The following is a 57,671-nucleotide window of genomic DNA, read 5'->3' on the forward strand; positions in this document are numbered from 1 at the left end:
TTGTTTAATAATTAACATTTATTTATATCGAATATAAACATGTAATAAATTAAAAACATATAGTTAAATTATGAATATAAATATATTAAAGTTTTTATTGGTTATTTTGGTAGGTATTATTCTTTGGTTTATACCTGCACCTGATGGAGTTGATGTAAAAGCATGGCATTTAGCTTCAGTTTTTATTGCTACTGTTCTGGGGTTAATTTTATCCCCATTTCCTCTGGGAGCGATGGCCATATTTAGTATGACAACGGTTATTGCTTTAGATTTAATTCGTATCAAAAGCGCTTTAAAAGGTTTTGGAGATACAACAATCTGGATGATTGCTTGTGCTTTTTTTATTTCAAGAGGATTTATCAAAACAGGTTTTGGAAGAAGGGTAGGTTATCTTTTCATTAGTAAGCTTGGAAATAGTTCTTTAGGTTTATCTTATGGTCTTGTTATGACTGATTTAATTTTTGCACCGGCAATGCCATCAACATCTGCACGTTGTGGTGGTATTATAACACCTTTATTTCTATCTATTTCAAATGCATATGATTCTACTCCAGAAAAAGGAACTCAAAATAAAATAGGAGCTTTTTTAGTACAGTGTATTTTTCAATGTAATGCTATTACTTGTGCTATGTTTTTAACTTCAATGGCAGGTAATCCTATGATTGCTAAATTTGTTGAAAATATGGGTTATACTATTTCTTGGACTGATTGGGCAAAAGCAGCAATAGTTCCCGGATTATTATCTCTATTGCTAATTCCTTATATTTTATATAAATTTTTTCCACCGGAATTAAAATATACTCCGGAAATGAAAGCTATAGCAAAAGAAAAGCTAAAAGAAATGGGTAAAATGACCACCAATGAATGGATTGTTCTTGGTGTTTTTTCTTACTTAGTCATTTTTTGGGTGTTAGGGTCATTCCTTAAAATAGATGCAACATTTACTGCATTTGTAGGATTATGTATTTTGTTATTAACTCGTGCACTTGATTGGAATGATGTAATTAGTGAAAAAGAAGCATGGCATACAATTATATGGTTTGCCATTCTAATGACATTAGCTTCCCAATTAAATACCTTAGGCTTTATTCCTTGGTTTGGAAATTATGTTGCAGCATCAGTGAAAGGAATGAATTGGATGCCTATGTTATTGATTCTTCTTTTGGTTTACTTTTATGTTCATTATCTTATGGCTAGTGCTATCGCACATATAAGTGCTATGTATGTTATATTTGTATCCATTTCAATAGCTGCAGGCGCTCCTCCAATGTTGGCAATTTTATTATTTGCATTTTTTAGTAATTTAAATATGTCTATTACTCATTATTCTAGTGGGCCAGCCCCTATTTTGTTCGGTTGTGGATACATTCCCTTAGCAAAATGGTGGAAGATAGGCTTTTTTATGAGTTTGGTTATCCTGTTAATTTGGTTAATTATAGGAACTGCTTGGTGGAAGGCAATAGGATTGTTTTAAATAATTATTTACATAAAAAAGAGGTTTTCTAATTTAGAAAACTTCTTTTTTATTATTTTATAATTTTCATTTCATCTATTAGCCTTTGGGCTCCGGCATATTTATCTATAATAAATAATATATAACGGATGTCAACCATAATATTTCTGCAAATAGTTGGATCGTAATTAGTATCGCTCATTGTACCTTCCCAAACTCTGTCAAAATTGAGTCCAACCAAATTACCTTGAGAATCAAAAGCAGGACTTCCTGAGTTTCCTCCGGTGGTATGGTTGGTAGCAATATAATTTACTATTATATCTCCATTTTGTGAATAGGAGCCGAAATTTTTTTGATTATACAATGTTATCAATTTTTTAGGAAGATCGAATTCATAATCATTGGGGACATATTTTTCAATAACACCGGACAATGTTGTAAATGGTTTATAATAGATACCGTCTTTGGGCATATATCCGTCAATTTTACCATAGGTAATTCTTAAAGTAGAATTTGCATCCGGAAAGAACTTTTTAGAAGGAAAAGCATTAAGTTGGGCTTTCATGTATTTTCTTTGAAGACTATCAAGCTTCTTGTCAAATTCATCATGATAAGGTAAAATTTTTACTCTGAACATTTCAACGTAAGGGTTAATAAAGTTTAAAACAGCATCTTCTTTTAATTTAGATTTTATATTTTCCTGTGAATCAGTAGATAAAATAGATAAGAGATTTCCTTTTTTACCGGTTATATAAGATTTATTCCATAATTCAGATAAGTAAATATTACAGGAAGATACCTTTTCATAATCTTCATGACCGGCTATCTGAAATCGTGGTTCAATATTCATACTATACATGGAAAGCATTTGAGAAGATACTTTTTTGTCTAATTCGGGATCGTAATTTTTATAAATATTCGTCAAATTTTTAATGACTCTTAATTTTATTTTTTCAAAATTTTGATCTGAAGTACTAAGAAGATTGGATAATATATAGGCCATACGGAAAGTCTCAGAATTCGAATAAAATACTTCATTAAAATAAGTATAAGCCTTATTATATCCACTACTACTTTTATATAGTCCTTTCATAGTATTCAATAAAACTAAATTTTTATTTCTATCATCAAGACTTGTGTTGGTATGTTCTATTAATTGAGTTTCGTATTCCTTTCTTTTTTGTATAGTATTAGATTTAATCAATCCTTGATTTTCACCTATCCATTTTTTCCATCCGTTGGCTATTGAAGCATACTTCGCTGCATATTTTATTTTTATTTCTTTATTTTCACGCATAGCGCTATCTAAAATTTTTAAAGATTCATTACGTAAAGAAATTCTGGAGGGATTAGTTATTTCTAGGATTTGTTCTATAGCGGATGAAGGTAAATATTCTTGAGTTCTTCCGGGAAATCCATATACGAATGAAAAATCATTTTCCTTTTTGTCTTTAATTGAAATAGGTAAATAATATTTGGGAGTATAGGGAATGTTATCTTTTGAATATTTTGCAGGACGATTATTCTTATCGGCATAAATTCTAAAAAGAGAAAAGTCTCCGGTATGTCTAGGCCACATCCAGTTATCAGTATCTGATCCGTATTTTCCAATGGAAGATGGCGGAGCTCCTACTAAACGAATATCTTCATAGGTTTCTGTTATAAAGGCATAATATTGGTTACCATAATAAAAAGGTAATATAGCTATATCTTGATAATTTTCTTTTTTTATAGTAGTGAGAGTTTTATTAATATTATTTTGAATAAGTGTATTTCTTTGTTGTTCAGTTAAATTGTCACTTATCCCCATTAAAATTTGAGGAGTAACTTCTTTGATATCAACTATGAATGTTGCTTTTAATCCTTCGTTAGGTTTTTCTTCATCAAAACTGGAAGCCCAAAAACCATGAGTTAATAGGTCGTTGCTAACGGTAGAGTGTGATTGTATATTATAATATCCGCAATGATGGTTGGTAAGCAATAGACCTTTAGGAGAAATAATTTCAGAAGTACAACCCCCTCCGAAATGTGCAACAGCATCTTTAATACTTGGATTCTTTGTATTAAATATTTGTTTCGAGGATATTTTCATACCCATTTCCTTCATTTCTTTTTCATTAAGTTGGTTGGGCATCCACATGCCACCACCCATTTGAGCAGTTAAAAATGAAGCGTTTAAAAAACATGATAATAAACATGATTTTAGCATAGTTTTTTTCATTGGTACCATAATTAGTTTTCAAAAATATAAATTTAATAATAATATAATAACATAAAAAAGTTAGAACACATATATAAAAGAAAAATTAATTAGCTTTGTGTAAATAATAAGTCTTAATTTTTACTAATTAGTTAGGATTCATGTTATGTATCCCATATTAATAAAAAATTGAAAAATAGGCTAAAAATGGTATGGAAGAATTACATCTAAAAAAAGAAGAAGAAGAAATAGTCAAGCGTTATAAAGATATGCTTCGTAACACATACAGAGATTTGACAACTGAAGATAAGTCTCTGATAAGAAAAGCTTTTGAATTAGCAAAAGAAGCGCATAAGGACCAAAGAAGAAAGACTGGAGAACCCTATATATACCATCCATTAGCCGTAGCTAAAATTGTTGCTGACGAAATAGGTTTGGGTGCTACTAGTATAGCATGTGCTTTATTGCATGATGTAGTAGAAGATACTCAGTATACTATTGAAGATATTTATAATTTATTTAATCCTAAAGTTGCTAAAATTATAGATGGTCTTACTAAAATCTCCAACATAGACCATCAAAATCTTTCATTACAATCAGAGAACTATAGAAAGCTATTACTTACCTTGTCTGAAGATGTGAGAGTTATTTTAATTAAAATAGCTGATAGACTTCACAATATGAGGACCTTGGATAGTATGAAAAGTTCCAAACAAAAAAAAATTGCTGCTGAGACAACATATATATATGCTCCTTTGGCTCATAGAATGGGTTTATATACAATAAAATCTGAGTTAGAAGATTTGAGCTTAAAATATACAGATACGGAATCTTATTCTTTAATTGTTAAAAAGCTTGAAGAAACAGAAAAAGACAGGCAAAGATATATTGAACAGTTTTCAAGAATAATGAGAGATAGTTTAAATGCAGAAGGATTGAATTTTACTATCAAGGGACGTCATAAATCCGTTTTTTCAATTTATAAAAAAATGAAAAAACAAGATGTATCTTTTGAAGAAGTCTTTGACTTATTTGCTATTCGAGTTATATATAAATCAGATTATAAGAATGAAAAATTCTTGGCATGGAAAATTTATTCTATAGTCACGGATAAATTCATGCCCAATCCAAGTAGAATGAGAGATTGGATTACAACACCCAGATCAACGGGATATGAAAGTTTACATGTTACGGTAATAGGACCGGAATCCAAGTGGGTGGAAGTGCAGATACGTTCGGAAAGAATGGATGAATTGGCAGAAAAGGGTATAGCTGCACATTATAAATATAAAGAAGGATATAAGGGAAGAGAAGACAATCAGATTGAAAATTGGATATCTCAAGTTAGAGAAATGTTGGAAAATTTAGGATCGGCATCCACAAAAGAATTATTAGATGATTTTAAATTAAATTTATATACTAAAGATATTTTTGTTTTTACCCCTAAAGGTGATTTAAAAGTTCTTTCGGCAGGGGCTACAGCTTTAGACTTTGCATATTCAGTACATTCTAGTATAGGTGACCATTGTTTAGGAGCTAAAGTGAATAATAAATTAGTTCCTTTGAGTTATAAACTATCAAGTGGAGATCAGGTTGAAATACTAACATCAAATGTTCAGAAACCAAAAGCGGATTGGTTGGATTTTGTTTCTACTTCAAAAGCAAAATCAAGGATAAAGACGGCATTAAATTCAGAAAAAAGAAAGTATACTGAGGAAGGTAAAGAATTATTAATTCGTAAGTTGAGGCATCTAAAAATTAGCTTTTCAGAAGGAGAACTTAATTCCATTCAAAAATTTTTTGGAGCTAAAACCAGTCATGATATTTTTTATCAGGTAGCAACAGGCGTCATCGATAGTAAAGCGTTAAAAAAATATAGGGACAGTAAAGGCGTTTTAAACAATATATTATCAAAGCTTAGAAGAAAAACCTCATTAATAGCTGAAAAGAATTTTTTGGAGTCCAATGAAGAGGAAACTTATGATATGATTGTCTTTGGTGATGATGAAGAAAAACTAAATTATCAATTATCACAATGTTGTAATCCTATTCCGGGAGACAATATTTTTGGCTTTATAACCATCAATAGTGGTATAAAGGTGCATAAAGAAAATTGTTCGAATGCAATCGATATGCGGGCTAATTATGATTATAGAGTGATTCCGGCTAAATGGGTTAGTAGTTCAAGTAGAGATTTTCTTATAGAAGTTTCATTACAGGGGATCGATAGAACCGGAATATTCAACGATATAACTACTTTAATATCGAATCAATTTAAAATTAGCATTAAAAAAATAAATATAAATTCTGAAGATGGAATCTTTTATGGAAATTTAATTTTATTTGTAAAAAATACCCTTCAATTAGAGCAAATTATAGAAGAATTGCATAATATTGAAGGAATCACAAACGTTAAAAGAGCTGAAATAAAAAAATAATTTAATAATTTAAAATTATTATTCTATTCAATTATACTTTAAAAATTAATTTGTGACTAATATGGAATAAATAATACTTTAACTTGAAAAAATAAAAGAATTTCATATGGTGAGATTTAAATAAAAAGTAATGACAATTAGATTTTTCGACTGTTTCCAATTATGATCTATAATTAATTAACAATTATAAATAAATTTTACTTCCTTTAAATCGATAAAATTAATGTTATACTTATTTAAAAGATATGTTTAATAATTTTTAAATTAAAATTAACCAATATGTAATCTAAAATGGTTAATTTCTGATAAATAATAATTTAAAGTAAACTGGTATTTTTATTTGGCCTAATCGAACAGGCTTATTTAATTAAGTATACATTTTATTCTTTTTCGTTTAGTAGATCTTGATAGGCATCTTTCAAAGCTTCTTTTTCTTGCTTATTTACCTCCGGATATTTGGGATTCATAGATTTTAAAGTCTCATTAATGATGTGTGCCATAACTAATTGCCCATAGGATTTATTATCAAATGGAATTATAAACCAGGGACAATTTTCGGTTGAAGTTTTTTCAAAAGCCAGAGCAAAAGCTTTTTGATACTCATTCCAAAATTTACGCTCTTTTAGATCAGAAGATGAAAATTTCCAATTTTTTTCTTTATTGTTAATCCTTTTAATAAATCTTTTTTTCTGTTCATCTTTACTTATATTAAGGAAAAATTTAATAATTCGAGTTCCGTTATTAAACATATGGTTTTCAAAATTTTTAATTTCATCATATCTTTTTTCGAAAAATTCATTGTTTATATCCTTGACATTGTTTATATAAGGTATTTTTTCGTTTAAAATAAACTCAGGATGAACTTTGCAAACTAAAACATTTTCATAATGAGAGCGATTAAAAATTCCTATTTTTCCACGTTCAGGCATTTTAATGATATGTCTCCATAAATAATCATGTTCATATTCTAAGGATGAAGGTGTTTTAAATGAAGATACAACTACACCTTGCGGATTTACACCTGTCATAATTGCTCGTATGGAACTGTCTTTGCCTGCAGCATCGATGCCTTGTAAAATTATTAATAGAGATTGCTTATTTTCTGCATTTAAAATATTTTGATAATAATCAATGTTTTTAATTATTTTTTTAATCCTTTTTCTATTTTTTTTGAAATCTTCCGGAGATTGTGTGCTATAGTTTTTAAGATTAACAGATTTCCCTTCGGGTACTCGAAATTCATCAATTGTAATTACCATAAAATATTTAACTTTTTTACTTGTATTTTCATTTTTTTGTTAGTGTAAGAAATAAACTTATAGTATTATAAAATATAACTTTATAAATTAATTATAAATTTAATTTATTGGTTAGGAGTGAAAATATTGTACCAAAGTATATTTTATAAACTTATTTTTGGCTTGGAAACTTATACTAGTGTTTCTTGAAATATTATTATTGAAAGTAAGCATTAGTAAAAAATATATGAAAACAGGATATATTTGAGTTTGAAACTTCAGAAGAAATATGATTTTGAATAATTGATATTATTTAGTATCAAGTAAAAACAACACGGACGTTAGTACCAATATAGAGTCCCATTAAGGAGCTAGCTCCACCAACCGTTTTTAAATTGCTCTTATACATGGATATTTGCAAATAGCCCGCAGAATTAAAAATGGCAAAAGCTTTTCCATGATATTTTTTTTCATCAGGATCTGTTCCTAATACATCAGTATATTTAGATTTGATTTCAGTAAATTGTACGTTTCTGGCAAAAATTATAAAGTTCTTTTTTTTTCCGAATTGATGAAACTGTTCTTTAGTAATATTGGTGATTGCATTCCCGAAATTATCTACATGAATAATCATCCCTGTTATTGAATTATCTTCGCTTTTTTCAACAGGTTTTGGCTGGGTTAATTCCTTATAAGAATTTATTTTTCTACCTATTAGTTCTATTTTTCCTCCTCTGGCAAGATGACATGCAACCGGAATGAAAAGATCCTTAGTTAAAAAATGAAGATCATCGTATTTATTGATTGTTATTTCATAAACTTGATCTGGGATATATTCTTCTGCAATTAGTGAGAGTATCCCATTATCATTGCATATAAAGAAATGACCGTTAATTTCTGCCGCAATAGATTTTACAAAAGGGGAAGGTAGAGCGTCAACACCGATTACATGAATGGTCCCTTTAGGAAAATTTTTGTAGGAATTTTGAATAATATAAGCAGTTTGAATTAAATCAAAAGGCATAATTTGATGAGAGATATCTACGATTATGATATCTGAAATTTGACTGTATATTGCACCTTTGAGGGCAGCTACATGATAATCTTCTAAACCAAAATCGGTAGTAAGTGTTATTATTCCCATTTTTTATTATCCTACACAAAGTTATTGCTTATTTTTGTTATGTAAAATTAAAAAACAAGTTAAAATTTGAATCAAATACGAATTACCTTAGAAGGTGTGGATTTAAAAACTTTTTATGGTGAATATAACCAAAACTTTAATATATTGATTAATCATTTTCCTAAATTAAAAATTATAGGAAGAGATCGAGTAGTGTCGGTTGCCGGTAATGATGCAGATTTAGCTTTATTTAGTAATAAGGTTAAAGAAATAATAGAATATATTAACAGGTATAATAAGTTAAATGATATTGCTCTAGAGGGCATACTCTCTAATGGAGAAAAGAAGAATGTGATTACTTCTGAATCCGATGACATTATTGTTCATGGAATAGGAGGGAAGCTTATTAGGGCTAAAACAGAAAATCTTAAAAAGCTGGTAAGATCTGTTGAGAATAATGATATGACATTTGCTATAGGTCCGGCAGGAACGGGTAAAACTTATACTAGTGTTGCTTTAGCAGTTAAAGCATTAAAAGATAAACAAGTAAAAAGAATCGTGCTTACACGACCGGCAGTAGAAGCAGGAGAAAGCTTAGGTTTTTTACCCGGAGATTTAAAAGATAAATTAGATCCTTATCTTCAACCTTTATATGATGCCTTAAGAGATATGATAAGTCATGAAAAATTAGCATCTTATATAGAAAAAGGAATTGTGCAAATTGCTCCCTTAGCATTTATGAGAGGACGTACATTGGATGAGGCATTTGTTATTTTAGACGAAGCTCAAAACACGACGCATTTACAAATGAAAATGTTTTTAACGCGTATGGGAGTTAATGCTAAGTTTATAATAACGGGTGACCCCGGACAAATTGATTTACCCAAGCATCAGAAATCCGGATTAAAAGAAGCTGTTCACCTTTTAAAAAGAGTAAAAGGTATAGGTTTTATACAATTGACAGAAATAGATGTGGTAAGACATAAGTTAGTTAGAAAAATATTAGAAGCTTATCATAAACAAGAAGAAATTGAAGAATAAATTTTAATTTATAATTTAAATATTATTGGTAATTAGTGTACTGGTACTAGTATTGTTTTATTTTGTTATAAGCAGTATACTGAAAATAAGATTAAGAGAAGCTAAATTTTTCTACTAGATAGAAAATATGTATAATTTTCAATGATTTTTCAAAAATTACAGATAGTAATATAAGGTAAGAAAAATTTTAGTTTATGGGTAGTTATTTTATTAAATTTTAATAAATAGATTTATAGGGTCTTTATAAGATGTAATAAATATAAAAATAGTATCTGTATCTACTCAAATTTAAATCTATTCTTAACAATTTGAACAATTTTACAAAAAGTTTCTTCTTTGCTTAAATGGGTGTTGTCTATAAGAACAGCATCAGTGGCTTGAATTAATGGAGCCACCAATCTGTTTTCATCGATGTAATCTCTTTGCTTTAGGTTTTCTTCTACTTCTTGTAAAGAAATATTTTTGTGAAGTTTTTTAAAGTCAAGGAATCTTCGTTTTGCTCTTTCTTCAATACTGGCAGTAATAAAGAATTTTAAGTCGGCATTGGGAAATACAACCGTACCAATATCTCTTCCATCCATAACAATCCCACCGTTTTTTCCAATATTCCTTTGTTGTTTTACTAAATATTCTCTGACTTCAGGAATTTTTGCTACCAAGGATACTTGTTCAGATATATCAAAAGCACGAATTCTATTTTCTACATTTTTACTGTTGAGATAAATCTCATTATTGCTGGAATCAGAGTTTTGCTTAAATTCAATATGAATATCATTTAAATGTACGATCAAAGCCAACTCATCGATAGTGTTATTTTTATAAAAATTTTCTATAGCATATAATGTTACGGCTCTGTACATAGCACCAGTGTCTATATGAAACCATCCAAATTTTTGGGCTAACATTTTTGCATAGGAGCTTTTCCCGGTGGACGAATAACCATCAAAGGCAATTATAGGATTTATCTTGTTATTTTTCATGTTATTACCAGTCATAACGAGGGGCAAACATATTTTCCAGATCTATACGAAGTCCAAAGGTATTGGTGTTGCCTGCAGCATTATATCGTCCCCACGCATAATCAAAGCGAAAATATGAAATTTTCACTCCAAATCCAAGGGTTAATCCGGCAAATGACCTTTGGTCTTGAATTGCTAATTCGTTTCCTCTCTTAAAATTATATCCGGCCCGAAGGTTGAATCCTGATTCGGGGAATAATTCAGCACCCAAAGATACGTGATCGATAATTTTTCTTCCCCCACTTATTTTATCTCCATTTTTATTGACAGGTGAGGAAATATCAAATTTTTGTAAGTCGTGTAAGGTAAGGGTCAATTCTACCGGCAATTTTTCGAATCTTTGAGAAATACCTAAATTGGCTTGTATGGGTAATTTTTCTCTTCTATCGTTATAATAAGTTAATTGTCCTCCGAAATTTCTTACTACGGCGGAAACGGTTGTATAATAGTCTATATCATGAAATACAACACCAACATCAGCTAAGAGTGCCGAAGAGGTATAACTTTCAATCTTACTAGTAACATAAGATAAATTACCACCAACGGTAAAAAAATCAGATATACTATATGCATAACCTAACGTAACGGCAGCATCTTTGGCAGTAAATTTTCCGGTTACATTTCCTACTTCATCTGCGGCTTTGAAATCTCCGTAATCTACATATCTTCCGTGTATGGAAAAGAAGTGGTTACTTTCTTTAAGATTGTATACATAGGATATTGCTCCTAGTTTAACATCAGCAAGATAAGAAGAATAATTGATTCCAACTTGATTTTGCATTTTATCATTCATCATGGCAGGATTAAACATGGCCATATTAGGATCATGGTCCCAGGATGAATTTGCATTACCGCCTAAGGCTGCCTGCCGGGCTGATACTGTCATATTCATAAAGGTATATATTTCTTGTCCTGTTTGAGAATAGGCAATTGTATATAAACTAATGAATATAATTAGTATAAACTTATGCATTAGATGTATTATAGTAAAAATTACAAGAAAACAGTTACGCTAAATTGTACCTTTTTCTAATTATAAACTATAATTCTGTAAATTTATTGTTTACGCCTGTTAATAACCTAAAAGATCCAAAATTTGTTTATAATTTTGTTCCTCACGAAATACTTCATAAGTAAAATCACCGTCTTTATTTTTATTAATTAAAATATGTTTAGGCTGAGGAACTAAACAATGGTGTACGCCACCGAATCCGCTAATGGCATCTTGATAGGCGCCCGTATTAAAAAAACCAATATATAAAGGTTTTTCTTCACTAAAAATAGGAAGGTAAATGGCATTCACGTGCTGTTCAGAATTATAATAATCATCACTATCACAAGTAAGTCCTCCTAGGAAAACACGCTCATAGGAATCCTCCCAACGATTTATTGGAAGCATGGTAAATCGACGAGAAATGGCCCAAGAATCAGGTAGAGTAGTCATAAAGGAGCTATCTATCATGTCCCATTTTTCCCGATCATTTTGTCTTTTTTGACTTAAAATTTTGTATACAATACCTCCACTTTCTCCAACGGTAAATGAACCGAATTCAGTATATAAAGTTGGTTCTTCTACTCCTTCTTCTTCGCAGAATTTCTTTATTTGATAGGTAATTTCATTGACCATATAGTAGTAATCATAATCGAAATTTAAGGAATTTTTTATAGGAAAACCTCCGCCGATATTTAATGAATCTACTTCGGGAGCAATCTTTTTTAATCGGGCATAAACCCGTAAACATTTATAAAGTTCATTCCAATAATAGGACGTATCTTTAATTCCGGTGTTGATAAAGAAATGCAGCATCTTCAATCGTGCAAAGGGATGATTTTGAATTTTTTGCGCATAAAATGGCACAATGTCTTTATATCCAATACCCAGTCGAGAAGTATAAAACTCAAATTTAGGTTCTTCTTCGGAAGCAATTCGAATTCCTATATTAAAATTAGTATCTATACTGTCGGAAAGTCGATCAATTTCTCTGAAGTTATCCAAGACAGGTAAAATATTGGAAAAGCCTCCGTTAATCATTTCCGAGATAATCTTTAAATATTCATCGGTTTTGAATCCGTTGCACACTACCTCAATATTTTTATAGACAATTCCCTTATTGTATAATCTTCGAATAATTTCCATATCGTTTGAAAAAGAAGTTTCCAAACTAATTTTATTTTTTAAAGCCTCTTGAACCACAAATGAAAAATGACTTGATTTGGTACAGTAACAATATTTATATTCATTGTTGTAATTATTTTCCTTAAAAGCTTTTTTAAACCATTTTTTGGTTTGTTGTATATTTTGTGATATTTTAGGTAAATAATTAAACTTAAAGGGAGTTCCGAATTTTTCAATTAGGTCCATTAAAGGAATGTCATGAAATAATAAATTTCCGTTATCAACCTTAAATTCGGGTTGTGGAAAGTCAAAAGTTTGTTGAATTAAATCGTGATACTTTATTTTCATTTTAAATATTGGAAAAAAATAAGATTACAAATATCAATAAAATTAATAGTTAACAAACGTTTTTTTAGAAAAATTAATAATTTTTTCAGTTAAATTTTAGATTTAAAAAAAAATAATCCTATTATTATGCAATCATTTATAAGAATATAGAAAAGAAATTTTGCTTATTTGTATAATTTATAAAAAGCTGTTTATTAATTCTTCATGCAAAATACCTTCACATATTTGTCGCACTTCACCGGTCATTCTTATTTGCCAATTATCATTAATTTCTATTTCAAGTTCACCCCCAAGCATCTTAATAGTTACTTGTCTATTAATCAACCCTTTTTTTCTTAAGACACTTGCTACCGCACAGGATGAACTTCCTGAGGCTAAGGTAAATCCGGCTCCTCTTTCCCAGATCAATAGTTGAACCTCATCTCTATTAATAATTTTTGCAAATTGAACATTAATACGGTTAGGAAATTTATAAAAAGATTCAATTTTAGGTCCATACTTTTTTATTTCTTCAATATCCAGATTTTTTTTTATAATGACACAATGTGGATTTCCAACAGACACACAATTGACCAGAAACTCTTGGTTGTCAATACTAATAATTTCATCCTGAACTTCTTCAGAATTAAATGTAGTAGGTATTTGTTTAGAGTTAAAGATAGCTTGTCCCATATCTACAGTTATTAGTGTTGCTCTTTCTTCATGTGTTTCTTGTATGGTTGCATGCACTTTTCCACCTTTGGTTTCTACCATAAATTCCTTTTGAGGAATGATTTTATAATCATATACATATTTGCAAAAAATTCTTAATCCGTTTCCGCTTTTTTCTGCTTCGGAGCCATCCGGATTAAAAATTTTGAGACCTATATCTGCAGAATCAGACTTTGTTTTCAATAAAATACCATCAGAACCTATACCGAAGTTCACATTACAAATTTTTTGAATGGCTTTTTCAGTTAAAGGAAAAGTAATATTATTTTCATCGATTACAATATATTCGTTTCCCAAACCTTGGGATTTTATAAAAAAATTTTTTTCCATTGGATCGGATTTTTAAAAAATTATAGGATGGTAATTGAGCATAAATATAAAATTAATTTTTTTAATTTATAAAACTAGTGTTACCTAGTTAAAGTATTGTTTAATGTAAAATAATTCAAATATATATTTTAAGATATTTCTTTATAGACAGATTATTACTAAACTAAAATATTTTATAAATTCGGAATGCTTAAAATGGGTTTTCAACAGCCCAATAGACTGTTTTAGGTGTAAATTAAGATTGTTTTAACCACCGAAATATCTCCCTGATATTGACTTTTTTCCCATACATGAGAATTCCAATCCTATATATTTTGCTTGCGATATAAACCATTACTAAAACGGATCCGACCATAGTTATAATGGATACGGCTAATTGCCATCCCGGTATACCATAAAATGACCGGGTAACCATAGCCATGGGTGACGTAAATGGAATAATGCTTAACCAAAATGACACGGGACCTTCAGGGTTATTTATGATACTTATACATCCATAAGCTCCTAATAATAGGGGAACTACTATAATAGGGGTAAATTGTTGAGTTTCAGTATCATTATCAACAGCTGCACCAATGGCTGCAAAAAAAGAGCTGTAAAATAAATATCCCATGAAAAAGAAGAAAAGAAAAATGAAAATTATCAATGGATAATCTAGATTAAAGAGTGCATTAATGGTATCACTAATTTGAATTTGGGTTTCTTGATTGAGAAAATTCCGTAAATCATTTTGTTGAATAGAAAGGGTTAATTCATGACCGAACAACAGCTTTCCCATACTAAGTAGAAATAGGGTCATTCCAATCCATATACAAAATTGGGTTAAGGCTACTAAGGTAGTACCCAATATCTTTCCCATCATTAATTCAAAAGGTTTGACAGAAGAGATGATTATTTCTACTACTCTGTTGTTTTTTTCTTCCATAATGCTTCTCATTACACGTGTTCCGTATATAATAAAAAACATAAGATTTACATACATTAATGATAATGAGAGAATTTCCTTTATAAAATGGTCATTTTCTGACTTTCCTTCGTTAAGATTGATAATTTGTAAGGATATTTTGGAATTAATTTTATCGATATCGGATTGTTTAATTCCCAATAGTTTTCTTCTTTTTTCTTCAATTTTTTTATTGATGTTTTCTTCGATTGAATGAAGAAGATTTTTAGTAAGATTTTTATTGGTGTAAAGTTGAATGTGATCTTGTAACTTATCTAAAAGCGAATCTTGGGTTTTAGGTATGTATAAGATTGCATCTAAAAATTTACTTTGAGCTAAAGAGTCTTTTAAATCTCTTAACTCATTTTCAGTATAAAAATTATATATGTTTTTTTCATTACTTTTAAACTCAGAGTAAAACTCATGGGTTGAATCAATTATGGCAATATGTGAATTGCCTTCATTTATTTTAATCATATAAGCAATGATTACTCCGGCTAATATTACTAAAATCGGAGCAAAAAAAGTAATAAGAACAAAAGATTTTTTTCTTGCCTGGGTAAGAAATTCTCTTCTCATTACTAAAAAAATATTTCTCATAGATTTTTTGAGTTTACGGCATTAATAAAAACTTCATTCATACTGGGAATTTCCTCATAAAAAGAAAGAATAGTTCCTTTAGTTGATAACTCTGTTATAAAATATTTTAAATAGTTTCGATTTGATATTTTAATTGAAAATGAATATTCATTATCCCTTTTTGTCAGATTTTCAACTACATTAAGTTGCATTAAATTTTCAATTTCAAAGAAGTCTATATCGGTAATTCTAATCTTAAATTTATCTTGCTTAAATTTATGTCTGATCTCTTTAACCGATCCATCTAAAATTTTTTTTGAGTTATTTATGAGAGCTATATAATCACATAGTTCTTCTACAGATTCCATCCGATGAGAGGAAAATAAAATAGTGGTTCCTTTTTCTTTAAGCTCTAAAATTTCGTCTCTTATGAGATTGGCATTTACAGGATCAAATCCACTGAAAGGCTCATCAAATATTAATAAATCAGGATTATGCAATACCGTAACCACAAATTGAATTTTTTGAGCCATGCCTTTTGACAATTCACTTAGTTTTTTATTCCACCATTTGTCTATTTTTAGTTTATCAAACCAATATTCCAAACGCGATTTAGCCTCAGTTTTATTCATACCCTTAAGCTGAGCTAAATAAATTGCCTGTTCACCAATTTTCATGTTTTTATACAAACCTCGTTCTTCGGGCATATATCCAATGTGCGAAATGTGTTTAGGTTGTAAGGGTTCTCCATTAAAATAAATCGTACCACTATCCGGCTTAGTAATTTGATTTATGATTCTAATAAATGTAGTTTTTCCGGCACCGTTCGGGCCTAAAATTCCATAGATACTACCTTTTGGAATTTTGATGTTGAAATTATCTAAGGCAATTTTATCTTCATAAGTTCGGGTAACATTTTCAGCTACAATAAAATAATCCATTATTGAGTTGTATTATTTATTCAATCACAAGTAGCAAATGTACTATTTTTACAGAAATTAGTTAATGGTAAATATTTTATATTTGCCTCAATATAAAGTATGAATCCGTTTTTACTAAGTAATCTTAATTATAATTTACTTTTATTTTACTTTATGAATAAATTTCCGGTATATATTTTTTTATTGTTTCAATTATTTATGTTCTCTCAGAATTTGGGGACGAAATACTATTTACCGGATCCTCCTCATTCCCGGGTTTATACGATATTAAAAAAGGTTAAAGAGAAAGAAAAAATTAATCATCCTAACCATTTAAATATGTATAACTATTTTTTATATACAAAATTTTATATGGATGAATTTAATAATATAAGTAAATTAAGTATAGATTCTTTAAAAGTTTCAAATTTAGAGGAAAAGGAACTTATATTTTTAGGGGAACGGGTTACGAAATGTAGTTATGACAAAAGGTACGGAAAAAAAAATATAATCATTGCCGATCAAGTTTCCGGTTTAAAAGAACCTTTTTATGAATTGTTCTCCGAACCTTTTTATCAAGAGGAATTTCCTGATTTGTTAAAAAATAAATTAAAATATTATAATTTTAAATTAATAGATAGTGTTTCAATTGATGATAAAAAAAATTATATTATTTCATTCGGATCCAAGAAAAACTTATTGGTTAATGGAAGCAGAGGTTTGTTGTATATTGATGCCGAAAGTTTTGCAGTGGTAAAATATTCTGGAGAAGAATATAATTCAAATTATACTCGTTATTTTGAGTATCAATGGAAATCATTCGAAGGTATATGGTACTTAGAAAGTAAAACAAATAAAATAAGAATAAGTACTATTGACGTCACAAAAATATTGGCTAATTCTAATCAGAAACAAAAATATTTACTTACTCCATGGATTGTAATCCAGATGAAAACTTCTAATTTTACGTCAAATAAATCTTATTCGAGCAAAGATTTTAGAGGATATACGTTTGAGCTGGAAAAAGATTTTAATAAAAATACGGAATCCAAAATAAATAACTTTAGAACAACTCCCCTAACACAAAGGGAAAAAAATACCTATGCTCATTCTACCTTATTTGAAACTTTACCCATTGAAAAAAATGTTCGTTTATTAAATTCAATAAGAAATTGGAAATTTCCTTTAGGAACTATTGATATAAATTTGTTAAATTTAATAAATTATAACGATTATGAAGGGTTTAGGTTTCAAATAGGAGGAAAAACCAATTACAGATTTAATAAAAATATGTCCTTGTTTGGCTATCTTGCTTTCGGAACGAAAAGCACCAATATTAAAGGAGCTATGGGAGTAGATATATATGTTAATAAAAAGAGCGATGGAAAGATCAAGTTATTAGGTTTTTCGGATGTTAACCCTTTTTCGAAGAATATAGATAGATTTACAATTAGTAAGGAATTAATAAAGGAAGAATTAAATTATATTCAAAATTCAATTTTTTATACCTACAGAGGAGGGAAGCTCTCTTATGAACAAGATATTTTAAAAAAAATTACCGCTTCAGTGGAAGCGGATTATCGAGTTCAAAAATCCAATTATGAATATTCATTTAAATCAAATTATCGATCACATAATTACAATTTATTTTCGACTTCTTTACATGTAAAATATGCACCATTCGCTAAATACATGATTACTCCGGAAGGAAAAATGACCGTGGAAGATAAGCCTGTCTATTTTTATTTTAATTATACTAAAGGGTGGAAATTTATGAGTGCTGATTTTAATTACGATCGATTTGACGTAGCGGCTCATGTATCTATAGATAATCCAATAGGATTCAGCTCCTTAGTTATGAATTCAGGATATATTTTTGGTGACACAGCTTTGTGGAATAACTATGGAAATTTTGGTAATGCGAAACTAGGACAATCAATATGGAATAGATTCTCAATGAAAGGATTTCATTCATTCGAAACCTTATTCCCGGGAGAATTTTATGCAGATAAGTATGTTGCCTTTTTCATAACCCATTGTTTTAAGGACCTAAATTTTGTAGGAAATACTAAGCTACAATTTTCTTTTGTTTACAATGGGTTACTAGGAAATATGAATCATAAAGAGGTTCATAATTTAACATCTATTTCAGTTCCTGATAAATATTATCAAGAAGTTGGAGTTGAGCTGAATAAGCTTGTTTATTATTTTGGACTAGGAATTTATTATAGAATGGGTGCTTATCATCTGCCTACCTTGGATAAAAATTTATTTCTCAAATTAACTTTTACTCTCTTTTAAACAGCATATCTCTTTACATTTAATTATAAAACATTATTTTTGTGTAGTTAATTTTATCATAATGCTCCAATGAAAAGTTACGTTTTTTTATTACTTTTTTTTATATGTATGACTTTTAAAGCCCAGCAGATAATCACTAAAGTTGATTCTGCCACCGGAGGACAGCTGATTATTAATGCAGATGAAGAAATATTAAAAATGGTCAGTGAAGATGAATTATGCAAAAATTTTAGAGACACTACCATCGATTCTAAACCTATTCCTTATAACGAGAAAAAAACCGTAAGCAGGCCGATTGCTCCTGAAAATATATGTGGAAGGCGTAATGATATTCCCGGTTTTATGATAAAGGTAGGAGAAGTAAAAAGTGAGCAGGAAATAAATACTATGATTTCTGAATTTAGAAAATTATTTCCTGAATTGAGAGTTGAAAAAAGTTTTTTACGTCCTGATTGGCGTCTTTTGGCAGGAGATTATTTTAAAAGAGAATCAGCAAAATCAGATTTAAAAAGACTTAAAAAAAACTATCCTTCAGCCATATTAGTTAATTGGAGAATTTATTGTAACAGAGCCAAATAATTTGCTTATAGATCAAATTTAAAATAAAAAGGGCTTAAAAAGGCCCTTTTATATTTTAATTACATCTCTTTTCCCTCTTGATCATAATATTCAAAAAGAAAATCATTATAAGGAAATCGTTGCGTGTGGATATCTTTTACCTGATTATAAATAATTTTCTTTAATTCCTCATAGTTTTCTTTTGTTAAAGCAGAAATAAATACGCTGGGATATTTGGATTTAGCCATCCAAGTTTTTTTCCAATCCTCTAAAGAATAATTTCTTTTGGTGATCGGTGTAAGGTCATCTTCATCTTTTCTTTCATATGAAAAATTATCAATCTTATTAAAAACCATGATCATAGGTTTGTCTGCAGCACCTATTTCTGCCAATATGGTATTTACTGAATGGATATGATCTTCAAAGCTGGGATGAGAAATATCTACCACATGAATTAATAAATCAGACTCTCTTACTTCATCCAAGGTTGATTTAAAAGATTCTACCAATTGGGTTGGTAATTTTCTTATAAAGCCTACAGTATCTGTGAGTAAAAAAGGAAGATTACCTATTACCACTTTTCGAACGGTTGTGTCTAGGGTTGCAAATAATTTATTTTCAGCAAAAACATCAGATTTACTTAATACATTCATTAAGGTTGATTTTCCTACATTGGTATATCCTACCCAAGCTACTCTAACTAATTTTCCTCGATTATTTCGTTGAGTAGACATTTGTTTATCAATGGATTTTAATTTTTCTTTAAGTAAAGAAATTCTGTCTCTTATAATACGCCTGTCAGTCTCAATTTCTGTTTCTCCCGGTCCTCTTAAACCAATTCCTCCTTTTTGACGTTCAAGGTGAGTCCACATACGAGTTAAGCGAGGAAGAAGATATTCGTATTGAGCAAGTTCAACTTGGGTTCTGGCATAGGATGTCTCAGCTCGTTGTGCAAAAATATCTAATATAAGATTGGTACGGTCAATGATTTTCCTATCTAATTCTTTTTCTATATTTTTAAGTTGAGAAGGAGTCAGCTCATCATCGAATATAATTGTATCAATTTCATTTTCTTTAGCATACATATTAATTTCTTCCAGCTTGCCTCTTCCAACAAATGTTCGAGAATTTGGCTGATCCAGTTTTTGTGTAAATCTTTTAAATACTTCAGCTCCGGCAGTATGGGCCAAAAACTCCAGTTCATCCATGTATTCATTCAATTTTCCCTCATCTTGGTTTTGAGTAATCAAACCAATTAGAATAGCTTTTTCATATAATGCTTCTTTTTTTTCTAACATATAAAATTAATCTGCTTTAAACTCTATTTATATATCAAATGTATTGATTTTTAATAAAGTGTAATAATTTAAAATCTATAAAAAGATATTTATAGATTATTTTCAAAGTTACATGATTTAACTTAATGGGTATTTTTTAATAATTATACAATTTTTTTTAATTCGATGTAAGGTTTCTGAATTTTAAAATTAGTAATAAATAAGTTGCTTCGCTGAAGTAATCATTTAATATAATTCAAATAGAAGAAAACAAATTGATAACTATCAATTATTGATTAATGGGATGGAACGAGCAAATAAGAGTATGATCATTAACAACTCCAACAGCCTGCAAGAATGCATAAATGATAGTTGTACCTACAAATTTAAATCCACGCTTTTTTAGGTCTTTTGAAATACAATCGGAGAGTTTTGTTGAAGCAGGAACCTCCTTTATACTCTTCCAATGATTACAAATGGGTGTATCGACAAAATTCCATAAATAATTATTAAAACTTACGAATTCATTTTGGACATTTATAAATTTTTGGGCATTGATAGGAGCAGAGTAAATCTTAAGTTTATTTCTAATGATTCCAGGGTTAAGCAATAAACTTTCAAATTTGGATGAAGTATAACGAGCAATTTTATTGTAATCAAAATTATCAAAAGCTTTACGAAAGTTCTCTCTTTTTTTAAGTACCGTTATCCAACTTAAACCGGCTTGAAACCCTTCAAGCAAAAGAAATTCAAATAATTTTTTGTCATCATACACCGGCTTTCCCCATTCCTCATCATGATATTTTTTGTATCTGTCATCAGATCCCACCCATTCGCAGCGAATTAAGTTCCTTGTCATAAGAATTTATAATAATGCAAGATACATTATTAAATATAAGCACTTTTTATTATTATCCAAAAAAATTGTTGAACTTATATCTTTGCATTTTGTTTTTCCTCTTCTTCTAAAATTTGTTCCATGACTTTTCCGGATTCTTTTTTATTGTAGGGAAAAACATCTGGAAATATATCTTGCCATTTTTTTAATCTTTCATCATCTCTCCATTCAAAATTCGGCAAATATCTGTTTTGTTCGGGAAGCTTACTTTCAGGGTATAACTTTGATTCCGCATTAAGCTTACAGGAAATAATATCCATTTTACGATCAAAAAATTCACCCTGTAAAATTCCGCATACGGATATGCTAATTCCCGTACGTTCTTTTCCTTTAGTTTTAGAATCTTCTTCTACATAAGTGATTGATTCGGCATTTCCCTTTAAATCAACTGAATGCAGTTCTTCATTTTCAAAATAAGCATGAAGCATTCGTCCTTTCGCTTGATTGAATTCCAGTTTAGCACTTAAAGAATCTACTTTGCTGATTACAAAAGCATGGGATCTACCATAAATTGAATCTACTGCTTGGGTAGTACTATTTAAATATGCTGAAAGAGTATCAGCGGTAAGTTGCCTTCCCCCCGTTGACCAAAAAATAGGTTTTTTATAAAAATCAATTCTTCCAATGGTTTCTTGATATACCAAAGAATCACTTTTTCCGGAAATATTCGATTTGAACAATCTACCATTATGATAACCGCGTATGGTAGATTTTTTATCTTTACCTTGTATGGCAATCAGGGTATCGGAATGTATGTATAATGAATCTTTGGTAAATATTTTTACCATATAAGGTCTTCCTGTAATCATCGCAGAATCTTTAAATTGAAATACTTCGGCATATTCACCCATTAGAAATCTTTTTTCTTTAGGTTCTTCCAGTTTAACGTTTTTAATTCCTCTACCATAGCCCTTAATTTCATCAAAAAATAAATCATTTCCGGATAGTATTTTTCCTTGATAATAAATTTTACCGTCGTTTTTAAGTTCAGACTGCTTCGTTTGGGTATTGTAGGTACCTTTACTCCCGGTTACATATACTGTGGGGTCTTTTTTATTGGTTATACGGGTAAACTTATTAAAGGTTGCGATTTTGTTTTTAGAATCGTAATTTATATCAGAACCTTCTAAAATATATTCAGGGGATTCTAAAGTAGAATTATCGCCTAATTCAATTCGGTTATCTTTTACAAAATATTTTCCAACTTTAGTATGAGTTATATTTTCACCTTTATAGACCGTACCCCAATTGTCAAAATAGGCCACATCCTGATTTGCATCATAGATCATTTCCTCTGTTTCAACCGTTTGATCCGGTGTAACTAATTTTACATTATAATAAGCTATTGCATTTCTGGTTATTCCATTATATGTCAATTTTTTACAATTTAGGGTAGATTGTTTATCTTTAAAAAAAACATTTCCTCTTGCTTCAATAGAATTTTTATCTCTAAAATAAATGATAGAATCAGCCTCTAAATGTGATGTTTCATGCTCAGCTATAACATGTCCGGAATAAACAATATTTCCATTAAATGCATGCTCATTCACCTCTTCCATGTCAGCATTGATAAGATTTATGGGTTTAGGATTATCCTTTTTGGAAGAAGCCGGAGGAGTAGCTTGCGAAAATAAAAATACACCTTTAAATATAAAGAAAATAAAAAATATAATTTTTAATTTCATTCAGTTGTTCTTCTTTTTTGCATAAAAATATAAAGAATGACTTTCTATTTCAATATTAAATATTTTTTCTAAAGAATCTTTAATTGTCTGAAGTCTGGGATCACAAAATTCAATAACCTCTCCGGAATCAATCATTAATATATGATCGTGTTGTTTAGCAAAATAAGATTTTTCATATAAAGCCTGTAATCCTTCCCCAAATTGATGTTTTCTTACTAATTTAGCATCTAGAAGAATTTCAATAGTATTATATATAGTAGCTCTACTTACTCTATAATTTTTTTCTTTCATTCTCATATACAGCCAATCGATATTGAAATGTTCGTCGGTTGAATAAATCTCTTCAACAATAGTAAATCTTTCAGGAGTTTTTCTATGTCCTCTATCTTCTAAATACTTTATGAAAACATCTTTAACAATCTCGAAATTTTTATTTAAGGTATCTGTACTCATGTTATAGAATGGATAATAAGCAAAGTTAGCAAATTAATTACCTTAATCATATTTTCTTATAATATAAATTTAAAATAGTTAAATAAATACCATAATTTTTTTTTAAAGAATAATTTATTTAATTGGTTAAAATATAAATAAATCTATTAAATAGTATTAAATTTTTATAAAAAAAATAAATTTTAGTACAGTTTTTGTTTAATAAAGAATAATATTGAATTCATCAATTATTGTAACTGTTTTATATTTTATAAATATGCAAATTATTCCTATAAATAATATAAAAAATGTAGTATTTATTATTTTTAATACTATAAATTTAATTTTGTTTAGTTGTCAGACTAATCAATCTAAAGAAAAAAAAACAGATGTTATGAGAAAAAAAATTGAAAAAATCACATTAGGAGGTGGATGCTTTTGGTGCTTAAGTCCTTGTTTTGAAATGATAAATGGTATTAATAAGGTTACTGTGGGATATTCCGGAGGGAAAGGTGAAAATGCTAACTATAAAGATGTATGTACCGGAAATACCGGACATGTAGAGGTTATCGAAATTGAATATAATCCTGAAGAAATATCTTTTTTAGAAATTTTAGATATTTTTTGGTTTTTACATGATCCTACCCAATTGAATAAACAAGGTAATGATATAGGTACTCAATATAAATCAGTTATATTTTATAGATCGGAGGAGCAAAAAATTCTCGCTCAAGAATCACTAAAAAAATCTGAATCTTCCGATTTGTGGAAAGGTAAATATGTAACTGAAATATCTCCTTTTAAAGAATTTTATCCGGCTGAGGATTATCATCAAAAATATTATGAGAAAAATCCTAATCAACCTTATTGCAGTTATACAATAGCTCCTAAAATTCAAAAATTCAAAGCACGTTTTAATTATAAATTAAAAACAGAATTTCAAAAAAGGAATGTGGATAAAAATCAAGTATAATTAACATGCGATTGCCATTGATCATAATGAAAATTAATAATTTTAAATACTTAATTTTTGATCAAGGAAAAATTATTTAATTTATAAGTTAAACAAAAATTACTTGAAATGCTCTATATTAATAGAATTTATTTTTGTAATTAAATAGTCTTATTTTTTAATATAACTGATTATTTTATCATGAATTATTTTGATAATGTAATATTTCAGAGAAATTAAATTATTTTTTTAGAAAAAAAATTATATATTTGCCTGGCAAAAAACAATATGTCGCTTAGTTCTAAAATTGTAGAAGAAGCTATTACATTTGATGATGTTTTGCTTATTCCTTCCTATTCAGAAATTCTACCTTCTCAAGTAAATTTAAAAACTCAATTAACTAAAAGAATTCAATTAAATATTCCTATAGTTTCAGCTGCTATGGATACTGTTACAGAATCAAGTTTAGCCATTGCTCTGGCTAGAGTAGGAGGTTTAGGTTTTATTCACAAAAATATGCCGATAGATCAACAGGCAGTTGAAGTTAATAAAGTAAAGAGATCAGAAAATGGAATGATCTCTAATCCCATTACTTTAAGCCGGAATCATACTTTACAAGACGCCCTTATATTAATGAAAGAATATAGAATATCTGGGTTACCCGTAATTGAAGAAGATGATACATTAGTGGGCATTATTACTAATAGAGATATTAAATATCAGTCTGATTTAAATCAGAAAGTAGAAGATGTAATGTCCAAGGAAAATATAATTACCTCCTCACGAAATACTTCTTTGGAACAAGCCAAGCAAATATTATTAAATAATAGAATTGAAAAACTTCCGATTATTGACGATCTCAACAAATTAATAGGATTGATTACTATTAAAGATATTGATAATTTGCTGGAATATCCCAATTCCTGTAAAGATTCTGATGGTAGACTTAGGGTAGGAGCTGGTGTAGGGGTAGGAAATGATACCTTAGAACGAGTAGAAGCTTTGGTAAAAGCCGGAGTTGATATAATTGCGGTAGATTCTGCTCATGGACATTCTGTTAATGTTCTAAATAAAATAAGGGAAATAAGAATCTCTTTTCCCAATTTGGATATTGTAGGTGGAAATATAGTTACATCGCAAGCAGCAAAAGATTTAATAGAAGCAGGTGCCAACTCACTTAAAGTTGGAGTAGGGCCCGGATCTATTTGTACAACCAGAGTGGTTGCGGGAGTAGGTGTGCCGCAATTATCCGCTATTTATAATGTATATGAATATGCCAATCAGTATCACATACCGGTAATAGCTGATGGAGGTATAAAGCTTTCCGGAGATATTGTTAAGGCTATATCCAGCGGAGCTTCCTGTGTAATGTTAGGATCTTTATTGGCCGGAACAGAAGAAGCTCCGGGAGATGAAATTATTTTCCAAGGTAGGAAATTTAAAAGTTACCAAGGCATGGGTTCCATTTCTGCAATGAAAAGAGGAAGTAAAGACCGTTATTTTCAATCAGGAACTAAAAAATTAGTCCCCGAAGGAATCGAGGGAAGAGTCCCTTATAAAGGAAAACTATCCGATGTAGTTTATCAATTATGCGGGGGAATTAGAGCAGGTATGGGATATTGCGGTACAGAGGACATTGAAAAGTTACAAAAAGAAAGTAAGATGGTGAAGATTTCCTCAGCAGGATTAAAAGAAAGTCATCCTCATGATGTAATTATTACTCAAGAAGCCCCAAATTATTCTAATTAAAAAATTATAATATTTTGTTAAAATTTTGGCATAGGTTTTGTCGTTTATTATGATGTATAAAAATAATATAATAATTATGAAAAAAGTACTTTTATTGTTTACTATTTTTTTAGGTAGTATAGCAATATCAAATGCACAGATTGTTACTACACCACAAACTTCAGCTAATGTAGGTGCATCACCAATGCAAAAGGGAAGTTGGTTAACTGGGGCAGGTATTACAAATCTCGGTTATGATTTCGAAAACAAAGGATTTTCGTTCAATTTAACCCCTAGAGTAGGTTATTTTCTTTCTCATGGCATAGCCGTTGGTGCAACTATAGATTTCGGAGCAGTATTTCAAGATGATGTTAAACCAATTTGGAATTATGGAATTATGCCTTTTGTAAGATATTACTTACCGGAAGGAGCTAGAGACACAGGAAGATTTTTTGCTGAAGGAGATATAGGCTTCAAGGGAGCAGCAGTTGACGGAAGTTCAGATAGTGGATTTGCTTTTGGGGTAAATGTGGGTTATGCTCATTTTATTACTCATTCTGTAGCTTTAGAAGGAACTATTGGTTATAACTATGCCGCTGCTATTCAGAACATTAATAACGGAAACAAACAAAGTGGTTTAGGTTTTGGTTTAGGATTTCAAATTTATATTCCACAATCAAAATAGTCTAATAACTGTTAAAAAATTAAAACTCCTAAAAAAATAGGAGTTTTTTTTATGTAATGTACCTTTATGTCATAGGATTCATTAAGAGGAGATAAGTTGTGCAAAAATAATTAATTACTTTTTCATCAAAATTAAATGAAATACTAACATAATTAGAGCAAATAATCCACCCACTCCAACCACACCTGCCCAATTATACATTTCAAAGGCATAGGCTGAAATAAAGGTTCCCATTGAGCCACCTATAAAATAACTGGTCATATAAATTGTATTTACACGATTTTCTGCCTCAGGATGATTAGAGAAAATAATGGATTGATTGGTAATTTGAGTAGATTGCACACCGATATCTATTAATATAATTCCAATTGTTAAGCCAATATAAGTATATCCGCCATAATAAAATATAATCCATGAAATTATAATCATTAAGGCAGTAAAAATAAGTATAGTATTCTTGTTGAATTTATATATAACTTTTCCCATTAGAGCAGCTGCTAAAGCTCCGAAAGCTCCTACTAAACCAAATTTTCCGGCAATATTGCTTGCTGTACCCTTGCTCAAATGAAAATTTTCTTCAAGATGAAATACTAAAGGAGTCCAAAAAGCACTTAAAGATGCAAAGCTGAGACCTCCACGTAAAGCGGCAAAACGTAATGAAGGGTCTGACTTAAAAAGCTTAACAAGTGAAAGCATTAAATTTTTATAATTTCCTTTAAATTGAGGATATATCTCAGATAAGTTAACATATATGAAGATATATACAATGCCCATAAGTATTGCAGCTATGAAATACATTTCTCTCCATCCTAAAATATCACCAATATATCCACTTATAACTCTTGATCCTAAAATACCTAGTAATAATCCACTCATAACAAATCCCACGGCTTTAGATTTATCTTCCGGAGCAGCCAATGTTGCAGCCATTGGAATAAACAGCTGAGGAATAACTGATGTAAATCCTATTATAAAACTAATGGGAAGTAATAATTTTACCGATGGACTCACTGCCATGGCTAACAAACTACTAATAATAAATATAAAATCGATAAGTATAATTTTTTTTCTACGAAACATATCTCCCAAAGGAATAAGAAAAAATAACCCACAAGCATATCCTATCTGTGTAAACATGGTAATACCACTTATTTGTGATTCACTGACATTAAAATCTTTTGCCATTAAACCCAATAATGGTTGGTTATAATAGTTATTTGCTACAACTAGACCCGAACTGATAGTCATCAGCCAAAGTATTTTTGGGGTAAGTTTTGGTTGAGAAATGTCCATCTGTTACTAATCGTGTTTTATTCATAAAATATTAATTAAATTTAATGAATATTTTTATTACTGAATTGGAAATATTTTATTAATTGATAAGATAAATATACAACTAAGATAAATATCAATAAAATAGTACAGTGTTTTTTAAATATTTAACAAGATAATAACATTTAAAATATTACTAAGTTTTAAAGTGTTAATTACTGTAGTGGTGCTTCATCAAATTCTAAAACTTGCCAGCTTTAAGATATTTGAAATATTTATGATTATATCTATTTTTGTGCATTCAATACTAAAATATGGGTAAAGATAAACTTCGTAAATTTGCTGAAAATAAGACTTTCGATAATGTAATACAACCTACAAGAGAAGAAATAATTTCTAATTTTCATTACAAAGGAAAATGGAAAGAAGAGTTTTTTAAAAACGAAAATCCAATAATAGTTGAATTAGGATGTGGAAAAGGAGAATATTCCGTTGGTTTGGCGAATCATTTTCCTAACAAAAATTTTTTAGGCCTAGATATAAAAGGAGCACGTTTCTGGAGAGGGGCTAAAACTGCTATAGAGCAACAAATAAAAAATGTAGCTTTTTTACGTACTCAAATAGAATTAATTGAGTATGTGTTTTCTCCTGGTGAAGTGGATGAAATTTGGATTACGTTTCCAGATCCCCAAATTAAATATAAAAGAACAAAACATCGTTTAATAAATCCTGTTTTTCTTGAAAGATATAAGAAAATTATGAAAGAAGGAGGAAGTATACATTTAAAAACGGATAGTGAGTTTTTACATGGATATGTTAATGGATTAATACAAGGGATGGGATATACTGTATTATCTTCTCATCACGATATTTATGGAGCTCCAGAATATGAATTACCATCATACGTAAGAGATATAAAAACTTTTTATGAAAATATGTTTTTGAAAGAGGGTAAATCCATAACCTATTTGAATTTTAAAATTTAAGTACAATTATAAGTTACATAATAAAATATGTTAACAAAAAATAAAATGCATAAAATGATTTCTGATTGAATTATAAATTTTATATAATAAAAAAAGGATTGATTCATCAATCCTTTTTTTATATTTTGTTAAAAACTAGATGTTTAACTGTATCAATCACAAAGTATAATACCTTTATTATTATTAAATTCTAATAATCCGCTCTTAATCGTGAATGTTTTGTATTTACCGTCATTCATCAATTTATTATAATTGGAAGAAGAGCTTACATTTTCAAGCTTAATGGTTCCGGATTCGAGTGTTGAAACAATGGATGCGTGGTTTTCAAGCATTTGAAATTCACCCAACAAACCGGGAACAGTTATAGAAGACACTTCACCGTCAAAGATAATTTCTTCCGGGGTAAGGATTTGTATTTTCATCAACATTTTAATTAATAATCAGGTAAATTATTTTTTTAATTCAGCTAATATCCTTTCGCCATGCTCAATAACTTCTTCAATGGTTCCTTTCAAGTTAAAAGCTGCCTCCGGATACTGGTCTAGTTCTCCATTAAGAATCATATTAAATCCTTTAATCGTGTCTTTAATATCCACTAATGCTCCGGGAGTGCCTGTAAATTGTTCGGCAACATGGAAAGGTTGTGAAAGGAATCTTTGAACTTTTCTTGCTCGGTATACTACTAATTTATCTTCTTCACTAAGTTCTTCCATACCTAAAATGGCAATAATATCTTGTAAAGCTTTATATCTTTGTAAGATTTCTTTTACATTTTGAGCACACTCATAGTGATCATTTCCTAATATCTCTGGAGAAAGAATTCTGGAAGTGGATTGTAATGGGTCTACTGCAGGATATATACCCAGTGAAGCAATTTTTCTGTCTAATACGGTAGTTGCGTCCAGGTATGCAAATGTAGTTGCAGGAGCAGGATCAGTTAAATCATCTGCCGGTACATATACTGCTTGAACGGATGTAATGGAACCATTTTTGGTTGAAGTAATCCTTTCTTGAAGTGCACCCATTTCACTGGCTAAGGTAGGTTGATAACCCACAGCTGAAGGCATACGACCCAATAAAGCAGAAACTTCAGATCCGGCTTGAGTAAAACGGAAAATATTATCAATAAAAAATAATACATCACGACCTTTTCCTGCGCCCAATCCATCCCGATAATATTCTGCCAAGGTTAATCCGGAAAGGGCCACTCTTGCACGAGCACCGGGAGGTTCGTTCATTTGCCCGAATACAAAAGCAACCTTAGACGATTTTAATGCTTCAAAATCTACTTTTGAAAGATCCCATCCGCCTTCTTCCATAGATTTCATAAATTCATCTCCATAAGAAATAATTTTAGATTCTAACATTTCTCGTAAAAGATCATTACCTTCACGAGTTCGTTCCCCAACGCCGGCAAATACGGATAAACCGCCATGTCCTTTAGCTATATTGTTAATTAATTCTTGAATCAATACGGTTTTACCAACTCCTGCACCACCGAAAAGTCCAATTTTACCTCCTTTGGAATAAGGTTCAATTAAATCGATAACTTTAATACCAGTATATAAAACTTCTGCGGAAGTGGAAATATCTTCAAAATTTGGAGAAGGTCTATGTATAGGCAACTCGTTGGTTTTAGGTATTTCCCCAATACCATCAATGGCTTTCCCGATAACATTGAATAAACGTCCGTTTACTTCTTCTCCGATAGGAACCGTTATAGGTTTATTAGTAGCTAAAACTTCTTGACCTCGAAACAATCCATCAGTTGCATCCATTGCGATGCATCTAACCGTATCTTGACCTATATGTTGCTCTACTTCAAGGATTAGGTTCGGCTCGTCGTTATTTTTAATAACTTCTAACGCATCGTATAGATTGGGTAGCTGCTCTACTTCGTCAAAAACAACATCAACAACCGGACCTATTACCTGAGATATTTTACCTTTATTTACCGTTATCATATAATTTAAAATTCAAATAATTACATTTGTTTTGTGGTATTGCAAATATACTATTTTAAAGCTTATGGGGATTGAAAAAAAACAAAAAAATATTATATTTTTGCAGACAATTTATTTTCAACACCGGTGAATATTCATTTTAAAAATTTAAGGGGAACTAAAGAAAATAAAATTATACTAACTTTAGGTATGTTCGATGGTGTTCATTTGGGACATCAATTTGTTTTAAGCTACTTAAATGATATGGCAATTAAAGAAGGAGCTGAAACTGCTGTAATGACATTCAATCCTCACCCCCGATTAATTTTACAACCTGATACAGAATTCAAGCTTCTCACTACTTTAGATGAAAAAATACAATTACTGGAAAAATTTAATGTAAAACATTTATTTATTCAAGAGTTTACCCAAGAGTTTAGCAGGTTAAGTGCCTTTGAATTTGTTAAAGATATATTAGTATCCCAATTAAACATTCATTCTTTAGTTATTGGTTATGATCATCAATTTGGAAATAATCGGGATGGTAATTACGAACGTTTACAAATGTATTCAAAGCAATTCGGTTTTAACCTTTATAAGCTTCCGGCTATAAGCGGATATACATCTGTTATTAGCTCCACTAAAATTAGAAATAAAATTAGTGAGGGTAAAATTGATGAAGCAAATGAATATCTAGGATATAATTTTATAATGAAAGGTAAGGTGATCACCGGTGATAGGATAGGTAGAACATTAGGCTTTCCAACAGCCAATATTGAAATTGATAATGATAAGATTTGCCCTAAAAATGGAGTGTATTACGTTAAAGTCAAGATTAAGGAAAAACTTTTTTATGGAATGATGAACATTGGAATGCGCCCTACTGTATATGGTCTAAAAAAACAAATGGAGGTTCACATTTTTGAATTTACTAGGGAGATATATGGAGAAGAAATTGAAATTTACTTTTATGATAGGGCTCGTGATGAGATTAAATTTTCATCTTTGGATGAACTTAAAGATAGATTGTTACTGGATAAAAAAAATACTCAAAAATATTTTAAAATTAGTGGTTGAAAAATTTAATTTTTTACTACTAAGATTTTACCTTATTAAATATTATAATATAAATGGTTAATTTAACAAAGGTTTAATGTCTATTAAATTAAGTGTTATTAAGAGAGGAACATTTGCCCCTATTTTCTTTTCATCTCCGTATAAGCCATATGCTGTAAAAGAGGGAAGGACTATTTCAGCAATATCGCCTTTTCCCATCATATATAAAGCAGATTCAATTCCTCTTATTTCTTTGAATTTTCCTAAAACCCCTTGCTTTTTACCGAATTCATTAAAAGAATAAATGATCTCTCCTGAAAGTGTTTTTACTTCAGCTGAATATTTTACCACACTATTAATCTTAGGTCGAGATATTTTTTTTTCAGAAATAAACCGAATCCATATACCTGAAGAAGTAGGAATAAATTTTTGGTGCAAAGAATCTTCTCGTTTATTAATCCAATTTTGTAAGAAATTCCTTTCCTTATCTTCTCTAGCTTTAGAGTTTTCAAGTAATTTTTTACCGTATTCTGATTTTGAATTAGTTATGGGAAGAAATATTTCTTTTTTTTGACACGCATAGAACAAACATATGCTAAACGTGAACATGGTTGCGATTTTAAGAAATTTCATTTATTTCATTTTGAATTATATTTTTAAATCTTGAGATGGTATCTTTTAAAGAAAGATTACTTCTTCCACCGGCTGCATTAATATGACCTCCTCCATTAAAATAGCTCCTTGAGAATTTATTAACATCAAAATTACCTTTAGAGCGGAATGAAATTTTAATAAAATCATTTTGAAGATCTTCCATAAAAAATGCAGCAAATTTAATACCTATGATTGATAGACCATAATTTACAAAGCCTTCTGTATCCCCTTTTTGATATCCTAATTCTAATAATTGAGCTTTAGTTACCTGCAATATGACAGTATTTTTATTAGGAATAATTTCAATGGATTCTAAGACAGAGCCTAAAAGTTTAAGTCGTTCTGATGTATTACAATCAAAAATGTTAGAAGCTATATTATCGGGTTTAGCACCTTTCTCAATAAGGGTAGCTATAATTTGGTGAGTTTCGGCGGTGGTATTTTTAAAACGAAAGCTTCCGGTATCTGTTAAAATTCCGGTATAAAGACAAGTAGCTATTTTTTCATCGATTTTGGATGCTTCTCCTAAAGCTTCTATAAATTTATATACCATTTGGCAAGTTGCCGGTTGAGAAGTATCTGAGTATATATAATCATAGCTATCCGGATTTTGATGGTGATCAATAAGGATTTTTATGGCTTTAGATTCATTTAGCTTAGTTTCCAATTGATTAATTCTTGAAGATGTATTAAAATCAAGACAAAAAATAAGATCCGCATTTCTAAATGCTATCTCAACAAATTTTACACGATATTCACCAATAATTATATTTTTGGCACCCGGCATCCATTTCAAAAATTTAGGAAATTCATTGGGTACAATTATAGTTGATTGAACACCAATATTACGTAAGCAATGAAATAATCCTAAAGAAGACCCAATGGCATCACCATCCGGATTTTGATGAGCCAAAATGAGAATATTTTTTTTTGTTTTTACAAGTTGTTTAATTTCACTTAGTATTTCGGGTTTAAACATCGTAATATATAATTTTGGTAAATGTAAAAAAATCACTCTTTATTGCAGAGTGATTCTTATATACGTTTGAAATTTGATTTAAAATTTTAATAATTATCATAAGCGTTTGTAGCATCGCCCCCGAAATCCCACGTTAGTCCGAACCGTAAGGTGTTATCTAATGCATTATTAATATTTGAAGTAGTAATTAGATATGAAAAATCAATTCCAAACGATTGATATTTCAGACCTGCTCCTAAAGTAACATATTGCCTACCGCCTTTGTCAGGATTTTCGTAGAAATAACCGGTACGAAAAGCAAATGCGTTATTGAAGGTGTATTCACCGGAAATGCTATATGTAATTTCTTTACCGATATCTTTGTTGCTGAATGAATTAAACATTCCTGAAATAAAGCTCTTATCGGGTATTTGATACGATATGCTTCCATCAGGACTTTTAACTTTTTCAGGTGCAGGAACAAGTAATTTTGAAGCTTCAAAAGTTAAGCCCAATTTATTATCTTCATCAAAATAAAGGTCATAGCCAACTCCTAATCTTAAATTTGTTGGCAAATAGCTTGAATTTTCTTTACTGTCAGAATAGTCTAATTTAGGACCCATATTAAATATTCCCCATCCTGCTCTCCATCTTCCTTCATAATTGCTGAAAGAGTTACTTTTTTCAGATTGGAAATATCCGGTTACATCTACTGCGAAAGTATTGGCTGCCTTTGTTTGAGCTGATGAATTATCAACGTTGTTGAATAAATCAGATCGAACGTATCTTAAGGTAACTGCCATAGAATATACATCAGCCAGTTTAAGTCCATAAGATACATCTAATGCAAATTCGTTAGGCTTAGAAATTCCTTTTTCAACAATGTTATTTCCCAATAACTCGTTGAGTTGAATTTCGCCCATGTTGAAATAATAAATACTTGCAGCTAAGGTGCTTCTTTCTTCTTCGCCGAGAAATGTATGGTAAGTTCCATTTAATAAAAATACATCGTTAGTTAGCTTATTCATATATGGGGTATAGGAAAGCCCAACTCCGGAATAACTAGTTCCGAATACGTATTTGGAAGGATTCCAAAATTGGGAGAACCCATCGGGTGAAGTGGCCACCCCTTGATCACCCAACCCCCCAGAACGAGCATCCGGTGAAATTCTTAAAAATGGTGCTCCAGTTACTATGGCGTAATTTCTATTCTGAGCCTTAAAGGCGCTAAATAATAACAACGTCAGAATTAAAATTCTTTTTTTCATGTATTTGAGTTAAAATGATACAATTTTTTTTAATACAAAAATAGATTTTATTTTAATATTACCAATTTTTCTACTTGAGAAACTGAACCTTTACAAATTTCAGAAGTTCCTTTTATTTTCATTCGATAAATATACACACCTTTTCCTATTTTATCTCCATAATCATCTAATCCATCCCATTCTATCCCGTATTTATCAGTTCTGTATCCTTCATTAAAAGGTTGAGAAGTAACGGTTTTATTAATAGTTTTAACTAATTTTCCGGATATGGTAAATATTTGTACTTGAACTTCAAGAATATCTGGACAATTATGTTCGAAATGAAAAAACGTTTTGGTTGTGAAAGGATTAGGCCAATTCAATAATTTTTTTATAATTAATCCTTGGTCCCCATTTTCTACAACTAAAAAATCTAACGTAGCTGAAGATGAATTATTATTAATATCCCAAACTTTGAATTTAACAGTGTGATTGCCGGTTTCAAGATTATCCAGCCTATACCAAACTTTTCCCTTCTGATAGTCTTTTAAACTTGGATTTAAACACGGAGCAGATTCACCTCCGGTATAAAAATCATTTAGAATAACGGTTCCATGGACATTATTATTGAATATGCCTGTAATATCATGTCCAATACCTAAACCGGTTGAATTAATACCGGTACTGTCAGTAACACAGGCTAAAAGATAAGGGGACCGATCCGTTATACCTCCATTTGTGAAATTTAGGTTATTCATGTACAATCCTATTTTTGGTCCTTCTGTATCATTAATTCCATTTGGATTAATTTCCCCGACTTTCAAATCATTTTTAATATAGAGTGCATCAATTTCAGCATTATCTGAATATAAAATTAGTTTTCCCTCTCCGATATCATAATTGATATCTTTAGGGACATAAAACTCTATTTTAAAATTTCCATTTTTTACTTTTGATCCTCCTTTATATATTGCATTAACTTGTTCTTTGTATTCAAGTGGAGGGTTAAGTGAGCTAAAATTAAAATTATTGAGGGTTTTCTTTTCAATAGGTTTATCATATAAAACCGTTTGAATATTTCCGGAAAATGACGGATCAATAGATCCGTTTTCGTTTAGTACTTGGCCTTCTATAGTAATAAAATCTAAGGCTCTTATGATTCCAGAAAAATTATTGGCATTCATACCGTTTATTTTAGTAACGTTTATTTTACGTTTAGGGTATACTAATGATTGGGCAGGATCTCCCAATAAACTTACTTTTCTACTTTCTCCGTTAATTATTTCTTTTTTTGAGAGTCGAAGCGCTTCACCTAGAGCTATATATTTAGTTTTATCAGGGTTTTTAGTAAAAATGTTTTTCATAATTATAGGATTCATATTTAATCCGTAAACTATAGATAGTGCTCTATTAGTAGTAATCATAGAATTCGATCCTCCGTTTTTTTTAAGATATAATAAATCACCTAGAGAATTTAATGAGGGATTATCCCAAACCGAAACATCGCATGAGATAGTAATAAATAAAGGTAATCGAGAAAAATCTTTATTGAAATTGGTTAAGCTGTTTACATCCTCTTTTGAAAACAATCTATATTGGGAAAGAGATAGTGGGCCGCCATGCCCAAAATAATTTATAACTAAATTACCGTTATTAAAAGCTGCTTTAATAGCATCTGTAACCTGGGGAAATCTAGCTCCACCTGTAGTATAATCTGCATTATAGGAATCGATATATAGTTTTCTTAGCGTATATTCCTTTAAAGATTTTTCAAAAATATTACGAGCAATGGTTTCCTCAATTTTGTTATGAAAATTATTATCACTATCAATATCAACTATTAGAGAAGCATTTAATCTCCAATCTCCGAATGGAGTACCTTGAGAAGCATTTCCATTATCATATTTAACACTTTTATCTACACATAATGATGCTTCAGTTAAATTTTTTGCAATCATTCTTCCTACTGCAATATCTAATTGAGTGGAAGAAATATTGGCATCTTCTCCAATCATATTCGCTTCATCATCATCTAAAATCGTTATAAAATCATCAGTTGCAAATGAATAATTAAGTCCGGTACTGTTATAACTTTGATAAGTAGGAATCAAATTATATCCTGTTCCAGTTTTATTTTTATAATCATAAGAAGTTGAGCCTAATAGAAGAACATATTTTAATTTTCCATTATCTTTTTTATAAAGATAACGTAAAAAATCTCTTATTCCAGCTAAATCTTGTCCACCGGAGCTAAATTCATTATAAATTTGATTTACCGTGACTACTTCTACTTTTAATTGATTTTGGGTTTGATGTAAGTTTTTAATGCGATTGGCTTGAGAAACAAATTCCGGAACAGTGATTATGATATAATCTACATCTGAAATGGAATGTAATGCCTGATTAGTGATTTTACCAACAATTTCTGGAGTAAAAGCAGCCGTATGTTTAAAGGCTACCATTTCATTTTTAAAATTATCAGATGAAAACTGGTATGAAAAATTATAAGAATTTGAAGATCGTTCCAGTTTTTTTGCATTTACTATATCTGAGACATCCCAAACTTCGAAATCTTCGGTTGGAACAAAATTAAAACCATATATCATTCCATTTTCAATAGGATCAAATGTTCTGAAATTCATTTGACTTCCATTAAATTTAAGCTTTTGTTTATAGATAACTTCAAAGTAATCGGGATAAAATTCAGCCGAGGGATTAGCCGAGTTATCAAAGCTCAGAGTAAATTTTAATTGATTGTTATTTGAAGTAATGGATTGTAATTGACTTCCGATTGCAAAATCAAGATCATTTTTGGATGGCCTTAAAATGGATGAATATACCGGGTTATCGTTGTATAAGACACTTATTTTTCCATTAATGCCATTTCTTGATACCCAAGAGTATTTCCATGTAATAGTTGAACCTGAAACTAAGTCATGAACAGGAAATAGGACTTCTTTGTGATTTTTTAAACCTAAATTTTCGCCTACCCATATTTTACCTACTTGATTTAAATTTGAAATATCCTCTTCATAGAATTGATGATCATCGTAATCTACATATACTTTAGCATTTGGAGTTTGATAAGGACTGGTTTGAATTCTTTTTCCGGCAGTTTGATTTATGTTAATAAAATAGTAAGCATAATCTTCATATATATTTTTTTTATGCTTGACCGTTGAATTTCTTATCCAGTAATCCGGTCCTTGTCCGTAAAATAAAACATAATCTTCTGAATTAAAAATTCCATCATCTTCTCCATGGACAAAAATTGCATTTTCTTTTAAATTATCATATCTAAAATAAGAGGTTGGTTCAGGAAGCATTTTCCCTCCATTACCAAATATCCTTATGGTTTTCGGATCTAAAGAATTAATGTTTATTCCTAAGGATTGTAAAAAGTTACGATCTATTTTATAAATTCCCGTTTTAGATATTTTTATTTTATACCATGTTCCGTTTTGTAAGATACTTTCAACATTTAAATGCGGTTCTAAAGAGGAAAAATTTTTTACCTGTGGACTTTTTTTATCAATAGTAAAACTTACAAGTTGAAATATAGTATTACCGGTTTTTTTTAACGTTTTAATAGTTACTGAGATAAATTTTTGATCTCTAGATTTTGTTACGGAAGCACTGAAAAGCTCCTCGCTGGGAATAAATTCAATAGGAGTATCACCTAATTGCGATTTTTCAATAGGTTTCCATTGTAAATTAGATATATATACATCTCCATTAAAATTGGTTTTTTCTGCATAATATAAGGTGGGAATACCTTCGTCAATAGAATAGTTTTCATTAGAAAAATAAGGATATATTTTTGATTGTTCCGTTGAATAATAAAAATTTTTCAAACCTTCCCAATTAATTGTAATGGTTTGTGCCACTGGAGTAAAAGTAAGCACTTGATAGAAAAACACTATAAAGATGTATGAAAATTTCTTCATATATTTTTAAATAACGATTAAGTAAAAATAATATTTTACCAAATATACAATATCTACAAATAAGTTATCGTTATATAGGTTATAGTAATATAAAGTAGAAAAAATTTTACTTTCTGTAATATTATATTATTTTTGCATGATCTTAATTAATTATGAAAATAAATACAATGAGAATCGGGAAATTCATATTATTATTATCCATTGTTTCTTCAATTTCCTTAGCATTAGTTAATTGCGGTGGTGGGAGAACGAAACCTGGCGGTGGAACTAAAAATACTAAAAGTTTGACAGGTTGGAAAGCCAATGATAGAAACGGTTGGTTTTATAGTAAAAAGAAAAAAACTGAAAAAGGTTGGGTAGGAATGGTATTCGTAGAGGGTGGAACCTTTACTATGGGATTGGTGAAGGATGATGTTATGCATGATTGGAATAATACACCTAACCGAATGCAAGTAAGGTCTTTTTTTATCGGTGAAACTGAGGTAACAAATTATGAATACCGAGAGTATGTAACTTGGTTAAAGTATGTATATTCTCCAACAGACGAAAATTATAAAGATATTTATTATGGAGCACTTCCTGATACTCTCGTTTGGAAAAACAAATTATCTAGAAACGATATTTATTCGGAAGATTATTTCAGAGCGCCCCAATTCGATAATTATCCTGTTGTTGGGGTAAGTTGGTTACAAGCGCAAAGATATTGTGATTGGTTAACCGATAGAGCTAATGAAAGAGAATTAATGAATAAAGGTATCATACCTAAAGATTTCTATAATAATTCTGCCAATAATGTGGGTTCCAATTCATTTAATGTTGAAAAATATAAATTTAATGATCCGGAATTAGAAGGGATAATTAATCAAGATAAAATTGCAAAACAAAGCGGTATAACCAGCAAAAATGAAAGAATTATAGCAGTTAATAAAAGTGCTCAAGGCAACTTAGTACAAAAATTCAGATTACCTACAGAAGCTGAATGGGAATATGCTGCATTGGCAGAGGCAGATAATAGACAATATAATATAATCGAAGGTAAGGATGTAATGATTAATAGGATGCGTGCCAAAAAAGGTAGAAATAGAGGTCAATTCCTTGAAAATTTTAAATCCGGCGGACAAGGAGATTATTCCGGAAGTGGAGGTTGGGGTAATGATGGTAATGCAATTACTTCAGATGTTAGAGCATATCCATCCAATCCATTTGGCATTTATGGTATGTATGGAAATGTTGCCGAATGGACACAAGATGTTTACAGACCTTTGATAGATACTGATTTTAATGATTTCAATTATTATAGAGGAAATGTTTATCAGCAATTTATTAGTGAAGAAGGAAATCCTGGAAGATTCAAAAAAGTTGATGATGGTAATATACAATACGATACATTAGCGGACGGAAGAAAATTATATAAAAATTTATCAGGTAAATTTGAAACAGAGGTTGTTGATGATGTTAGAAACTTTAGAGATGGGGATTTACAATCATCTTTAGAATCGGGAGATGGTCGTGTTGATTCAACCGGTGTGTACAGTTATTACAATTCTCCTATTAGAAACTGGATAGTAGATAAAAAAGGAAGAATAGTTTTAGAAAAAGATTCAAAACAAAGAACTTCTCAAATCAGTAATGACTTAAGAGTTATTAAAGGTGGCTCTTGGAATGATACTGCTTATTGGTTAGATCCGGGACAGAGAAGATATATGCTCGAAAATGAATCAGCCGTATGGGTTGGATTCAGAGTAGCTCAAGATCACAAAGGTAAAGAATCTTCATCTAGAAGAACAAAAAGAGGAGCCAGCAATAGAGTTCCCAGAAAATGATCTAAAAATTAATTACATATTATAAACAAAACAAATAAGGCTATCATAAAGGTAGCCTTATTTATTAATTCAATCTGGATGAAAATAGGAGATAAAGTTAGACTACTGGATGAAGAAGGAATTTTTACTATAAAAGATTTTATAGGTAATAATGCAGTTTTAATTGATTCGTATGGATTTGAAGTTATACATTTACTCTGTAACTTAATTTCCTATGATGAATATGCAAATATGTATAATGATGTTTCGGAATTTAATGCTAAAAAAGAAGATATTTTTTCTGAAAATAAAAATATTATAGTTAAAGAAAGTATACAAGAAAGGGTAATTGATTTACATATTGGAAACATTGTCAATTCGGTTAAAAATTTAATGCCTCATCAAATGCTTGAAAAGCAAATCAATAAAGCTATAGAAGAAATAAAATCAGCTAAGAAAGATAAGGTTAAAAAATTAATAATTATACATGGAAAAGGTAAAGGGGTTTTAAAAAAAGAAATTTACAAAATTTTAAATACTATGGATGATATTGAATATTTTGAAGCAGACATTATTAAGTATCGTTTTGGGGCTGTTGAAATAAGATTTAAGTTTTGATATGCCCCTGTGTCTACTTTATTTAAATTATGAAAAGTCTAAGGATACCACCTAAGGTAATAGCAGCGATTTTACTTATATCATGCTTAGCGTAAACTGACAAAATATTTATTTCATCATCTTTTAAACAGTACCACCAAAAATATATCCGTTAAACAGAAGATAACCTTTTTCAATAATACAGGATTAACTTTAGATAAAATATATTGACATGAGACTATCAATTCCTATTCTAATACCCATACAGTATTAGGAAAACGTATATTAAAAGATAGGAATAAAACTTTATATTTTTCAAAATATATGGAAAAAAGGTAGAATTAACAACCTGACCATTTTTATAGATAAGCAAAAGCCTATTTTTTTACTCAGAGATTTTGCATTTTTATGAAGTAAATCTTTTTACATCCTTATTGCCCAATGAATGATAGTATATTTCTGGATTCAAATTATAACATAAAAATTTCTTGTGCTAAAATTACCGCATATGGATACTCTTCTAAAAATACTCACGTTTTAAAATTTTTTTATACAGCCTCTAAATTTTGTTAATTCTAAACCTAATTTGGAGCGATTTGCTAATACAGAGTTTAATCCTTATAGAAAAACTAATTATACTATAACTTTTATTAACCTGATGGGTTGTATATGGAGGGAGATTTAATGAAAGATGGTGAAAATTATTTAGATAGAATTTCTGGAGATACTATAACAATGATCTTTACTAAAAATATACCTGTATCATTCATTTATTATAATATAAACGGATTGGAAACGGAAGTAGTTATAGGATACACCATTAAAGAAGATCTAAAGGAAAATTAGTATAAAAATATTCAACATGAGTTAATCTTTCTAGGTGAAAAATTAAAAAAGCTCCCTACCAAAATATTAATCAGCTCCAAAATAAAAAAAGATCACAATTTTATAGGAATCGATACTATTAAATTATTTGGATTTAAATAGTGGTAACTTTTTCTTGTGCAAGTTTAAATAGATCTTAAAATATTTCAGAAGACTGCATATTTAGCTATTAATTAAGTGATAAAAGTTGATAAAAATAAATATCAGTGGATACTTAATGCTTTACTCACATACTATCAATTAAATTACTTAAAAAAGTTTTGTCCTAAAACTAAATTATTGGGAAATTTACCTAAAGAACTTAACATATTTAAAATAAAACCATTAAAATATTTTTATATCCAAAGTTCCTATAACAGGTAGATGTAAATTACGATACAGATATGTACCAACGCAAAATTATGATCAGCCGATTGGTAAAAATCTTTTGGAGTTGAATAATATCAATCAGTATTTAATAAATGGGTTCAAATCCGGATTAAGCTTCAATTTCCTATTGGAATATTTAGGAGTAGGGCTCTTTGATAATTCAGTCAGAATGCCAATTTAAGAAAGAAATGAATATGAAATCACTTCGATAGATCTTCAAAATATTTTAGAAACAGTCTCACAAAAAAATTTAGCGTGGTTTTTTCAAAAATACGTTTCTACCCATGATCGTGTTAATTTTAAAATGAAAAAATTTTATGAGGATTAATATGATGAGGATATTATAAAAATACTCATAACCAATAAAACAGCTTTGCAAGTTCCATTTTAATCATCGCAGAAAAAAACAAGAAAATTATCAATCAAAGATGGATATTTACAACTAAGAGAGATCCTTTATATTCATTTAAAAATGGAGATTATAACCGTTTGCTTATAAATAAAAATTATTTATTTCTTGAAATTAATGATAATGATAACTTACTGAATACGAAAATATTTATAATAACAAAAAAATGTGCAGGTGAAATTTTATTCATACATTGATAATCCTAATTATATGCAAGTTTTTTATGAACCTAATATAAATTAGAACGATTACGATAAATTTATAGTAGGCTTTTACGTTTTTGTAATAGTTCTCCTTTTTCAAGACCTTTTGAATATTCATTTTCTCCATCCTATTTTACAGGTACAAAAGTTTAACAGGTTTTGAAGCTGTAAATTATAATTACGATATGGGGAAGGGAATATTTCGAAGAATGTCAATAGGTTCAGCATATAATTACTATCATTATGATAAGAACTTGAGTTATAAAAAATATTCTGGACACTTAAATATTTTATTCAAGAAAAGACCTAGATCAGAAATTAACAAAACAATAGGAATTAGTTTATTTTATCAATAATATATAATGGCTGAAGGGGGCAAATCCATGTTGAATACCCCCCCAATAAATGTATTATATCCTTAAACGGATAAATACATTTATGGAAGCTTTTAGATTTATATACTGAAGTAGGTTTATATAATAAGAAATAAAAATATGCAAACGGAGTTAGGTTAAATATAATACCTGAATTTCTATAATTATATCTTCCTATTCAATCAACATTAGGATTTGAACCGTCAAAAAATAATTATCTTTTCCATATTCGATTTACCTGTAATTTAGATTTAAGTGCGTTCGTTAATCAGTTTCGGCGGGGTTGGTATTAGCAAAATTCTTTTGTATTTCAGCTAGAAAATTGATCAAAATATCAATTTCCGTTTTAGTGTTATAATGGCTGAAAGAAATGCGTAAAGTTGTAGTGTTTTTTAGCTCTTGATCGGTATAAAGCTGTAACATGGTTTTGGAGGGTTTAGATGCACCGGAGGCGCAGGCACTCCCCTGTGAAACTGCAATACCTTTCATATCCAGTTGAAAGCCTATCAAAGTATTAGGAAAAGGAAGAAGAATACTCAAAAGTGTATAGTTACTTTTATTAAAATCTGTGCCATGCCCATTAAATAAGACTCCTGTTATATTTTTAGATAAATGTTCAATAGTATATTGTTTTAAATCTTCAATAATTTTTCTTCTCTCATCCAACTCTTTCATGGCAAAATCGAAAGATTTACCTAGCCCTACAATTCCATGTACATTTTCAGTACCGGCACGTAGATTACGTTCTTGAGTACCTCCGGTTATAATTCCTTTTAAACCGGTTGATTTTCTTATAAAAGCCATTCCAATACCTTTAGGACCATGAAATTTGTGGGCACTGCAGGAAGCAAAATCTATAGGAGTTTTAGAGAAGTCTAAAGGATAATGTGCCATGGTTTGAACTGTATCTGAATGGAACAAAGCACCATATTTTTTGCATAAATGGGCAATAGAATCAATATCTGTTAAATTTCCGATTTCATTATTGGAATGCATTAAAGAAACTAAAGTAGGTATTTTTTCTTCTAATAAATTTTCCAAAAAAGAAATGTCCAAGTCTCCTTTTTTATTTTTTAAAGGTAGAAAAACTATTTCTATTTCGGGAAACTTCTCTTTTAAATCCCTTGTGGTTTCCAGAACAGATTTATGCTCTAAGGGAGAAGTTATAATTCTTTTGATATGAAGGTTTTCTATACAGGAACGTATAATTAAATTATTGGACTCAGTACCACAGGATGTGAAAATGATCTCATTAGGATTTACATGTAGCCATTGAGCAATATTCTTTCTAACCATTTCAATCTTTGATTTACTTTCTTGCCCAAAACTGTGAATTGCAGATGGATTACCAAAATCTTCTTTCATAGATTGAATCATTGCTTCAATCACTCTTTCGTCTATTATAGTTGAAGCTGCGCTGTCTAGATATATTTTTTTCATTGGGTTAATTACTTAATTATAAAAAAAACTAAAAAACGTTCTCAATTTATGTACAGGTATTCCTGTACAGGTTTTAAATTAATAATTTAATTATTGAAATATAATGTCTATGATTGATTTTTAATTAATAAATAAAGGTAAAAGCATCAAAACTTAAAATTTTATAAATTAAGCATTGTTTTATAATCTAAAATTCATGATCTGTAAAATAAAAATTTGTTTTCAGGAATATATAATAGTATTAAAAATAATGTAGTACAAAAATAAAAAATAAATAATCATAAAATTAAGTAAGTCTAAGTTTACAAGAATATTTTTATCATATATAAATGTAAAGAATTATTAAACATATACAAAAAATCCTAATAAATCATTTTATCAGGATTTTGAAAATTTGTAAGACTTTATAAACTTATTTTTTTAATTAATATTTTATGAAAAAAAATTGTCAATAATTCATTCAGATATTATTTTTTTAAAGATAAATTATCAAATGATGTTTACGATTTATCTGAAATTAAAATGGTTTCAGCTTTACCGTATTCAAACTCATTTTCCCTTCTGGCAACTACAATGGTAGCAGCTGCATTACCAATTAAATTCGTTAAAGCTCTTGCTTCACTCATAAATTTGTCAATTCCAAATATTAATGCTACAGCTTCAACCGGAACGTGTCCAACCACCGGTAAGGTAGCTGCAAGTGTTATAAAACCGCTTCCTGTTACACCGGCTGCTCCCTTTGAGGTTAATAGTAATACTAAAAGAAGAGTTATTTCCTGTTGCAAATTCATATGTAAATCTAAGGCTTGTGAAATGAAAACAGCTGCCATAGTAAGATAAATAGAGGTTCCGTCGAGGTTAAAAGAATAACCGGTCGGAATCACCAATCCAACTACAGATTTGGAACACCCTATTTTTTCCATTTTACTCATTATTCCCGGCAGTGCTGATTCTGAGGAAGAAGTACCTAAAACTATTAAAAGCTCTTCTTTAATATATTTAATAAATTTAAATACGTTGATTTTATTATAATAAAGAACGGCACCAATAACTCCAAAGATGAAAACAATGCATGTCAGATAAAAACATAAAATTAACATGCCTAGATTACTCAACGCTTTTAATCCATATACACCAATGGTATAACCCATAGCCCCCATAGCTCCTAAAGGTGCCAAATACATAATTATTTTTATGATTGCAAAAAGTCCATCAAGAAAAGATTGCATTACTGATAAAACCGGTTTTGAAGATTTAGGTCCGATTTTTGTCATAGCAAAACCAAATAAAATTGCAAAAACCAATACTTGAAGTAAGTTATTGGAAGCAATGGAAGCAATAACATTTTCAGGAATCATATCTAAAATAAAATTAATAATTCCGTGATCTTCTTTGCTTTTATCAATATAATGGGACATAGATGAAGAGTCCAGTGCATACGGATCAATATGCATACCTTTTCCCGGTTTTAGTACATTAACGAATACCAACCCGATAATTAGGGCTATTGTTGTCATAATTTCAAAATAAATAATAGCGGTTAAACCTACTTTACCTACCTTTTTAGTATCTTCCATCCCTGCAATTCCAAGCACAATAGTACAGAAAATTAAAGGTCCTACGATCATTTTAATTAGTTTGATAAATCCGTCTCCTAATGGTTTTAGCATCTCACCAATTCCTGTACTGTGTTGTTTTACACCATTAATTATAATATCTTCACTAGGAAAAAAATATCCAATAAGAATACCTATAATTATGGCGATTATTACTTGTACGTAAAGACTTTTAAGTATTTTCATATTGTTTTTATTTTATTAAGGATAGTAATATATGAATTATATATCTGAATTGTTATAAATTGATGTTTTTTTCATTAAAAAATATTTTATATGTATGTAATAGATTTGTATATAGTTAGTTAGCGCAATTTAATTAAGGTGAAATACATCTAAAAATTCCTTATATTTCAATAAAAATGTCTTAAAAATGAAAAAAAAAAGTAAAAAAAAATGCTCTAAAAAATCATTTTTTAATTAACAAATGAAAAAAATCATGTATTTTTATGAACAATATTAGTAAGGTAATAGTTTGTAAAAAACACAGAAAATACAACTTAAATTTTATGAAACTTACTATTTTAGGATATAACTCTGCAGTTCCTACCGTACGTACTAACCCAACTTCTCAGCTGTTAGAATGTAATAATCAATATTTTTTAATAGATTGTGGAGAAGGAACACAAGTCCAGTTAAGAAAAGCGAAAGTAAAATTTACCCATATTAATACTATATTCATATCTCACTTACACGGTGACCATGTTTTTGGTTTAATAGGGCTTATATCTTCATTTCATTTATTGGGAAGGTCTGAACCCTTGAATATTTATGGTCCCAAAGGAATACAAAAATTAATTGAAACTCAATTAATGCTAACCGAGAGCATTACTCATTTTAATATCAATTTTTTTGAATTAACTTCTTTTAAAAGTGAGTTGATTTATGAAGATAATAAATTATGCGTGTGGACTATTCCTCTTAATCATCGTATTTATACTAATGGTTTTTTGTTTAAAGAGAAAATAAAACCAAGGAGGCTTAATATGGATGTAATCAAATTTAATCCTGAAATTGAAGTATGTGATTATCATAATTTAAAATTAGGTAAGGATTTTATTACTGAATCCGGAGATATAATTAAAAATGAATATCTAACCTTTCCCCCAAAACATTCTTTCAGTTATGCATTTTGCTCAGATACAAAATATAGTCCGAATATAATTCCAATAATTAAAGGGATGGATGTTTTATATCATGAAGCTACTTTTTTAGATGATCTAAGAGAGTTGGCCTCTAAGACCGGTCATACAACAGCATATCAAGCAGCGGAAATTGCAAGAATGGCAAATGTAAAGTTGCTAATATTGGGACATTTTTCTAATAGATACACAGATACATCCGTACTTAAGGACGAAGCAGATCAGGTATTTCCCAATACAATTTTATCGGAAGAGCTTTTAACTTTGGATTTTAATGAATTGATAAACAAATAGTTTCGAATACTTTATTTGTTATGTCTATAAACTATAAACACAAAAACTCAACCGAGTATTGAGTATTTGTTAGTACTTTTGCTTTTTAGTAAACTAAATTGTTAACATGAAAACTTTTTTAGAAGGATATTTTAAACTATCCGAAAATGGCACAACTGTTAAAAAAGAACTTGTAGCCGGAATAATTACTTTTTTAACCATGTCTTACGCATTGATCGTAAATCCAAGTATTTTATCGGAAACGGGAATGGATAGGGAAGCTCTTTTTACCGGAACTACTCTGGCTATTATTTTTGCTACTCTATTAATGGGATTAATTACCAAATTACCTATCGCGCAAGGGCCCGGGATGGGCCTGAATAGTTTTTTTGCTTTTTCAGTAGTTCTAGGTCTTGGATATTCTTGGCAATTTGCTTTAACTGCCGTTTTTATAGAAGGGCTTATATTTATATTACTTACCTTTTTAAACGTCAGGGAAATGATTGTTAAAAGCATTCCTAAAGTATTAAAAGAAGCTATTCCTGTCGGAATTGGATTATTTATAACATTAATAGGTTTGAAGGGAGCGAATATTATTATTTCAGATCCTAATACCTTTTTATCTTTAGGTGATTTTAAAATGCATTCAGTATGGATCGCATTTGCAGGTTTATTAGTTACCGCTGTACTACACTCACGTAATATAAATGGATCTATCTTAGCCGGAATTGTAGTTTCTACCTTATTTAGCTTTTTGTTGGGTGATGTAAAATTACCTAACTCCTTAGTAAGCATGCCTCCTTCTATTAAACCTATATTTGGTAAAGCTATTGAGCCGATGTTTACTTCTGAAGGTTGGGATAAAATATTTTCAGTGGATATGTTAGTTGTAGTTTTTACCTTTTTATTTGTTAATATGTTTGATACTATTGGAACTTTAATAGGAGTAGTATCTAAATTAGGATTGACAGATGAAGAAGGAAATTTTCCCCAAATGAAAAAGGCTTTAATATCTGATTCGTTAGGAACAACAGTAGGAGCTATATTAGGGACAAGTCCTATTACCTCTTATGTGGAAAGTGCTTCTGGAGTAGCATCCGGTGGACGTACCGGTCTTACTTCGGTTAGTACGGCGCTGATGTTCTTTTTATCTTTATTTCTAGCACCAATTTTTTTGTTGGTTCCCGCTGCAGCTACAGCTCCGGCATTAATTATTGTAGGATTATTTATGATATCTTCCGTGGTAAAAATTAATTTTAACGATATAACTGAAGGTTTACCTGCTTTTTTAACTATAATTTTTATGCCATTTACATTCAGCATTGCAGAAGGAATTGTGTTTGGTATGCTTAGTTTTGCTTTTTTAAAAGTATTGGGGGGCAGGAGTAAAGAGGTTACTCCAACGGTATATATTGTATCTTTAATGTTTATAGTAAAAATAGTGTTGGATGCGGCTAAACTGTTAGGATAATATAATTAGGTTGAGGTAAAAAAATAATACTATTTTTGGTTAAAAAGTTAAATTGAAAATAAATTTCAATTTAAAGTAAACATATTTTGTATAGGATGAATTAAATAATATAGGCTTGTATTAAATTTAATTCATTCCTATGCGTCGTATTGAAATAGTTAAGATTAAAACTTTTACTATTAAAAATAAGACATATATGAATTTAAAAAGAATAATTTTGACAATAGGACATAAACTTCTACAAAAGATTTTTAATTATAACTCACTAGATCAAAAAAATCAATGAATTTTTAAAAAAGATTTTATTGAAATAAACGGGATTATTTAGGATCTTATTTGACCGTTACCCTTCACAATCCATTTATAAGAACATAATTCATCGAGTGCCATGGGGCCACGGGCATGCATTTTCTGTGTGCTGATCCCTATTTCTGCCCCCATGCCGAACTGAGAACCATCCGTGAAAGCTGTAGAAGTATTTACATAAATACAGGCAGCATCCACCAATTTTTCAAAAATTTTTATACATGTTTTATTTTCGCTTATAATGGCTTCGCTATGCTTAGATCCATGTTCGGCTATATGTTCAATAGCTTCATTAATAGAATTAACCGTTTTAATAGCCATTTTATAATCTAAGAATTCTACTCCATAATTCGTTAACGTTGATTTTTGTAGTAATTCAGATGGGTAAAAATCTACTAATTGATTGTATGCAAGTTCATCCGCATAAAGAATTACTTTTTTTTCTTCCAGTTTTTTACATAAATCCGGAAGATCTTGTATTCTTTCCTTGTCAATCAATAAACAGTCTAGTGAATTGCAAACACTTACTTTTCTGGTCTTAGCATTAAAAATGATATTTGCTCCCATTTTTAAATCACCATCTTTATGAAAATAGGTATGACAAACTCCTGCACCCGTTTCTATTACAGGAATTTTCGAATTTTCACGCACAAAATTAATAAGTTCCTTACTCCCACGCGGAATAATGAGATCAACATAATTACTTGCATTTAATAATTGCATGGTCGAAGAGCGATCATTGGGCAATAAGTTGCAAATATTGGGAGACACTCCTTCATGAAACAACACCTTCTTAATAATGGTAACGATAGCTGTATTAGAAAAATAAGCATCAGAGCCTCCTTTTAATATACAAACATTGCCCGATTTTAAGCATAAAGAAAAAACATCAAAGCTAACATTAGGCCTGGCTTCATAAATAATACCTATTACACCGAAGGGAACTGTAATTTTAAATATTTTAAGTCCATTAGACAAAGTTTTTTCTAAAATTTTTTTTCCAACAGGAGAGGGGAGGTCGGCAACATTGCGTATATCTTCAGCGATATCCAATAATCGCTCTTCTGTTAGGAGTAAACGATCAAATTTGGGGTCAGTAGATGACATTCTCTCGGTATCTTTCTTATTTTCGGAGAGAATATAGGAAATGGAATTTTCAGTCTCTTTTGCAAGAGCATGTAATATGTGGGTGATTGTATTGTCATCAATTAAATTTAGCTCGTTTACGGCTTTACCTGCTGAGGTAAAAATATTTTGCTCAATGGAAGACATAATTTATTTTTCAATATATAAATAGTCGTAATGTATAATAGGTTTATGATTAGCTTGCCCTAAAATTTCTTTTGCTTTATCGCTGGTATAAGAAGATCGGCCTATTCCTATTTGTTTTCCGGTATGATCAATAATGCGAACAATATCATCAATTTCAAAATTACCAACTATCTTGGTTATACCTATAGGTAATATGCTGACTGCTTTAGAACTTACAAGGACCTTTCTTACCCCTTCATTAATATGTATTTCTCCTTTAGCGAAGCCTTCAGAATGGATTATCCATTTCTTTACACCGGATATTTCTTTAGAACCAGCAATGAATCGTGTTGAAGGAGTATCAATGCCTTTAACAAGACGAGAAATAATATTTTTAATCCTACCGTTTGCAATGATAACCTCAATGCCTTCTTCGGCTACTTTTCTCGCTATATTGTACTTGGTTTTCATTCCTCCTCTACCTGTACTTGATCGTGAAGATTGTATGTATTTCTCAATATGATTCTCATTACTATCTATTTCTTTTATAAGCTTGGAATCAGGATCTGAAGGATCACCGGTGTAAATTCCATCGATATTACTTAAAATTATTAACTTTTTACAGTCCATCATTGCCGCAATTAAACCCGATAATTCGTCATTATCTGTAAACATAAGTTCATTAACAGAAATAGCATCATTTTCATTAACAATTGGAATAACATTGTTTTCAAGCATCACATTCATGCAATTTCTTTGATTAAGATAATGTCTACGTGTTGAAAAATCTTCTTTAGTAGCCAATATTTGTCCGCAAATAATACCCTGTTGGCTAAATAGATCGTAATATCTATGAATTAATTTAACCTGCCCTACCGATGAGTATAATTGGCGTGCAGAAACACTGTCTAGCTTAGTGCATGTCTTAATTTCATTTCTTCCAGAAGCTACTGCTCCTGATGATACCAGAATGATTTCCGTATTATTTTTATGAAGTTCTGCAATCTGATCTACTAAATCTGACATTTGAGTAATATCAAGGGTTTCATCCTTACGAGTAAGCAGCTGACTTCCTATTTTAACAACAATTCTATCTTTCATGGTAAATGAATTTGTCGAAATACAACAAAGGTAACTTTTTATTTTGACTCAAAGAATCTTATAACTTAAAGTAAAATTAACTGGTTATAATTAGACGTATTTTATATTTGGTCAAATAAACTTAGAAGAGTATTTCGAAAATAGCTTGAAAACAGAATAATATAAATGTAATATTTAATTCAATACTTGTTCTCTACCTATAAATAAGTTATATTTGCAGCCCAATTAATTTTATTAATCTTTTTAAAAGAAAAAATAATGACAGATGTTTTAAAGTGCCCGAAATGTTCTATGGAACATGTTTATTTTGATGGTACTTCTTATGTATGTCCGGATTGTTTTTACGAATGGTCTGGAGAAGAAACCGTTGGTAATTCTATAGTTAAAGATAGCAATGGAGCCGAACTTCAGGATGGAGATGCAGTAACAGTCATTAAAGATCTTAAAGTTAAAGGTTCTTCCATGGTAATTAAAAGGGGAACTAAAGTAAAAAGTATTAGACTTACAGATAATCCTGAAGAAGTAGATTGTAAAATTGACGGATCAAATATTGTTTTAAAAACATGTTTTCTTAAGAAATAAATTACATTACTATATTTAATTTGAGAAAGAGCTACTAATGTAGCTCTTTTTATTTTATCCTATAGTTCTACTATTGTTTTATATAATTTATATTTATTTATATTTCTCCTAAAATTTTTATTATCATCATATATAATTAAAATTATATATCTTCTTTGTATGTAATTATACTTAATTTTAAATAATATAAAATTTATTTTATAAAGTTTATATTGTTTCATTTTTATGCATATACTTTATAAAAAAAACTTATCTTTGAACTGTAATTAAAAATATTACAGTAATGAATGATCGCCATTTTACGATTTCTATGCATATACTTACGCTTTTGGCAAAAAATTTGGATCAATGGCTTCCATCAGCTTATATAGCAGGAAGTTTAAATCTTAATCCTGTAATAATAAGAACAGCATTGTCTAAGCTTCAAAAACAAGGTTTTATTGAAACAAAAGAAGGTAAGAATGGAGGAAGTAGATTAGTAAGATCACCTGAAAAAATTCTTTTATCTGAAATTTATTTAAGTGTCTACAATCAAACATCAATAGGAAAACTTTTACCTTCTCCTAATCCGGAATGTTGTGTAGGCAAAAAAATAAATCAAAATATTAGTGAATTGAATCTATGTATTGAAAAAGTAGTTTTTAAACAACTGGAAGGAGTTACTCTCCAAGATTTCAGCATGAAATTTTAATAAAATGTCTTTTTAAAATTCATTGATTAGATGATTATAAGTTACGTATAAATTGATTTTAATATAATTATATAGATTATGAAAAAAGTAGCATTAATAGGAGCCTCAGGATTTATAGGCTCGGAATTAGTTAAAGAATTACTTACTAGAGGTTATCAAGTGACAGCCATTGTTCGTTCCGCTGAAAAAATTAAGAATAATGATAAGAATTTAAAGGTGGTTAGTGCAAATGTTTTGGACATGGATAAATTATCAGAAGTTCTAAAAAGTAATGATGCAGTAATAAGCGCATATAATCCTGGATGGACTAATCCTAATATTTATGATGATACAATAAAAGGATATCGTTCCATTATAGAAGCTGTTAAAAAATCAGGTATTAAAAGATTACAAGCAGTTGGAGGCGCTGGGAGCTTACAAGTAGCTCCGGGTAAAACCGTTGTAGATACAGGAGTTATACCGGATGAAATTTTACCGGCTGTTAAAGCCATGGCCCAGGTATTAAAGGATCAATTCTTACCTGAAAAAGATTTGGACTGGGTATTCTTTTCACCGGCGGGGACAATAGAACCAGGAGAAAGAACCGGAAAATACCGTTTAGGGTTAGATACCCTTATTGCTGATGATCAAGGAAACAGTAAAATATCTGTTCAAGATTATGCGAAAGCTATGGTTGATGAACTTGAAAATCCTAAACATCATCAACAAAGATTTACCATAGGATATTAAAAAAAAAGGGAGTTCATAAACTCCCTTTTTTAATTTATTAGTAATAATATTTAGTATCATATTTATAAATTTTCAATTCCTTTATAATTTCACTTATTTGATCTGTTTAGTTGAATTCAATTATAATTTTTACAAAGTTTTTTCACTTTTAAGTTTGGGAATTTGCAAATCCCATCTAACAGCAACAAACCTTAATAGAACAACAATTCCTATGGTTATAGCACTGATAAATGGTAAGTTAAAATTAAATACTTGAAGTATAACAAAAAATATACCTCCAACTATACAGGGGGAAGCATAAATTTCACGTTTAAAAATACGAGGAACTTTGTTTAAAAGTATGTCGCGAATAATTCCACCAAAAACAGCAGTAATAGTTCCCATAACAACTATAACCCAGGTATCATATCCTAGTAACATAGCCTTTTCAGCACCTACCACTACAAATAAACCAAGTCCTATACTATCGCTCCAAAAAAAGAAACTATTTAATTGGTTGAGATGTTCTCGCAGAAAAATGTAAAATAATAAAGAGAAAAAAGTACACCACAAATATATACTATTTAGCATCCAAAAAGGGGTCATACCCAAGAGAAGGTCACGGAATGTTCCACCGCCCACTGCGGTAACAAACCCTAACACAAACGCGCCGAACCAATCGCATTTTTTTGTTGCAGCCCCTCGGACTCCGCTGATAGCAAATGCAAATGTTCCTATAAATTCAATAATCTCAACGAAGCGTATTTGTCGGATAAATTCAAAAACGTATTCTGTCATGGTTATTAATTCGATTAAAACTTGCAAAGATACAATAAATATGATTTAGCTAATGACTAACTTATGGAAATTATCAGGCTTTAAATTAAATTTATGTAAGCCTACTGATTTTTAGTTTAATAATTTTAATATTCTATAAAATCATTAGAAAAGAATTCAAAATAGCCTGCCTTAAAAATTATTCTTTATCTTGTATTGTTATTTCTGAATTGCCCGTAGCATTTATATCTAACTGAATCTATCCTTTAAATTTTAGCATTGTGTTTTCACGTTTTTCTTCCTCGGAAGAAACTATTATTTCTGGAAAGCCTTTCTGTATCAGAATATCATGTCCATTTTTACTATAGAGAAATTGCAAATTCAACAGTATTTGCCAATGAATGTTTATGAATTATTTTAACTCTGTTTCCTGATAAATGCAATTTTTCTTGAATATTTCTTTTTCTTAAAAAACAAAGATATTTATATAAATCATCTTTTTTGTTTGTTAGACCTTTTTTTTAGTTTAATTGTTATTTACTTAAAAATGAATAGTAACATACTTATAAATCCAATAAATTTTATATTGATGTAATTGCTACAACTATTCCTTGTTTAATCCTCTTTTTAGGTGCGTATGGTTTTAATTTATTCCAAATTTATAATATTAAAAATAGATTTGGTATGATTATTTGTGTTATCAAAGGATTATATGTGTAGATATAAATAAAAAGAATCATTTTTTCATATCTTTACGCACTACTTTAATTTAGTCAGTTAACTAATTAAGTTTATATAACTTAAAATGAATCAGGATTATATAAAAATTTATGGAGCTAGAGAACATAACCTTAAAGATATATCTCTTAAAATTCCCAGAAATCAATTGGTTGTTATCACCGGTTTAAGTGGAAGTGGGAAATCTTCTTTAGCGTTTGATACTATTTATGCAGAAGGTCAAAGGCGGTATATTGAAACATTCTCAGCCTATGCACGTCAGTTTTTGGGAACTTTGGATCGTCCTGATGTAGATAAAATTGATGGATTGTCTCCGGTGATTGCTATTGAGCAGAAAACTACCTCTAAAAATCCACGTTCTACTGTAGGAACCGTTACGGAACTTTATGACTTTTTTCGCTTGTTGTATGCTCGCGCTTCAGATGCATATTCATACAACACAGGAGAAAAGATGGTTACTTATTCAGAAGATCAAATTACAAATTTAATTTATAAAGATTTTTCAGGAGAAAAGGTTTTAGTTTTAGCCCCACTAATTAGATCGCGAAAAGGACATTATAGAGAATTATTTGCCGGATTGGCTAAAAAAGGTTTTTTACAGGTAAGGGTAGATGGAGAGTTATTGGACCTAGTACAGGATATGAAGCTGGATCGTTATAAGATTCATGATATTGAGGTGGTTATAGATAAGCTGATTATAGATAATAAAAAGCATACCCAAAGAATATTGCAGTCAATACGCTTAGCCATGCAATATGGAGAAGGAACAATTATGCTGCTCAAACAAGGAGAGGAGAAGGGAAAATATTTTAGCCGTAATTTGATGTGCCCAAGTACAGGAATTTCTTATCAAATGCCGGAACCAAACACTTTTTCTTTTAATTCTCCTAAAGGAGCTTGTGAACATTGTAACGGGTTAGGACAAGTTAAGGAAATCAATATAAATAGGTTAGTGCCCAATCCTAAATTATCTTTTGATAAAAACGTATTCCCCATTTTAGAGGAATTAAGTCATACCGGATGGATTTTATCCCAGATTGAAATTATATTAAAAAAGAATGGATTTACCATGTCTACTCCATGGGAAAAACTCTCTGAACAAGCTAAAGATGAAATATTATATGGAATAAATGAAAAGATTACCTTAGATTTAGATTATGCTCAGATTAAGAAAACGTATAAAGTAAATTTTCAGGGAATCATTGATTATATTACCCGATTGTCCACAGGTAAGGAAGAAGAAGAAACACAAAAATTTAAAATTAAAGTCTTTGAAGACAGAATATGCCCTGTTTGTGAAGGAGCACGTTTGAAAAAAGAAAGTTTATTTTTTAAGATTGACGATAAAAACATATCAGAAATCGCTTGTTTTTCTTTAAAGAAATTAAGTGAATGGGTTGAAAATTTACCTTTAAAATTATCTGAAAATAATAAAATAATAGCTAAAGAATTAATTCAAGAAATATCTGTAAGACTAAGTTTTTTACTTGATGTAGGTCTGGAATATCTTAGTTTGAATCGTCCTTCACAAACTCTATCCGGAGGAGAGTCTCAAAGAATACGTTTGGCAACTCAAATAGGATCACAATTAGTCAATGTTTTATATATTTTGGATGAGCCCAGCATTGGCTTACATCAACGAGATAATATTAAATTAATAGATTCTTTAAAAAAACTTCGAGATTTTGGTAATACCGTTTTAGTAGTGGAGCATGATAAAGATATGATTTTAAATGCTGATTATGTGATAGATATGGGGCCACTTGCCGGGAAAGGAGGAGGAGAAGTGGTTTGGGAAGGAAAACCGGAAAATATTTCTAAAGCTAATACACTAACTTCAAAATATATAAACGGAGATTTGCAAATTCCAATCCCGGAAGTTCGAAGAAAAGGAAACG

Annotated in this window: 44 protein-coding genes (1 of these 44 running past the window's edge); 19 read left to right on the top strand and 25 right to left on the bottom strand. The window is 29.8% G+C overall.

Going from position 1 to position 57,671, the window contains the following annotated elements:
• Positions 1–70 precede the first annotated feature (70 nt).
• Complete coding sequence (locus ASC36_RS06040) at positions 71–1,474, top strand: anion permease (RefSeq protein WP_055425601.1); 1,404 nt, start codon at positions 71–73, stop codon at positions 1,472–1,474.
• Between the two features lie 52 nt (positions 1,475–1,526).
• Here the strand turns inward: ASC36_RS06040 and ASC36_RS06045 are convergent, their stop codons facing one another.
• The gene (locus tag ASC36_RS06045) at positions 1,527–3,674 is read right to left on the bottom strand and encodes a S46 family peptidase (RefSeq protein ID WP_176696536.1); all 2,148 of its coding nucleotides are present in this window, start codon (positions 3,672–3,674) and stop codon (positions 1,527–1,529) included.
• Positions 3,675–3,865: 191 nt separating this feature from the next.
• Between ASC36_RS06045 and ASC36_RS06050 the strand changes: the two genes are divergently transcribed.
• A complete protein-coding gene (locus tag ASC36_RS06050) occupies positions 3,866–6,091 on the top strand; it encodes a RelA/SpoT family protein (RefSeq protein ID WP_055425602.1) in 2,226 nt (741 codons plus the stop codon).
• Between the two features lie 380 nt (positions 6,092–6,471).
• Here ASC36_RS06050 and ASC36_RS06055 read toward each other — a convergent pair whose 3' ends face one another.
• Positions 6,472–7,350: a PPK2 family polyphosphate kinase gene (locus tag ASC36_RS06055; protein WP_055425603.1), complete on the bottom strand. Its 879-nt coding sequence runs from the start codon at positions 7,348–7,350 to the stop codon at positions 6,472–6,474.
• A 298-nt stretch (positions 7,351–7,648) separates the two neighbouring features.
• The gene (locus ASC36_RS06060; protein ID WP_055425604.1) at positions 7,649–8,473 is read right to left on the bottom strand and encodes an SAM hydrolase/SAM-dependent halogenase family protein; all 825 of its coding nucleotides are present in this window, start codon (positions 8,471–8,473) and stop codon (positions 7,649–7,651) included.
• A gap of 66 nt (positions 8,474–8,539) precedes the next feature.
• On the opposite strand from ASC36_RS06060, the gene ASC36_RS06065 reads away from it, so the two are divergent.
• The gene (locus ASC36_RS06065) at positions 8,540–9,493 is read left to right on the top strand and encodes a PhoH family protein (protein ID WP_055425605.1); all 954 of its coding nucleotides are present in this window, start codon (positions 8,540–8,542) and stop codon (positions 9,491–9,493) included.
• 278 nt (positions 9,494–9,771) lie between these two features.
• Here the strand turns inward: ASC36_RS06065 and cmk are convergent, their stop codons facing one another.
• The 6 genes from cmk to ASC36_RS06095 form a co-directional block, all read right to left on the bottom strand.
• The gene (gene cmk, locus ASC36_RS06070) at positions 9,772–10,473 is read right to left on the bottom strand and encodes a (d)CMP kinase (RefSeq protein WP_055425694.1); all 702 of its coding nucleotides are present in this window, start codon (positions 10,471–10,473) and stop codon (positions 9,772–9,774) included.
• Positions 10,474–10,477: 4 nt separating this feature from the next.
• The gene (porQ, locus tag ASC36_RS06075) at positions 10,478–11,485 is read right to left on the bottom strand and encodes a type IX secretion system protein PorQ (RefSeq protein ID WP_055425606.1); all 1,008 of its coding nucleotides are present in this window, start codon (positions 11,483–11,485) and stop codon (positions 10,478–10,480) included.
• Positions 11,486–11,584: 99 nt separating this feature from the next.
• A complete protein-coding gene (locus ASC36_RS06080) occupies positions 11,585–12,976 on the bottom strand; it encodes a type III PLP-dependent enzyme domain-containing protein (RefSeq protein WP_055425607.1) in 1,392 nt (463 codons plus the stop codon).
• 177 nt (positions 12,977–13,153) lie between these two features.
• On the bottom strand, positions 13,154–14,017 hold the full coding sequence (gene dapF / locus ASC36_RS06085; protein ID WP_055425608.1) for a diaminopimelate epimerase: 864 nt from the start codon (positions 14,015–14,017) through the stop codon (positions 13,154–13,156).
• Between the two features lie 235 nt (positions 14,018–14,252).
• Complete coding sequence (locus ASC36_RS06090; protein ID WP_055425609.1) at positions 14,253–15,560, bottom strand: ABC transporter permease; 1,308 nt, start codon at positions 15,558–15,560, stop codon at positions 14,253–14,255.
• A complete protein-coding gene (locus ASC36_RS06095; RefSeq protein ID WP_055425610.1) occupies positions 15,557–16,480 on the bottom strand; it encodes an ABC transporter ATP-binding protein in 924 nt (307 codons plus the stop codon). The genes ASC36_RS06090 and ASC36_RS06095 overlap by 4 nt, the downstream gene beginning before the upstream one ends.
• Before the next feature lie 198 nt (positions 16,481–16,678).
• Here ASC36_RS06095 and ASC36_RS06100 point away from each other — a divergent pair, with 198 nt between their 5' ends.
• Positions 16,679–18,760 carry a DUF5686 family protein gene (locus tag ASC36_RS06100; RefSeq protein ID WP_141656214.1) on the top strand — a complete coding sequence of 694 codons (2,082 nt, stop codon included), beginning with the start codon at positions 16,679–16,681 and terminating at the stop codon, positions 18,758–18,760.
• A 108-nt stretch (positions 18,761–18,868) separates the two neighbouring features.
• Positions 18,869–19,339 carry an SPOR domain-containing protein gene (locus ASC36_RS06105; protein ID WP_055425612.1) on the top strand — a complete coding sequence of 157 codons (471 nt, stop codon included), beginning with the start codon at positions 18,869–18,871 and terminating at the stop codon, positions 19,337–19,339.
• A 59-nt stretch (positions 19,340–19,398) separates the two neighbouring features.
• On the opposite strand, the gene hflX is transcribed toward ASC36_RS06105, so the two are convergent.
• The 4 genes from hflX to ASC36_RS06125 form a co-directional block, all read right to left on the bottom strand.
• Positions 19,399–20,616, bottom strand: coding sequence for a GTPase HflX (gene hflX, locus ASC36_RS06110; RefSeq protein WP_055425613.1), 1,218 nt, complete (start codon positions 20,614–20,616; stop codon positions 19,399–19,401).
• Between the two features lie 268 nt (positions 20,617–20,884).
• Positions 20,885–21,454: a DNA-3-methyladenine glycosylase I gene (locus tag ASC36_RS06115; RefSeq protein ID WP_055425614.1), complete on the bottom strand. Its 570-nt coding sequence runs from the start codon at positions 21,452–21,454 to the stop codon at positions 20,885–20,887.
• Between the two features lie 74 nt (positions 21,455–21,528).
• On the bottom strand, positions 21,529–23,178 hold the full coding sequence (locus ASC36_RS06120; RefSeq protein WP_055425615.1) for an OstA-like protein: 1,650 nt from the start codon (positions 23,176–23,178) through the stop codon (positions 21,529–21,531).
• The gene (locus ASC36_RS06125) at positions 23,179–23,631 is read right to left on the bottom strand and encodes a Fur family transcriptional regulator (protein ID WP_055425616.1); all 453 of its coding nucleotides are present in this window, start codon (positions 23,629–23,631) and stop codon (positions 23,179–23,181) included.
• Between the two features lie 280 nt (positions 23,632–23,911).
• On the opposite strand from ASC36_RS06125, the gene msrA reads away from it, so the two are divergent.
• From msrA to ASC36_RS06140, 3 genes are all read left to right on the top strand, one after another.
• Positions 23,912–24,583, top strand: a complete 672-nt coding sequence (gene msrA / locus ASC36_RS06130) for a peptide-methionine (S)-S-oxide reductase MsrA (protein WP_055425695.1) — start codon at positions 23,912–23,914, stop codon at positions 24,581–24,583.
• Between the two features lie 267 nt (positions 24,584–24,850).
• The gene (gene guaB / locus ASC36_RS06135) at positions 24,851–26,311 is read left to right on the top strand and encodes an IMP dehydrogenase (RefSeq protein WP_055425617.1); all 1,461 of its coding nucleotides are present in this window, start codon (positions 24,851–24,853) and stop codon (positions 26,309–26,311) included.
• Between the two features lie 76 nt (positions 26,312–26,387).
• Positions 26,388–26,975: a hypothetical protein gene (locus tag ASC36_RS06140; protein ID WP_055425696.1), complete on the top strand. Its 588-nt coding sequence runs from the start codon at positions 26,388–26,390 to the stop codon at positions 26,973–26,975.
• Between the two features lie 114 nt (positions 26,976–27,089).
• Here ASC36_RS06140 and ASC36_RS06145 read toward each other — a convergent pair whose 3' ends face one another.
• The gene (locus ASC36_RS06145) at positions 27,090–28,268 is read right to left on the bottom strand and encodes an MFS transporter (RefSeq protein ID WP_055425618.1); all 1,179 of its coding nucleotides are present in this window, start codon (positions 28,266–28,268) and stop codon (positions 27,090–27,092) included.
• Positions 28,269–28,561: 293 nt separating this feature from the next.
• Between ASC36_RS06145 and trmB the strand changes: the two genes are divergently transcribed.
• Positions 28,562–29,233, top strand: a complete 672-nt coding sequence (trmB, locus tag ASC36_RS06150; protein ID WP_055425619.1) for a tRNA (guanosine(46)-N7)-methyltransferase TrmB — start codon at positions 28,562–28,564, stop codon at positions 29,231–29,233.
• Between the two features lie 152 nt (positions 29,234–29,385).
• Here trmB and ASC36_RS06155 read toward each other — a convergent pair whose 3' ends face one another.
• Positions 29,386–29,655 carry a FoF1 ATP synthase subunit delta/epsilon gene (locus ASC36_RS06155; protein WP_055425620.1) on the bottom strand — a complete coding sequence of 90 codons (270 nt, stop codon included), beginning with the start codon at positions 29,653–29,655 and terminating at the stop codon, positions 29,386–29,388.
• A 27-nt stretch (positions 29,656–29,682) separates the two neighbouring features.
• Positions 29,683–31,197, bottom strand: a complete 1,515-nt coding sequence (atpD, locus tag ASC36_RS06160; RefSeq protein WP_055425621.1) for a F0F1 ATP synthase subunit beta — start codon at positions 31,195–31,197, stop codon at positions 29,683–29,685.
• Positions 31,198–31,323: 126 nt separating this feature from the next.
• Here atpD and ASC36_RS06165 point away from each other — a divergent pair, with 126 nt between their 5' ends.
• Entirely contained in the window at positions 31,324–32,253 is a 930-nt protein-coding gene (locus tag ASC36_RS06165; RefSeq protein WP_055425622.1) for a bifunctional riboflavin kinase/FAD synthetase, read from the top strand.
• A gap of 57 nt (positions 32,254–32,310) precedes the next feature.
• Here ASC36_RS06165 and ASC36_RS06170 read toward each other — a convergent pair whose 3' ends face one another.
• The 4 genes from ASC36_RS06170 to porU form a co-directional block, all read right to left on the bottom strand.
• Positions 32,311–32,865: an FKBP-type peptidyl-prolyl cis-trans isomerase gene (locus ASC36_RS06170; RefSeq protein WP_055425623.1), complete on the bottom strand. Its 555-nt coding sequence runs from the start codon at positions 32,863–32,865 to the stop codon at positions 32,311–32,313.
• Entirely contained in the window at positions 32,852–33,865 is a 1,014-nt protein-coding gene (locus tag ASC36_RS06175; protein WP_055425624.1) for a DHH family phosphoesterase, read from the bottom strand. Before ASC36_RS06175 ends, ASC36_RS06170 begins: the two co-directional genes overlap by 14 nt.
• A gap of 86 nt (positions 33,866–33,951) precedes the next feature.
• Entirely contained in the window at positions 33,952–35,112 is a 1,161-nt protein-coding gene (porV, locus tag ASC36_RS06180) for a type IX secretion system outer membrane channel protein PorV (protein ID WP_055425625.1), read from the bottom strand.
• 47 nt (positions 35,113–35,159) lie between these two features.
• The gene (porU, locus tag ASC36_RS06185) at positions 35,160–39,038 is read right to left on the bottom strand and encodes a type IX secretion system sortase PorU (RefSeq protein WP_055425626.1); all 3,879 of its coding nucleotides are present in this window, start codon (positions 39,036–39,038) and stop codon (positions 35,160–35,162) included.
• 152 nt (positions 39,039–39,190) lie between these two features.
• Between porU and gldJ the strand changes: the two genes are divergently transcribed.
• From gldJ to ASC36_RS10680, 3 genes are all read left to right on the top strand, one after another.
• Positions 39,191–40,861: a gliding motility lipoprotein GldJ gene (gene gldJ / locus ASC36_RS06190; protein WP_394331991.1), complete on the top strand. Its 1,671-nt coding sequence runs from the start codon at positions 39,191–39,193 to the stop codon at positions 40,859–40,861.
• A 78-nt stretch (positions 40,862–40,939) separates the two neighbouring features.
• Complete coding sequence (locus tag ASC36_RS06195) at positions 40,940–41,458, top strand: Smr/MutS family protein (protein WP_055425627.1); 519 nt, start codon at positions 40,940–40,942, stop codon at positions 41,456–41,458.
• 648 nt (positions 41,459–42,106) lie between these two features.
• Entirely contained in the window at positions 42,107–42,283 is a 177-nt protein-coding gene (locus tag ASC36_RS10680) for a hypothetical protein (RefSeq protein WP_156332319.1), read from the top strand.
• Positions 42,284–43,941: 1,658 nt separating this feature from the next.
• Here the strand turns inward: ASC36_RS10680 and ASC36_RS06200 are convergent.
• Positions 43,942–45,117 (bottom strand): cysteine desulfurase family protein, encoded by a 1,176-nt coding sequence (locus tag ASC36_RS06200; protein WP_055425628.1) that lies wholly within the window; start codon positions 45,115–45,117, stop codon positions 43,942–43,944.
• A gap of 500 nt (positions 45,118–45,617) precedes the next feature.
• Positions 45,618–46,919, bottom strand: a complete 1,302-nt coding sequence (dctA, locus tag ASC36_RS06205) for a C4-dicarboxylate transporter DctA (RefSeq protein WP_055425629.1) — start codon at positions 46,917–46,919, stop codon at positions 45,618–45,620.
• 323 nt (positions 46,920–47,242) lie between these two features.
• Here dctA and ASC36_RS06210 point away from each other — a divergent pair, with 323 nt between their 5' ends.
• Positions 47,243–48,169 (top strand): ribonuclease Z, encoded by a 927-nt coding sequence (locus ASC36_RS06210; RefSeq protein ID WP_055425630.1) that lies wholly within the window; start codon positions 47,243–47,245, stop codon positions 48,167–48,169.
• 106 nt (positions 48,170–48,275) lie between these two features.
• Positions 48,276–49,619, top strand: a complete 1,344-nt coding sequence (locus tag ASC36_RS06215; RefSeq protein ID WP_055425631.1) for an NCS2 family permease — start codon at positions 48,276–48,278, stop codon at positions 49,617–49,619.
• A 324-nt stretch (positions 49,620–49,943) separates the two neighbouring features.
• On the opposite strand, the gene ASC36_RS06220 is transcribed toward ASC36_RS06215, so the two are convergent.
• Positions 49,944–51,197 carry a glutamate-5-semialdehyde dehydrogenase gene (locus ASC36_RS06220; protein WP_055425632.1) on the bottom strand — a complete coding sequence of 418 codons (1,254 nt, stop codon included), beginning with the start codon at positions 51,195–51,197 and terminating at the stop codon, positions 49,944–49,946.
• Between the two features lie 3 nt (positions 51,198–51,200).
• Entirely contained in the window at positions 51,201–52,277 is a 1,077-nt protein-coding gene (proB, locus tag ASC36_RS06225; protein WP_055425633.1) for a glutamate 5-kinase, read from the bottom strand.
• A gap of 258 nt (positions 52,278–52,535) precedes the next feature.
• Here proB and ASC36_RS06230 point away from each other — a divergent pair, with 258 nt between their 5' ends.
• The 3 genes from ASC36_RS06230 to ASC36_RS06240 all read left to right on the top strand — a co-directional run bounded on the left by ASC36_RS06230 (position 52,536) and on the right by ASC36_RS06240 (position 54,279).
• Positions 52,536–52,859 (top strand): zinc ribbon domain-containing protein YjdM, encoded by a 324-nt coding sequence (locus tag ASC36_RS06230; RefSeq protein ID WP_055425634.1) that lies wholly within the window; start codon positions 52,536–52,538, stop codon positions 52,857–52,859.
• 283 nt (positions 52,860–53,142) lie between these two features.
• Positions 53,143–53,550, top strand: a complete 408-nt coding sequence (locus ASC36_RS06235; RefSeq protein ID WP_055425635.1) for an Rrf2 family transcriptional regulator — start codon at positions 53,143–53,145, stop codon at positions 53,548–53,550.
• Positions 53,551–53,628: 78 nt separating this feature from the next.
• Positions 53,629–54,279 (top strand): NAD(P)-dependent oxidoreductase, encoded by a 651-nt coding sequence (locus tag ASC36_RS06240; protein WP_055425636.1) that lies wholly within the window; start codon positions 53,629–53,631, stop codon positions 54,277–54,279.
• A gap of 129 nt (positions 54,280–54,408) precedes the next feature.
• On the opposite strand, the gene ASC36_RS06245 is transcribed toward ASC36_RS06240, so the two are convergent.
• Complete coding sequence (locus ASC36_RS06245) at positions 54,409–55,056, bottom strand: trimeric intracellular cation channel family protein (RefSeq protein WP_055425637.1); 648 nt, start codon at positions 55,054–55,056, stop codon at positions 54,409–54,411.
• Positions 55,057–55,840: 784 nt separating this feature from the next.
• Here ASC36_RS06245 and uvrA point away from each other — a divergent pair.
• On the top strand, positions 55,841–57,671 hold the 5' portion of the coding sequence (gene uvrA, locus ASC36_RS06250) for an excinuclease ABC subunit UvrA (RefSeq protein WP_055425638.1). The gene runs 992 nt beyond the window's last position; the window shows 1,831 of its 2,823 coding nt (coding positions 1–1,831); its start codon is at positions 55,841–55,843; the stop codon falls past the right edge of the window.

The organism is Apibacter mensalis, assembly GCF_001418685.1.
Taxonomy (GTDB): Bacteria; Bacteroidota; Bacteroidia; order Flavobacteriales; family Weeksellaceae; genus Apibacter; species Apibacter mensalis.

What these genes read in the sequence shown, in the direction of transcription:
- ASC36_RS06055 (WP_055425603.1), bottom strand. Translation starts at nt 7,350, where the DNA reads ATGGTAATTACAATTGATGAATTTCGAGTACCCGAAGGGAAATCTGTT.
- ASC36_RS06245 (WP_055425637.1), bottom strand. Translation starts at nt 55,056, where the DNA reads ATGACAGAATACGTTTTTGAATTTATCCGACAAATACGCTTCGTTGAG.
- ASC36_RS06210 (WP_055425630.1), top strand. Translation starts at nt 47,243, where the DNA reads ATGAAACTTACTATTTTAGGATATAACTCTGCAGTTCCTACCGTACGT.
- ASC36_RS06080 (WP_055425607.1), bottom strand. Translation starts at nt 12,976, where the DNA reads ATGAAAATAAAGTATCACGATTTAATTCAACAAACTTTTGACTTTCCA.
- ASC36_RS06230 (WP_055425634.1), top strand. Translation starts at nt 52,536, where the DNA reads ATGACAGATGTTTTAAAGTGCCCGAAATGTTCTATGGAACATGTTTAT.
- ASC36_RS06040 (WP_055425601.1), top strand. Translation starts at nt 71, where the DNA reads ATGAATATAAATATATTAAAGTTTTTATTGGTTATTTTGGTAGGTATT.
- ASC36_RS06100 (WP_141656214.1), top strand. Translation starts at nt 16,679, where the DNA reads ATGTTCTCTCAGAATTTGGGGACGAAATACTATTTACCGGATCCTCCT.
- porU (WP_055425626.1), bottom strand. Translation starts at nt 39,038, where the DNA reads ATGAAGAAATTTTCATACATCTTTATAGTGTTTTTCTATCAAGTGCTT.
- porQ (WP_055425606.1), bottom strand. Translation starts at nt 11,485, where the DNA reads ATGCATAAGTTTATACTAATTATATTCATTAGTTTATATACAATTGCC.
- atpD (WP_055425621.1), bottom strand. Translation starts at nt 31,197, where the DNA reads ATGATAACGGTAAATAAAGGTAAAATATCTCAGGTAATAGGTCCGGTT.
- ASC36_RS06120 (WP_055425615.1), bottom strand. Translation starts at nt 23,178, where the DNA reads ATGAAATTAAAAATTATATTTTTTATTTTCTTTATATTTAAAGGTGTA.
- ASC36_RS06115 (WP_055425614.1), bottom strand. Translation starts at nt 21,454, where the DNA reads ATGACAAGGAACTTAATTCGCTGCGAATGGGTGGGATCTGATGACAGA.
- ASC36_RS06215 (WP_055425631.1), top strand. Translation starts at nt 48,276, where the DNA reads ATGAAAACTTTTTTAGAAGGATATTTTAAACTATCCGAAAATGGCACA.
- ASC36_RS06195 (WP_055425627.1), top strand. Translation starts at nt 40,940, where the DNA reads ATGAAAATAGGAGATAAAGTTAGACTACTGGATGAAGAAGGAATTTTT.
- guaB (WP_055425617.1), top strand. Translation starts at nt 24,851, where the DNA reads ATGTCGCTTAGTTCTAAAATTGTAGAAGAAGCTATTACATTTGATGAT.
- ASC36_RS06170 (WP_055425623.1), bottom strand. Translation starts at nt 32,865, where the DNA reads ATGAAATTTCTTAAAATCGCAACCATGTTCACGTTTAGCATATGTTTG.
- ASC36_RS06095 (WP_055425610.1), bottom strand. Translation starts at nt 16,480, where the DNA reads ATGGATTATTTTATTGTAGCTGAAAATGTTACCCGAACTTATGAAGAT.
- proB (WP_055425633.1), bottom strand. Translation starts at nt 52,277, where the DNA reads ATGAAAGATAGAATTGTTGTTAAAATAGGAAGTCAGCTGCTTACTCGT.
- ASC36_RS10680 (WP_156332319.1), top strand. Translation starts at nt 42,107, where the DNA reads ATGGAGGGAGATTTAATGAAAGATGGTGAAAATTATTTAGATAGAATT.
- ASC36_RS06140 (WP_055425696.1), top strand. Translation starts at nt 26,388, where the DNA reads ATGAAAAAAGTACTTTTATTGTTTACTATTTTTTTAGGTAGTATAGCA.
- ASC36_RS06060 (WP_055425604.1), bottom strand. Translation starts at nt 8,473, where the DNA reads ATGGGAATAATAACACTTACTACCGATTTTGGTTTAGAAGATTATCAT.
- cmk (WP_055425694.1), bottom strand. Translation starts at nt 10,473, where the DNA reads ATGAAAAATAACAAGATAAATCCTATAATTGCCTTTGATGGTTATTCG.
- hflX (WP_055425613.1), bottom strand. Translation starts at nt 20,616, where the DNA reads ATGTTAGAAAAAAAAGAAGCATTATATGAAAAAGCTATTCTAATTGGT.
- ASC36_RS06045 (WP_176696536.1), bottom strand. Translation starts at nt 3,674, where the DNA reads ATGAAAAAAACTATGCTAAAATCATGTTTATTATCATGTTTTTTAAAC.
- ASC36_RS06175 (WP_055425624.1), bottom strand. Translation starts at nt 33,865, where the DNA reads ATGTTTAAACCCGAAATACTAAGTGAAATTAAACAACTTGTAAAAACA.
- trmB (WP_055425619.1), top strand. Translation starts at nt 28,562, where the DNA reads ATGGGTAAAGATAAACTTCGTAAATTTGCTGAAAATAAGACTTTCGAT.
- ASC36_RS06200 (WP_055425628.1), bottom strand. Translation starts at nt 45,117, where the DNA reads ATGAAAAAAATATATCTAGACAGCGCAGCTTCAACTATAATAGACGAA.
- ASC36_RS06240 (WP_055425636.1), top strand. Translation starts at nt 53,629, where the DNA reads ATGAAAAAAGTAGCATTAATAGGAGCCTCAGGATTTATAGGCTCGGAA.
- ASC36_RS06090 (WP_055425609.1), bottom strand. Translation starts at nt 15,560, where the DNA reads ATGAGAAATATTTTTTTAGTAATGAGAAGAGAATTTCTTACCCAGGCA.
- ASC36_RS06050 (WP_055425602.1), top strand. Translation starts at nt 3,866, where the DNA reads ATGGAAGAATTACATCTAAAAAAAGAAGAAGAAGAAATAGTCAAGCGT.
- ASC36_RS06145 (WP_055425618.1), bottom strand. Translation starts at nt 28,268, where the DNA reads ATGGACATTTCTCAACCAAAACTTACCCCAAAAATACTTTGGCTGATG.
- ASC36_RS06105 (WP_055425612.1), top strand. Translation starts at nt 18,869, where the DNA reads ATGACTTTTAAAGCCCAGCAGATAATCACTAAAGTTGATTCTGCCACC.
- ASC36_RS06155 (WP_055425620.1), bottom strand. Translation starts at nt 29,655, where the DNA reads ATGAAAATACAAATCCTTACCCCGGAAGAAATTATCTTTGACGGTGAA.
- ASC36_RS06220 (WP_055425632.1), bottom strand. Translation starts at nt 51,197, where the DNA reads ATGTCTTCCATTGAGCAAAATATTTTTACCTCAGCAGGTAAAGCCGTA.
- dapF (WP_055425608.1), bottom strand. Translation starts at nt 14,017, where the DNA reads ATGGAAAAAAATTTTTTTATAAAATCCCAAGGTTTGGGAAACGAATAT.
- ASC36_RS06235 (WP_055425635.1), top strand. Translation starts at nt 53,143, where the DNA reads ATGAATGATCGCCATTTTACGATTTCTATGCATATACTTACGCTTTTG.
- dctA (WP_055425629.1), bottom strand. Translation starts at nt 46,919, where the DNA reads ATGAAAATACTTAAAAGTCTTTACGTACAAGTAATAATCGCCATAATT.
- gldJ (WP_394331991.1), top strand. Translation starts at nt 39,191, where the DNA reads ATGAAAATAAATACAATGAGAATCGGGAAATTCATATTATTATTATCC.
- porV (WP_055425625.1), bottom strand. Translation starts at nt 35,112, where the DNA reads ATGAAAAAAAGAATTTTAATTCTGACGTTGTTATTATTTAGCGCCTTT.
- ASC36_RS06125 (WP_055425616.1), bottom strand. Translation starts at nt 23,631, where the DNA reads ATGAGTACAGATACCTTAAATAAAAATTTCGAGATTGTTAAAGATGTT.